Below are 57,268 nucleotides of genomic sequence, written 5' to 3' on the forward strand. Positions count from 1 at the left end.
GTACTAAGGGTTCCGGTGAGGAATCCCTTGCCCAGTGGGCTGTACGGGACGAACCCGATGCCGAGTTCTTCGCAGGTGGCGAGGACCTCCTGCTCAGGACGTCGCCACCACAGTGAGTACTCGCTCTGGACCGCGGTCACCGGCTGTACGGCGTGGGCGCGACGGATCGTGCCGGCCGCTGCCTCGGACATCCCGTAGCGCTTGACCTTGCCGGCCTCGATCAGCTCCTTCACCGCCCCGGCAAACTCCTCGATCGGAACCTCGGGGTTGACCCGATGCTGGTAGTAGAGGTCGATCGCGTCGACCCCGAGCCGCCGCAGCGAGCCTTCGACGACGCGGGCGAGTTCTTCGGGCCGCAGCATCCGCCCTCGCGGCTTGCGTTCCACCGGATCGATGTCGGCGGCGAACTTCGTCGCGATGGTCACTCGGTCCAGGTACGGCGCGAGCGCCTCGCCGACAAGCTCTTCGTTCGCGTGCGGGCCGTAGATCTCCGCAGTGTCGAAGAAGGTGACGCCGCGATCCACGGCGGCGTGCAGCAGCGCGATCATCTCCTGCCGGTCGGGGCGGCCGCCGTACCCACCGGTCATCGTCATACAACCGAGTCCAACGGCCGAGACGGCCGGGCCGCCGGTCCCAAGGGTGCGTTCCTGCATGGTCTGTTCTCCGATCTGCTGGTGGCCGCCCGGGAGCGTCGTACGGCGTTCAGTCAACGCGGGTCGATCGATTCGCGGGAGGTCGGGCTGAACCGGGTTCTGACAGAACCCCCCTCACCGGCGACCGGGTTCGTACGCTGGAACGCATGGGCACCGAGAACCGGAAGCAGGTGCGCGACTTTCTGGTCAGCCGGCGAGGCAACGTCACGCCGGAGCAGGCCGGGCTGCAGCACTACGGAGGCAATCGGCGTGTGCCGGGCCTGCGCCGCGAGGAAGTCGCGCTGCTGGCCGGACTCAGCGTCGACTACTACGCGCGGATCGAGAAGGGCAACATCTCCGGCGTCTCCGAGAGCGTGCTGCACGCCATCTCCGACGCCCTTCAGCTCGACGAGGCCGAACGTACGTACCTGTTCGATCTCGCCCGAACCGCGAACGCCAGCAGCCGGACTCCTCGCCGGGAACCCGCACGGCGAGTCCGGCCCGCCGTTCAGCGGATCCTCGACGGCATGGCGGCCACCCCCGCGCTCGTCCGCAACGGCCGCCTCGACATCCTCGCCGCCAATGCACTCGGCCGGGCTCTGTTCGCACCGATCTTCGACAGCCCTGTCAGCGCTCCCGGCCAACCACCGAACTTCGCGCGGTTCGGCTTCCTCGACCCGAACGCGCGCGACTTCTACCCCGACTGGGCCCTGTCCGCCAACACCAACGTCGCCATCCTGCGCACCGAGGCCGGGCGCGATCCGTACAACAAGGACCTCACCGAGTTGATCGGCGAACTCAGTACTCGCAGCGACGACTTCCGCACCCGCTGGGCCGACCAGAACGTCCGCCTGCACCGCACCGGCACCAAGTCCTTCCGCCACCCCGTCGTCGGCGAACTCACCGTCGACTTCGAAGGCATGGAACTGTCCGCCGATGCCGGCCTCACCCTCACCGCCTACACCCCCGAACCGGCCTCACCATCCGCCGACGCCCTCAACCTCCTCGGAAGCTGGGTTTCGAGCGCTACGACGTCCGGTACCGCGTGAGGCTTACCGGTCGATCAGTGGGAGGGCTGGGAAGGTGTGGTGCTGCCAGAGGAGGCGGGAGGTTTCCTCTTGGTAGGTGGTGACGGTCGGTTCGGTGTCGAGGAGTTGGACGAGGCACTGGTCGTCGTCGTACGTCGGCCAACCGGGGTCGCCGTCGGTGGCGAACGCCGTCCACGCGCCGCGGATCCGTGCCGACAGCGCTTCCGCCTCCGCGGAAGGGGGATCGCCGATCAGCAAGGCGGGCTGGCCGCTGCTGAGGTTGCCGAAGACGAGCGGTACGTCGAGGCCGTGGCAGGCACCGAGTCCGCCGCCCAGGCCTGGGGCCGGCCAGGTCAGTTCGTAGACGTGAGTCCGGCCGCCGGACGCGGCGTGCGCCTGAGCGAGGTGGAGGGTCGGCATGCGGAACAGCCAGTCGGAGTTGACCAGTTCATAGAGCTCCTCCGGGCCGGCGTCCGGGAAGGCCTCGCGATAGCTGCTGGGGCCGTCCGGGGCGAGAGTGCGCAACGCAGTCTCGGCCTGTTCCTCGGTCACCTGGCCGAGCACACCCTCGAGCAGACTGAACAACCGGTGCTCGTCGCGGACATGCCCGATCAGCAAGTCGACGTCCCGGCCGGCACCGTCGGCCAACGCCAGCCATGGGGTGGCCGGGAGTACGTCGCCGTCGACCACGGGAGCGTACGGGATCCGCCGGTAGGTGATCGGGCCCCAACGATCCTTCCACTCATCCATCTTCGCGAAGATGACGTCGCCTGCGGCCGACAACAGAGACGGGTCGACGGCGGACAGATCAGCCATCGTTGGCCGCACCCCCAATTCGGCAGCGCACGCGGTCGCGATGTCGCCCGCAAGCTCCGGCGAGAAGAATGCCCCCGGCGCGCTCTGTACGACGGCCCGACGAAACAGCCCGGCCGCCCGCGGCATGGCCAACAGCGCGGCGATCGATCCGCCACCCGCCGACTGCCCGAACACCGTCACCCGATGCGGGTCGCCTCCGAACACCCGGATGTTGTCGCGCACCCACTCCAGCGCGGCAACCTGGTCGAGCAGACCCCGGTTGGCAGGAGCACCGTCGATCTGACCGAATCCCTCCACGCCCAGCCGGTAGTTCAGCGTCACCACGACCACACCGCCAGCAGCCAGCCGACCACCATCCAACTCCGGAAGACTGGACGTCCCAACCGCATACCCGCCACCCGGAATCCACACCATCACAGGCAATCCGGCCCCCGGCCCCAGATCCGGCGACCACACGTTCACCGTCAGCCAGCCATCACCCGCGCCCTCCTCCGTGCGCGCACCCGTCGCCAACACACCCGCCTGCGGAGGCGGCGGCCCATACGAATCCGCCGCCCGCACCCCCGCCCACCCACGCACTGCCCGCGGCGAAGCAAACCGCAGCTCACCAACAGGCGGCTCGGCATAAGGCACCCCCCGAAAGACCACCACCCCCGCCTCCCGCGACCCACGCAGCACCCCAGCCCCCGTACGAACCTCGGGTCCAGAAGCCCCCTCAGCACCGACGCTCACGACGCTCCCCCTCCACAATCAGGCGAAAGCACACATCCCAACCCCCGCGGATCGTCCCACCACCCCAAGACACCGGCCAGCCATTTACAGCCAACCTGGGCACGCCGCGCCCTTCAAACCCACGGGAGAACACGGTGGGCCCGCCGAAGGCGGCCTAGAGTCAGCCGCCGCGCAGCGGTGTCATTGCGTGAGAGGTGTCAGCCCTTGATGGCGCCGCCGAGGGCGAAGGCGCCGCCGAGCTTCTTGCTGAGCAGGAGGTACAGCAGCAGGACCGGCATCGTGTAGATCAGGGAGTACGCCGCCAGTTGCCCGTAGTTCGGCTCGCCGTACTGCCCGAAGAACGTGAAGATGCTGACCGACGCCGGCAGCCGCTCAGGCGACAGCAACAACATGAACGGGACGAAGAAGTTTCCCCACATCCCGATGAAGGTGAAGATCAGCACCACCGCGATCCCCGGCCACATCAGCGGCAGCACGATCCGGGCCAACGCCTGCATGTTGCCGGCGCCGTCCACCCAGGCGGCTTCCTCGAGCGAGATCGGTACGCCGTCCATGAACGTCTTGGTCAGCCAGATAGCGAACGGCAGCGAAGCGGTCGCCATGAACATGATCGTGCCGCCCAGTGTGTCCACCAGGTTCAGCTGCACGAACAACCCATAGACCGGCACCATCACCGCGGTGATCGGCAAACCCGTACAGAACAACACAGTCAGCAGGAACGGCCGGTTGAACTTCGACTTGAAGCGGGACAGCGGGTAGGCCGCCAGTACCGCACAGATCATCGTCAGCAGGGCCGCACCACCACACAGCACGATGCCGTTGAGCACCGGCCGGTACGTCGTGTCGGTGTTCAGCACCGCCTTGAAGTTGCCGAGGGTCGGATGCGTCGGGAACTCGACCCGTAGGCCCGCCGTCCGGTTGATCGACGCGAACAGCACCCACAGCAACGGCAGCACGAACAGCACACCGATCGCCAGCAACACCAGGTTGCCGACCACCTTGCTGATCCGGTCGCGGGCTATCACGCTGCCTCCGAGTTGAGTCCACGCAGGTAGATCAGCGAGAAGACCGCGCCGATCGCCAGCATCACCAGGGCGATCGCCGTACCGTAGCCGATCTGGGAGAAGCTGAACGCCTGCTCGTACATGTACAGCGGCAACGTCTGGCTCTTCGTGCCAGGCCCGCCGCGGGTCATCGCGTAGATCAGGCCGAAGACGCTCAGCGTCTGCAGCGTGATCAGCATCAGGTTGGTCATGACCGCCCGGCTGATCATCGGCAGCGTGACGAACAGCAGCCGCCGGTAGCCGGAGGCACCGTCCATCTCGGCGGACTCCTCGATCTCCTTGGGAACTTCGCTCAACGCGGCGGAGTACACGAGCATCGAGAACGCCGTACCGCGCCAGATGTTGGCCAGTGACACGGCGATGATCGGTGCCGCGTACAACCAGTCCTGGCCGGGCAGGCCGACCGCGTGCAGCATCACGTTCAGCGTGCCCTCGTCGTTGAAGAACGCGCTGAGCAGGTACGCCGCCACCACCTCGGGCAGCACCCACGCACCGATGACCGCGGTCCCGACGAAGTTGCGGACCACTTTCGTGGAGCGGCGCATCAGCAGCGACAGTCCGAGCCCGAGGGTGTTCTGACCGATGATCGCGGAGATCAACGTGAACACCAGGGTCAGCCAGATCGCGTTGGTGAATGCACCACTACCGAAGGCTTTGCGGAAGTTGTCCAGGCCGACGAACTTCACGTTCGCCGCGCCGGTGCCGGTGAGCGCCATGTTCGTGAACGCGGCGTACAGGCAGTAGATGATCGGGCCGGCCAGGAAGACCAGCATCAACCCGATCGCCGGGCTCAGCGGCAACATCCGGAACAGCTTCGCGGCCTTCGGCCGCCCGCTCTTCCCGGCGGACTTGCCGGGAGGAGCGGAGGCGGCCGAAGTGGGAGCGACAGTCGTCGTCACAGGGGAGATTCCTTCGCCGGGCCGGGTTTACTGGCCCTGAGTGGTCTTGTCCTTGCCGACGATGCCTTCGACCGCTTCGTCGTACGTCTTCGCGGCATCATCCGGCGAGGACTGGCCAGTCATCACCGCCTCCATCGCGGTGATGATCTCGTTGGAGACCTTCGGGTACTCGGCGTACGCCGGCCGGTACACGGTGACCGAGACCAGGTCGGTGAAGAACTGGGTGCTCTTCGAAGAGCTCTTGTACCCGGCGTCGTTGGCGACGTCCTTGCGGACCGCGATCTGCGCGCCGTCGGTGGCGTACTTGGCCGCGTTCTTCTGGGTCTGCAGCGTCTTGATCAGGTTCCAGGCCGCGTCGGGGTTCTTCGACTTGGCCGGGATCGCCCAGGTCCAGCCACCGGAGAGGCTGACCTTGCCCTTGCCGCTGCCGTCCTGGGTCGGCATCGCGGTCTGACCGAGCACGTCGGTCCACTGCGGCCACGGCTTCGCACCGGTCTTCTGCCAGTTGCCATAGATCCAGGAGCCGTCCAGCGCGATCGCCAGCTTGCCGCCCGGCAGCAGTTCGGTGCCGACCTTGCTGCCCATGTTCGGGTCGAGCGCCTGCTTCGGCGACGGGCCGAGGCCCTCGGAGTAGACGGTCTTGACGAAGTTCAGCGCATCCTTGAAGCCCTGGCTGCCGACGACCCACTTCTGCTGGTCGTTGTTGTACAGCGTGTCCTTGGTGCCGTACAGCAGCATCTCGAAGCCCTGCATGGCCGAGGCTTCACCCATCGGCTTGCCGGAGTACACGTTCATCGGGATGACGCCGGGGACCTTCTCCTTGATGGTCCGGGCGGCGGACAGTACGTCGTCCCACGACTTCGGCTGCCAGTCGGCGGGGAGGCCGGCCTTCGCGAACAACTGCTTGTTGTACCAGAGCGCGCGAGTGTCGGTGCCGTCCGGGATACCGTACGTCTTGCCGTCCAGCGCCTTGGCCGCACCCTTGGCGGTGTCCTCGAACTGACCCCACTGGTCCCAGTTCTTGATGTAGTCGTCGAGCGGCCGCAGGTAGCCCGCGGTGATGTCGGAGTTGATCAGGAACGTGTCTTCGTAGACCACGTCCGGGGCGGTGTTCGGCGACCGCATCATCAGCTGGAGCTTGGTGTAGTAGTCGTTCTCACTGGCAACGATCGGCAGGATCTCGACCGTCGAACCAGGATTGGCCGACTCGTACTCGGCCTTGACGCCGGTGAGGAAGTTCTTCATCACCACGCCCGGGCCCCACTGCTGGTACGCGATCTTGATGTGCGCCGGGCCGGCACTCTGCGAGCTGCCCGCCTCCGGCTGCTTGGTCGTCGAACCCTGACTGCAGGCCGAGACCGCCAGCAGCAGCAACGCGCTCATGGCGGCCGCTGCCTTGAAACGTTTCCTTGTCATCACGTCCACCTTCGGGCAATCGTTGTCATCCCGGTACCCCGACCGAAACCCAGCGGTCATTGTCGCGACGGTAGGAGGCCGGAGGCCGGGAAGTCAATGCTTGACAGACAACGTTGTCGCCGCCGATGAGCCTCGACGCGGCCACCGGAGCGTAACAATCCGATCACCGCGCCGGGGCTTTGTTCAGACAGTAACGGGCTTCGCCTCGTGGCGGGCGTGTACGACGCGCTGCGACCGCATCGCGCCGAGTGAACAGAACAGCAGTCCGGCGACCAGCCAGCAGCCGAGAACGACCAGCGGCCGCCCGACTCCGGCGCCGTCGAAGAAGCTCACCGAACGTAGCGCCGTACCTGCTGCACCTGGCGGCAGCAGTTGGCCCACAGCGCCCCAACCGCTCGGCAGCATCTCGGGCGCACTCGTCAGACCTGACAGCGGGTTACCGAGCAGCATCATCACCGCGGCCCCGAGCGCGAGACCTGCCCTACCGAGCAGCCACTCCAGACCGAGCAGAGTCAGACTGACAGCCGCGATCGACAACGCAATCACGCCGGAGTTCGCGAGGTAGCTGCCCTCAAAAGAGCCGAGCCAGAACTGCAGTACGGCGGCCAGCGCGAGACCACCCGTGATCGAGAACGCGACTGCGCCGACCATCCGTCGGGAGCCTGAGCGCACCAACTGGGTCAGCAACGCGGCGGCGATGATCCCGCCGAGCACGAGCGGCAGCGCACCTGCGGCCAGACCGGCACCGCGCGGATCGTCCTGCGGCAGCGGTACGACGTCAGTGATCTTCGGTGGGTTGTCGGGCGACAACCGGCTCGACATCTGCGTGAGGATCTGCGCCACCGCGGGAGCACCGGCGGACGCGGTCAGCATCTCGGGCTGCTGCGGGTCGAGCACGATCGCGCCGTACACGTCCCGATCCTGGATCTTCTGCACCGCGGTGGCCCGATCCGGTACGGCGGTGACCTCGAAACCACCGGGCATCGCCTGCTCGAGACCGTTCTCGACCTGGGCGACGGCCGGTGCGGGACCGGCCACGGCGAGCGGGACGTTGCGCGGTGCGGACCGGGCGGCCGGCCAGGCGAACGCGATCAGCAGGACAGTGAGCAATGCGGTCAGCATCAGGACGACCGCGACAACGGGCGGCCGGCGGCGGTCGCCCTGCACCTCAGCGGACATGAGGAGGACTCCTTCGTTAAAACCGAATGATCGTTCTTTATTGATTCGAGCCTGGAACATCGAGGGCCGACTTGTCAAGAACGGACATTCGTTTTATGTTCGCGCTATGCCGAAGGTCACCGAGGAACACCGCCTGGCCCGCCGGGCGCAGATCGTCGCCGCGGCCCGTACCTGCGTGGTCGAGCAGGGGTTCCACAAGACGACGATGGCCGACGTGATCCGCGAGTCCGGCCTGTCCGCCGGCGCGGTGTACGGCTACTTCAAGAGCAAGGAGGAGATCGTCGCCGCCATCGCCGAGGAAGCCCTCGGCACCGTCGACGAGCTTTTCGAGAAGATCCTCACGACCGAGCACCCGCTGACCCCGCTGGCCGCGCTGGAGGCGGCGCTCAACCACGCGGTCACCATCGCCGAACGGCCCGGCGGCGACGTCACCCGGGTCGCGGTCCAGGCGTGGGCCGAGGCACTGCACAACCCCGCCATCCTGGAGGTCGCCAGCGGCAAGTACCTGCAGCTGCGAGACCACTTCGAGGACGTCGTACGCCGGGCGCAGGCCGACGGCACCGTCGACCCGGACACCGATCCCAAGTACATCGCCCAGGTCATGTTCGGCATGCTGCCGGGCTTCGTGCTCCAGCGTCTGCTCATCGGCGACGTCACCCCGGACACCTACACCGCCGGACTCAAGGCTCTGTTCCGCCCGTAGGGGGTGGACTTTCACCCACCCTGAGCGGCGGTCCAGCACCCTGGGACGACCGGTCCCGGCTCCGTAGCGTCAACGGCATGACGAAGACGACGCGACGGATGAGGCGCGCGCAGGAAGCGGCCGCCAGGAGCGAGCACTCGGTGCTCCTGCACGACGTACGACGGGTCTACGGTCGCGGCGGCAACGCGGTCCACGCCCTCAACGGCATCTCCATCGGCTTTGCCCGCGGCACCTTCACCGCGGTGATGGGGCCGTCCGGCTCCGGCAAGAGCACGTTCCTGCACTGTGCCGCCGGTCTCGACCGGCCGACGTCGGGCAGTGTGTTCATCGACGGCCAGCCGTTGGCCGACCTGAGCGAACGCAAGCTCACCGAGCTGCGCCGCGACCGGATCGGCTTCGTGTTCCAGTCGTTCAACCTGCTGCCCGCACTGACGGTCTGGCAGAACGTCTGCCTGCCGATGGAACTGGACGGCCGCCGGCCGAACCGCGCCGCGGTCCGTCAGGTCCTCGACCGCGTCGGCCTCGGTGATCGCTACAAGCACCGCCCCGGCGAACTGTCCGGTGGTCAGCAGCAGCGCGTCGCGATCGCCCGAGCCCTGGTCGCCCGCCCGGCAGTGATCTTCGCCGACGAGCCGACCGGCGCCCTGGACACCCAGACCGCGGCCGACGTCCTCCAACTGCTGCGTGAGCCGGTCCGCACCCAGGGCCAGACGGTCGTGATGGTCACCCACGACCCGGTCGCCGCCTCGTACGCCGACCAGGTCGTCTTCCTGGCCGACGGCGTACTGGCCGGCAGCCTGATCGCGCCGACGGCCGAAGCCGTGGCGGACCGGATGACCCACCTCGGTGCGCGGTCCAACCTGCAGGTCGTGGCCCGATGATGCGTCTCGCCGTCCGCACCTTGCGCTTCCGCAAGGGCGGCTTCATCGCCACTTTCGTGGCAGTGGTGTTCGGTACCGCGATCGTGATGGCCTGCGGCGGTCTGATGGAGACCGGGATCCGCTCCAACGTCTCCCCCGAACGTCTCGCCGCCGCTCCCATCGTTGTCACCGGCAAGCAGTCGCACCTGCGGCCAGGCGCCGAGGACGCGACCGCACTCCCCGAGCGTGTCGGCGTACCCACCGATCTCGTTGCCAAAATCCGTTCTGTCGAAGGGGTTTCGGACGCGATCGGCGACCTGACGTTCCCCGCTTCGCTGATCGGTTCCAGTAGTCTCACGGTTGCTGAAGGCCACAACTGGTCTTCCGCGGAGCTGGCGCCGTACAAGCTGACCTCCGGTCGCGCGCCGAACGCTGGTCAGGTCGTCAGCACCACAGCGGGCACGAAGGTCGGTGACCGAGTCACCTACGTCATCGACGGCGACCCTGAGACTTTCACGGTCAGCGGCGTCGCGAGGGGCCCTGCCGGGCATGCGTTCTTCTCCGACCATGAGGCCCGCCAGCTGGCCGGCAATCCCGCGCGGTTCGCGGACGTCGGCGTACTGCTTGCTCCTGGCACCGATGTCGCCGCGGTGAAGGACCGGATCAAGGCGATCGACGGTGGCATCACCGTCAGCACCGGCATCGATCGCGGCCTGGCCGAGCACCCCGGCACCGAGTCGCAGCGGGTCGCGCTGATCTCGATCGCGGGCTCCTTCGGCGGCATCGCGGCGATGACGATGATGTTCGTGGTCGCGTCCACGCTGGCGCTGTCCGCACAGCACCGCGAGCGCGAGTTCGCCCTCCTGCGTGGCATCGGTACGACGCCCGGTCAGGTTCGCCGGATGATCCTCGGCGAGTCCATGCTGGTGTCGATCCCGGCAGTCCTGGTCGGCGTGGTGCCTGGCGTCTTCCTGGGCCGGTTCCTGTTCGACGAGTTGGGCTCGCACGGCGTCGCGTCGCCGGTGGTCGAGTTCTCCCAGGGCATGATCCCGTTCGCGGCCGGTGCGGGCGCCGCCATCCTCGCGGCCATTGGTGCGGCCCTGATCGCGGCCCGCAAGTCGGCGAAGATCAAGCCGGTCGAGGCGCTGGTGGAGGCGTCGTTGCAGCGGAAGTGGTTCGGCTGGATCCGTCTGCTCTTCGGACTGCTGTTCCTCGGCGGCGGACTGGCGCTGCTGATCGTCACCGCGGCCGTGATGACTGGTCCGCTCGCCGGTGCGACCGCCGGCCCGTCCGTACTCTGCTGGGCGATCGGTGTCGCGCTACTCGGCCCGTTCTGGACCAAGGCTGTGCTCGCGATCTGGCGCTGGCCCGTGCAACTGCTGACCCGGGTCAACGGACGACTGGCGATCCGCAACGTCACGGCACGATCGGTCGCGATGTCGGCCGCCGTCATGCCGGTGATGCTTGCCGTCGGCATCTCGACCGCCAACCTCTACATGCAGACGACCCAGATGGATGCCGCGTCCGAGGCCTTCACGCGTGACCTGAAGGCCGACACCGTGCTGGTCTCCGAGGCCGGTATGTCGACGGCGCTGGTCGACCAGGTCCGTGCGGTTCCCGGTGTGGCGAGTGCCTCGGCGTTCGTCCGCAGTACCGGCGTGATCGACGAGCCTCGCAACGCTCCGTTCGACGAGGACGGCGCGCCTCTGCTGGGCGTGGATGCCCAAGGCAAGGACGGTACGGCGCCGGTGCAGTTGACCGGCGGATCGCTGACCGACCTGACCGGCTCGACGGTGGCACTGCCGGACTACGTCGCTGGGAAGATGGACCGTAGGGTCGGTTCGGACATCACTATGACGCTCGGCGACGGGACCTCGGTGAAGCTGCGGGTCGTCGCCACGTTCGCGGCCGAGCGCGGCTACGAGAGCATCATCCTGCCGGCGACACTGGTCGCGGCGCACACGACCGATGGGTTGACCAAGCAGATCCTGGTCCGCTCCACACCGGGTGCCGACGTACAGCCGGCGCTCGCGAAGGTGGCTGCCGCGCACCCCGGCGTACAGGTCGCCGATCGGGACACCCTGGTCGCCGCGAACGCCGAGGACCTGCAGACACAGGCGTGGGTGAACTACATGCTGGTCGGCATGCTGATCGCGTACACCGCGGTCTCGGTCGTCAACACGCTGGTCTCGACCACGTTGCGACGCCGCCGCGAGTTCGCTTTGCAGCGGCTCACCGGTTCGACCCGCATGCAGGTCCTCCGCATGCTCACCACCGAGAGCACGCTGGTCACCCTGGCCGGCATCACCCTCGGCACCCTGGTCGCCATGGCTTGCCTGCTCCCGTTCTCGGCCGCCGTCTCCACCAGCGCCATCCCCACCGGACCGCTGTGGATCTTCCTGGTGATCATCGGCGCCGCCGCCGTACTCACCTTCGGCTCAACCCTCGTCCCCGCCACCGCCGCCCTTCGCCACTCCCCCACCCAACCCACCCACGCCGACTGACCGAGCCAGACAAGTCACCCACTTCCCCGGCCCGCGGACAGGATCTGGCGACTGCGGACACGGCATGACCTGTACACAATCACCAGAAGGTGTTCACAGTCGCAACTGCCGACCGCACCACCGCACCACAAACCGTTCGCCGTGCGGCGAGCGCGTGCGCGGACCGTTGGGCGGTCGGCCGTTTCGCATGCCGGGCGCCAGATCCTCGCCGATCCGTTGCACGGAGACTTTTCGCCGCCTGAGGGCAACTTGTTTCCGCGTCGCGCATCTCCCGATGCCCCGAAAACATCGAGCGGTACTACGCGCCGACTGGCCTTGTGCACCGATCAGCCATCCAAGGCTCGCTCCGGTGGTTGGCCGTGCACACAGTCGCACCTGAGCTGGGTCTACCCGTCCGCGGGCACGGCCGCCCGATCCAGCCGACCGGAACCAACGCCACGACCGAGTGGATCTAGCGGGCGGGGGTGGGCTCGGGGACTGGTTGGAGGGCGAGGGTGGTGGCTTGGATGATGGGTGCGTTGGTGCGGATCCAGGTCGAGAGGACGACCTGCAGGTCCTCGAGGTCGCGTTCCTCCAGGATCACGCCAGGGACCGGAACACTGGCGCCCAGTTCGGCCAGGACCGGGCGCAGGTGCTGGTCGGCGAGGAGTTTGTGGCTGGGGGCGGCGGACACGGTGACCGGTACGACGACCGCTCCCGCCAGTGCCTGCGGAGGCAGTACGTCGAGGAAGCTCTTCAGCAGGCCGGTGTAACTCCCTTTGTACACAGGCGTCGCCAACACCAGCACCGACGCCGACGTGACCAGATCGATCGCACTCTCCAACGCCGCGCGCTCCACCGCCTCCCGCTCGAAGATCGCCGACGCGAACGTGACCAGGTCGACCAGTTCGTCGATCCGGTACGGCGTACCGAGCTCGGAGGCGAGCAACTCCGCAACCGACGCCGCCGCCGCGGCCGTTCGTGAGCCCGGTCTCGGGTTGCCGACCACGGTGACGACTGACTGCGGCCAGACAGGTGGATCCGGACGGATCTGCGGTTCGAACGCGACTGAAGGCATCTGATCCAGCTCCTGAACTCGGCGGTGATGGATCGAGCGTAGTAAAAGTCGAGCGCTCTACTTGACTTTCTCAGATACCGAACGCCGACCGCGCAGCTTCACCACCACGAACCAGACCACCGCTGCGACCGCACCCGCGACCACCACCCACTGGAAGACACCTACCGACGACTCCACGACGTGCCACCGTTCACCGAGTTGATAGCCGGCGACGATCAGCAACGAGTTCCAGATCAGGCTCCCCAGTGCAGTGAGCAGCAGGAACAACCCGACCGGCATCCGCTCCACCCCAGCCGGCACCGAGATCAGACTGCGGACCACTGGCACCAATCGACCGATCAGCACCGCCTTCGACCCGTGCCGGTTGAACCACGTCTCGGCCTTGTCGACGTCCTCGATCTTCACCAGCGGCAACTTCCGCGCCACCGCCCTGGTCCGATCACGACCCAGCCCAGCACCCACGCCGTACAGGGCGAGTGCGCCGACGATCGACCCGAGTGTGGTGAACACGATCGCACTGACCAGCCCGAGATCGCCGCGGCTGGCCGCGAAACCCGCCAACGGCAGGATGACCTCGCTCGGCAACGGTGGAAAGAGATTCTCCAGCGCTACCGCAAGTCCGGCGCCTGGTGCACCGAGCCGCTCCATCAGGTCGGTGACCCAGCCGGCCACTCCTCCGGTCGGTTCCTGCGTCGCCTGCAGCGCGGTCATCATCACCTGATTCGTCGTGAACGTGCGGACGACGGCCGATGCGCGAACACCCTCCACACACTGGGGCCAACCGCCGTCCCGGGCCGGGTTCCCCACCGTACCGACCGGGGGAAAACCCCACTCCCGTCAGCCGAACCCGCAGCCCGAGCTCAGCCGAACCGTCGCCGGAGCTCAGCCGAACCGCGGCCCGAGGAACAGCCCACCAGTCGCGTCCACGGTGTGCCCCGTGATCCAGCGAGCGTCGTCGGACGCGAGGAACGCGACCACATCCGCAACATCCTCGCCGCGCCCCAGCCTGCCGAGCGAGGTGTTCTGAGTGACGAAGTCGACAAGCCCCGGGGTCTCGAAGAACGCGCCGTTCGCCTCGGTCCGGGTCGCGCCCGGCGACACCGCGTTGACGGTGATGCTCCGCGGACCGAGCGCATGCGCGAGCGTCATGGTCATCGTCTCCACCGCACCCTTCGTCATCGCGAACGAGGTCTGGATCGGGTTCGCGAAGCGAGTGGCACTCGACGACAACGAGATGATCCGGCCACCATCACGCAGTACCGGAAGAAGCCGCTGGATCAGGAAGTACGGCGCTCTGACGTTGACAGCGAACAGCGCGTCGAACGCCGCCTCGGTGTCGGTCTCGATCGGACCGGCCGGAGACGCCGCCGCATTGTTGACCAGGATGTCCAACGGCCGACCCGCGAGGCCGTCCGAGAGCTGCGCGAACACCTCGTCGACATCGCCGGGAACGCCGAGCTCCGCCCCGATCAGAAAGCCACGACCCCCGATCCGTTCGAGCGTTTCCTCAGCGCCCGTCTTGTCGCGGTGGTAGTGCACCGCCACCTCGGCACCCGCCGCGGCCAACCGCTCCGCGATCGCACGCCCGATCCCTCGCGAGGCGCCGGTCACCAACGCCACCCTCTGGTTCATGTTAGAAACTATCATGTTGTTAGTATCTACCACATGAGTCTGAGGGACCGCCAGAGAGCCGAGACCAGGCACCGGATCCAGCGGCAGGCGATCAAGTTGTTCGTCGACCGCGGGTACGACGCGACCACGGTGAACGACGTCGCCGCCGCGGCCGGCGTCTCCGCGATGACGGTCTACCGGCACTTCCCCACCAAGGAAGACCTCGTCCTGTACGACGACTTCGACCAACTCGCCGCCGCGACGATCAGCGAACTCCCCGCGACCGGCTCACCGACGGACCGGATCGGCCGCACTGTGCTGGCGACGTTCGACCTGGCCAGCACCCACGATCGGGAGCTGCTGCTCGACCGGCTGCGGCTGATGATCTCGACACCAGCCCTCCAAGCCCGGCACCTCGACAGCCAGTACCGCCTGCAAGAGGCCTTCGTCACCGGGATCGACGACCCCACCGCCGAGTTCCAGACCCGCGCCGCCGCCGGAGCCGTGCTGGGCGTCGCCTACACCGCCCTGCTCCGCTGGGCGGCCGAGGACGGCGAGAGCAGCCTGCCCGAACTCTTCCGCGAGGCCTTCACCAGCACCTTCGGGCAATCGCTCTGAGCGGACCGCCGACGTATATTCCTCATATGGCAACTACGTTCGAGGTGCTGGCGGAACCGCGGCGGCGGGAGATCCTCGACCTGTTGCGGACCGGCGAGCGGCCGGTCGGGGAACTCGTCGAGCAACTGGACCTGAGCCAGCCCGCGGTGTCGAAACACCTGAAGGTCCTGCGCGACGCCGGGCTGGTGGAGGTCCGCCATGACGCTCAGCGCCGCTGGTATCGCCTCCGCCCCGCGCCGCTCGCCGAGATCGACGCCTGGCTCGAGCCGTACCGAGACCTGTGGCACAACCGCCTCGACGCCCTCGAGGCGCACCTCGACCGGATGGACTGAGTCAGGTCAGCTCAGGGACGCGCAGGTGGGCGATCACCAGCTCGAACTCACCGGTGTCGAGAACCTGTGCACCGGCGTCCTTGCTGGTGGCGGCGCGCATCGAGGCGGCCGCGTCGCGGTTGCTGTCCATCGCTTCCCGGCTGTCATAGGTCACCGACGAGACGGCCCGACCGGAGGCGCGGTCGACCAGCAGACTGGCGCTGCAGAACCCAGCCAGGTCCTCGAGCCGAGGCAGTGAGGCCAACCGGTACACGTCGATCGCCCGCTCCAGCTTCTCGGGGTCGACCTGCACCCACGTGGCCCGGATGCACGCACCGGCAACCGAGCGGTGATCCCGATGCAGTACGGCGATCTCCCACTCCTGCACCTGCGGACTGCCACCGAGGGTGCGCGCGAGCCGCTCTCGGACCGGCCGCAACTCTTCGTCGGTGGCACGCATCGCCTGCTCCGACCGCCAGGCGGTGGTGGTGATGCACCGACCGGACTCGCGGTCGGCCATCATCGACAGGCCGATACAGCCATCCATCTCCACGAGAGTGGGCATCACTTCGTCGCGCACCTGCGCGATGCCCGCCTCCATCGACATCAGCATCGCGTTGATCGTGGTGGAACGTGCGAACATGCTCCACCCCCTTACCGTCAGGGCAGCACCCGGGCAGCGCCACCGGTCAGCACCCACATTCCTCCGCCCGCCCGACCAGCACAAGGGACGGATGGTTGACTGGCCCGATGGGAATCCCCAGCACCTCCGACGCCGAGCTCGGACAGGCCCGCGCCACCCGCTGGTGGGTCCGCGGGCGACGGATCGGGTCGATCGAGCGGGCCGCGAAGTTCGTCGACGACGTCGGCTTCGCGCTGCTCTTCCCAGCACCGCGCACCGTCGTACCGTCCTTGTGGGAGGCAGTCGCCGGCGAGGACGAGGAGCCGTTCGGCAGCGGCATGGGCACGAACGAGCAACGCGTCTGGACCTGGAAGGACGAACTGCCCCGCCGCGGCCTTGCCTGGTACGGCGCCTACCTCGGCAGCCGTGGATCCTTCCTGTCGCCGGAGCTGGTGAAGGCGCTCTACCCGGCGCCGGGTGACCCCAGCGACCATCTGTTCCTCGAACTGTCGCCGACCGCACACGAGATCGCCGACGCAATCGCGGCCGAGCCCCTGCCGAGTGCCACGCTGCGGGCCCTGATCGGCAACAAGAGCCGCTACCAACGAGCGATCACCGAACTGCAGCGCAATCTGCTGGTGACCACCGCAGGTGTCCACGAGACCGGATCCGGCTGGCCCGCGGCGCTGATCGCGCTCACCTGTCATCAGTTCGACGTCGGTGGCGGCACCGATCACACGCTGGCAGCCGAACGGTTCCTGGACACCATGGTCGCCACCACACCTGGCGAGCTCGCCCGCGCCTTCCGGTGGCCGGTGGCGCAGGCGCGAGCCCTCCTCGAGGAGCAGGTCGACGCCGGTCGGGCGACGTTCGACGGCGTCCGGTACGTCGCCGGCTAGCGAACCTCGGCCAGATCGAAGACGTTGCCCTCGGGGTCGGCGAGCGTGATCCAGTGCGTGCCGTACTCGTCGTGCTCGTCGTGCCGCTTCGCGCCGAGCGCGATCAGCCGGTCGACCTCGGCGGACCAGTCGGCGGTGGCGAGGTCGAGGTGCAGCCGGTTCTTGCCGACGCGCGGCTCGGGGACCTGGAGGAACATCAGCGTCGGGCTGTCCGCGGCCTTGTTCACGGTGGCGAAGAACTCGTTGCCGCCAACATCGACCTCCGACGAGAGTACGCCGGCCCAGAAGGTGGCGAGCGCGGTGGCGTCGGAGGTGTCGAAGACAACGTTCTCGAGAGCGATGGACATGAATCAGCCTTTCGCAGCAGGGGATGTGGGGATCTGCCGGATCGGCCAGCAGATCTCGGTGCGGTAGCTCGCCGGGTCGGGGCCGTCCCCCGGACCAACGACGTACAACTCACGGATCGGGCCGGTCGCGACCTCGCAGTACTCCGCGACATGGCTGCCGAGAGCGCCGTAGCTGCGGTCGAAGTCGGTGAACGGTCCGGTGTGGACGGCGATCGCGAAGAACCCGCCGGGAAGATCGACCAGTTCGACACCTTCGGCCGGCGCCTGGTCCGGCGCCACCGGCAGGAACGCGACCACCTGACCGGAATCATCGGTGAAGAACTCATCGCTGTACGCCGCTCCGGACGTGGCCACGATCCCATCGCGGGCCGCGATCTCGCCGAGCCGCCCGAACGCGAACTCGCACCACGACCCGATCCCCTCCCGCTCGACGTGTCCGGAGACGCCGTACGCGCGGAACGCGGGGATGAACCGGTACTCGACGGCAAGCGCGGCCGGCTCGAGCGTCAGCATCTCGCGCAGTGACGTAACCACGTCACGGGTGTGCGCGAGCTCCCGCTCCATCCGGTCCAGATGCGCGCGGAGTGTCTCCTCCCGGGAGCCACCGTCGGCCGCGTCGACGACTGCCCGGACCTCCGGCAGTGGCATCCTGAGCTCGCGCAGTCGCCGGATCAGCTGGGCGACCTCGACCTGCGACGTCTCGTATCGCCGGTAGCCCGACGACGGGTCGACGGACGCAGGCGCGAGCAGGCCGATCTCGTGGTAGTGATGCAGTGTCTTCACACTCAGATGGGTCAGGCGAGAGAACTCGCCGACTGTCACCGTTGCCGTCATGAGCTCAGCTTCCACCCTCCGGTAACCGGAGAGTCAAACCGAAGCCGGCGCCGCCTGGGGACAAGGCGACGCCGGCTCAGGGAAGGGAGGGATCAGCCGCGGTAGCGACCGATCACCTTGGTGTAGTCCCAGGCCTGCTGCGGTACGCCGGAGCAGGTGTCGGCGCCACCGCCGTTGCACGGCCGGTCGCGGTTGACCGACCAGAACGTGAACCGGGCCAGGTGGTGCTCGCTCGCGTACGACAGCATCGACTCGAAGTCGGACAGGTTGACCCGCTCACCGGCGACGTCGGTGATCCCGTTCATCGAGGAGATCCCGACCTTCCGGTACGCCGCGTCGTCGCTCACGCCGTACGCCGACTTGACCTGGTTCTTCAGGCCGTCGGCCGCCTGCCGGGTCAGCGTGCCCATGTTGGTCGAGCCGCCACCGAAGTCGAACGGCATGATCACCCAGCCGTCGAGGTTCAGCCCGGAGGCCGCGCCACGCCGGATCAGGTCCTGGCCGTTGCCGTCCGGCCCGGAGGTCGTCGTACCGAAGGTCAGGTACGTCGCGATCCCGGGGTTGTTCTGCTCGACGATCTTCAGCGCGTCGATCACCTTCTGCCGCACCGCGGCGCCGGCAACCTCCTGGTCCTCGATGTCGATGTCGATCGCCTTCAGCGACAGCGCGTTGATCACCTTCTGGTACGCGCCGGCCAGCTCACTCGCCGATCCACAGCTCTGACCGAGCTTGTTGCCGGACCAGCCGCCGATCGACACCACGGCGTCGCCGCCGTTGGCCCGGATCGCGTTCAGCGCCTGCTGGTCCACGCCACCGGTGAGCGGCCGGTTGCCGTCCCACTGCGGGTTGCAGTAGCCGTTGGACAGGATGAACGCCATCGTGAACCACTTGACGCCGGTCGCGTTCATCACGGTCGCCGGGCTGGGCGGGCTGCCCCAGCCCTGATAGAGGTACGGCGCTGCCGCCATCGGAGCACCGCCCGCCGGCGGCGGACCGTCATCTGCCGCCGGGACGTTCCACTTCTGGTTCGCCGCACCGGTGCAGCTCCACAGCTGCAGCGGAGTGCTGTTGGCGGAGTTGTTGCCCGTGACATCGAGGCACTTGTTCGCCTGCGGGTTCACCAGGTCCCGGCCGGACGTGTAGGTCCACTGCTGCGCGGCACTGCCGTTACAGGTCCACAGCTGTACCTTGGCGCCGTTCGCGACCGAACCGCCGCTGACATCAAGGCACTTGCCCAGCGCGGTCAGCGTCCCGTTCGAGTTCCGGCTCCAGTTCTGGGCATCGGATCCGTTGCAGTCGTACAGCTGCACCGTGGTTCCGTCGGCCCTGTTCGCACCGGCGATGTCCGCGCACTTGCCGGCCAGACCGGCGATCGTCCCGGTCGCAGCCTGTGCGGGCGCAGCCGTCATCAGCATGCCCGCGCCGATCACCAGAGCCGCGGCTACCGCCGCCACCCGGCGCATCAGACGTTCCACTTCTGGTTCGCCGCACCGGTGCAGCTCCACAGCTGCAAGGGTGTGGCGTTCGCCGAATTGTTGCCAGTGACATCAAGACACTTGTTCGCCTGGGGATTCACCAGATCTCTCCCACTTGTGTAGGTCCATTGCTGGGCGGCACTTCCGTTGCACGAATAGAGCTGAACCTTCGCTCCGTTGGCGACCGAGCCGGCGTTCACGTCGAGGCACTTGCCGAGGGCACGGATCGTCCCGTCACCGGGGCGCTCCCACTGCTGCGGGTTCGAACCGTTGCAGTCGTAGAGCTGCACCGCCGTACCGTCCGCCGAGTTGGCGCCGGCGACGTCGATGCACTTGCCGGCCAGGCCGGTGATCGCGGAACCGGTCCCTCCACCGCCACCCTGCGTGCCGGACCAGGTGAAGGTCGCCGACGTCTTGGTCGGCAGCGTGTAGACGAAGGACTGGCTGCCCCAGTTCACCCGCACCGACTGCGAGCTACCGGTGGTGTTGAACGCGATCAGCGCCTTCGAACCGTCCGGGTTCTTCCACGCCACGTTCTTCACCGAGTTGTTCGCACTCGAGTCGATCCGCAGCGCACCCGGCTTCACGAACTTGGTCAGGTGGCCCATCGTGTAGTACTCGACGGTCTTGGTGACCTGACCACGCTGGCTGTCGTTGCGGTGCACGGTGACGAGACCGGTACAGACGTTGCACCCGGCACCGACGTACGGCAGCATGTCCTCGTCCTGGGCGAGGCTCCACTTGACCCACGACTTGTCCCAGTTGCGGGTGTAGTCGATCAGGTTGTTCATGTCCTCGACCTGCTGGTTCGGGATCCACGTGCCGCCGGAGTGCTCGGTCATGTACGCGTTCACGTTCGGGTACTGGTTGTGGATCTGCGTCTGCAGGTTCACGTCACCGCCGTACCCGTGCCAGGCGATGCCGCCGAAGAGCGGGTCGTTGCGCAGGCCGGCGTCGGCCAGCGGGACCGAACCGAGGTCGTTGTAGTTGCCCCAGTTGTAGTCCAGGACCAGCACCTTGGTGGTGATCCCGGCCGCCCGGAACGCCGGGAACAGGTGGTTCTTGGTGAAGTTCAGCAGGCCGGCGCCGTTCCAGTTCATCGACGCGTAGCCGGTGTTGTCGTTGCCGCAGCAGGTCGGCTCGTTCTGCACCGACACGTAGTCGATGTGGTTGCCCTGGGCCTCGTTCTGCTGGATGTACTTGACGAAGTACTGCGCGTACAGCGGGTAGTACTCGGCCTTGAGCCAGCCGCGGTTGGTGAACTTGTTGTTGTCCTTCATCCAGGCCGGCGCGCTCCACGGCGCGCCCTTCACCTTCAGCGCCGGGTTCAGCTGCTTGGCCTGCTTGGTCAGCGGTACGACGTCCGCCAGGTCGTGCTGGATGCTGAAGTCGTTCAGGTCGCAGCAGGTGTCGTCGTACGAATAGTTGAAGCGGGCCAGGTCCGAGGCACCCATCGGGTTGCGGGTGAAGGCCAGGCCGATCCCGTTGACCGGGTCGAACAGGTCCTTCATCACCTGGTCGCGGGTCGCGGTGGAGATCGTGTTGCTGCTGTTCAGCAGCCAGGCGGCGCTGTCGGTGAACGACGCGCCACCACCTTCGAACGACTGGTACGTCGTGTTCTCGTTGACCGTGATGGTCTGGTTGGCCGAGCCGCCGGCCGGGCCGAAGTTCACCGGCGTCTGCTGCTGCAGACCGCGGGTGACGTTGCGGCCGGCCGAGTCGTTCGTGGTGGTCAGCCAGATGTTGACCTGCTCACCGGCGGCCTGGGCGGGTGGGGCGGTGCCGAATCCGAGTCCGGCGGCGGCCGCACAGACTGCGGCCAGCGCCACCGGCAGGATGCGTCGTCGCCTGGGGCGGGCGCGACGAAGTGTCCCGTTCGCGGGCATGGGGCGGTTCTCCCTTGTTCAGAAGGGTTCTGGAGACATCAGGGAGTTGTCGGCGTCTGCCCGCGCCGCAACAGGTGGTCACCATGAGGTAACCATCGGTGCATGCCGGTGTCAACGGGATGCCGAGACTTTTTTCATGTCTTTTATTTAGTCCCGGCCTTGACGTGAGAGCGTTCCCACGATCAAGCTGCGGCCATCTCTTCTCCGACCGCCCCCGCGAGAAATGAGGCGTCCATGAAGCGTTCCCGCATGGCTGCGTTCGTCGCGATCGGTGCCGCTCTGGTCGGCACCACCCTGCTCCAAGCACCTGCCGAGGCCCGTCCCCAGGCCGCCGCCGCGCCCACGGCGACGATCTGGGAGGACAACTTCGACGGCCCGGCCGGTCAGGCCCCCGACCCCGGCAAGTGGCGCTACGACATCGGTGGCTCCGGCTGGGGCAACGACGAACGGCAGTACTACACCAACAGCACCCGGAACTCCGCCCTCGACGGCCAGGGCAACCTGGTGATCACGGCCCGCCAGGAGAACGGCGGATTCCAGTGCCACTACGGTCCGTGCCAGTACACGTCGGCCCGGCTGCTCACCGCCCAGACCTTCACCCAGACGTACGGCCGCTTCGAGGCCAGGATCAAGATCCCTGGCACACAAGGGGTTTGGCCCGCGTTCTGGATGCTGGGTGGCGGCAACTGGCCGAACGACGGTGAGATCGACATCATGGAGAACATCGGTCGTGAGCCGAACATCGTGCACGGCACGATCCACGGTCCGGGCTACTCCGGTGCCGACGGCATCGGCGCGGCGTACAACTCTCCGGACGGACAGCCGTTCCGCAACGGGTTCCACACCTACCGCGTCGACTGGGAGCCGAACTCGATCACCTGGTACGTCGACGGAGTCCAGTACCAGCGCCGTACGCCGGCCGACCTGAACGGCAAGACCTGGGTCTACAACCACCCGTTCTTCATGATCATGAACGTCGCGGTCGGCGGCTACTGGCCGGGCTACCCCGACGGTTCGACCGTGATGCCGCAGACGATGACGGTCGACTACGTCCGCGTCTCCGACGTCGGCAGCAGCTCCGGCGGTTCGCGGATCACCGGCCTGGCCGGGAAGTGCCTGGACGTCGCCGCCGCCAACACCGCCGACGGCACACCGGTCCAGCTCTACGACTGCAACGGGACCGGCGCGCAACAGTGGACCCGTCCCGGCGACGGCACGATCCGTGCCCTGGGCAAGTGCCTCGACGTGAACGCCGGCTCGGTTGCCGACGGCGCCAAAGTCCAGCTCTGGACCTGCAACGGGTCCGGCGCCCAGCAATGGACGTACTCCGCCGCGCACGACCTGGTGAACCCGCAGGCCAACAAGTGCCTCGATGTCACCGGCAACAACTCCGCCAACGCAACCCCGGTCCAGACCTGGACCTGCACCGGCGCCGCGAATCAGAAGTGGACCGTCTGACACACCCCACCCACCCGCGCCCGCACGCACCCCCTTCCCCTTCCCCGCCCCCACACCCCCGCCCCATCGCATTTGAACGGACAACCGTCGTGGTTGCGGGTTGTCACCTCTCAATACGAGTGGAGAACCCGAAATTCAAGGGGGTATCCGTTGAAATGCGTGGGCGGGGGCGGCCAGGGCGCGGGGTGGTGGGCAGGCGCGCGCGGGCGCCGGGCGCGGGCGCGCGCTGGGCGCGAGCGGGCGCCGGGCGCGGGCGCGCGCTGGGCGCGAGCGGGCGGGGAGCGCGGGCGGGCGCGCGGAGGCCAGGGGCGGGTGGGGGTGGTGGCGCGGCTTAGTGGTGTGGGGGTGCTACGCCTCCGTCGCGGAGTAGTTGCAGGACCGGGAGGGTCGCGGCGCCGAGAGCTACGGCGTCGCGGCCCAACTCGCACAGGACGATCGAGACCTGCGAGTACGGCTGTTGCAACGCGTGCCGGCCGACTTCCTCCCGCAGTTGCGGCAGATAGCGCTCCCCCAGCAGCAATCCCGCCCAGCCGCCGAGGACGATGCGCTCGGGATTGACCAGGTTGACCAGGTTGGCGAACCCGGCGGCGAGGTAGCCGATCGTGTCATTCACGACCGTTGCCGCGGCCTCTGAGGTGCCCACGGCATCGAGCATCGCGACGAATGCCGTCTCCTCGTCGCCAACCAGTCCCGGCCCGTCGAGCTCACGATAGCGGTCCAGCACGCCCTCCGCGCCGACGTACGCCTCCAGGCATCCTTCCGCACCACAGCGGCAGCGGCGACCGCCGTACGCGATCGTCATGTGGCCCCATTCGCCTGCACTGCTACGCGTTCCGCGGTAGCTCGACCCATCGGCGACCAGAGCCGCGCCAACGCCGGATCCGACCAGCGCCACCACGGCATCCGTCGCACCTCGGCCGGCGCCGAACCACATCTCTGCCTGGCCGAGCGTGTTCGCGCCGTTGTCGACCTGGATCGGAATATCAGTGCCCTCGGCAAGCATCTTCCCGAGCGGTACGGCGTCCCACCCGAGCGTCTGGGCATGGACGACGGCGTCGCCCTCGACGATCCCGGCCACCGCGACGCCGAGACCGAGCACCGACTCCGGCCGGACACCGGCCTCGGCAAGCACCGCACCGAGACCCGCCAGCACGTGTTTCACGACCATCGCCGGTGTCGGCGAGTGGATCGGGTGGTCGGCGCGGGCGAGCACTCGCATCGCGAGGTCGAACAACTCGACCCGTACGCGGGTCTCCCCGACTTCGGCGCCGACGACGTACCGGAACGTCGGCGACACCCGCAGCAGGACGCGTGGCCGGCCGCCTTCGGACTCGACCGAGCCGGCCTCCTCGACCACGCCTTCGGCGATCATTTCGGAGACCAGGTTGCTGACACTCGCCGCGCTCAACGACGTCCGGGTGCTCAACTCCTGACGGCTGAGCGGGCCGTCGCGGAAGATGCCGGTGAGGATCACCGACCGGTTGGACCGGCGCATGTCGCGCACAGTGGTCCGCCGAACGTCCATGCCCTGCCCCTACCTGGTCCGGCCCCAGGCAGGCCGCTCGCCCCGAGTCCATCACGCCGTACCGGCGGCCCGGAAGAGGCGCCTTCCGCCAAGTTGTGAATTAAGCCGCGATTCGTTACCACCCTGTGATTGACGACCCCTCGTCGTCTCGGCTTCACTCTACGGAACCGCTTCCGAAACCGGTTCCGAAACCGGTGCCGCACCGCACCCCGACCGCCCGAGGGGAGTCAGCATGTCGATCACCATCGCCGATGTCGCGGCGCGTGCCGGTGTCAGCAAGACCACCGTGTCGCGCGTGCTCAACGGCAAGGGTGAGCTCGATCTGCGGACCGCGGAGCGGGTCCGCCAGGTGATCGCCGAGCTCGGCTACGTGCCGAGCGCCCGCGCGGTCGGCCTGGCCCGCGGCCGGACCCGGATCGTCGGCATGCTGGTCCCGTCGCTCACCTGGCCCTGGATGGGCGAGGTGCTGCAGGGCGCCGTCGACGTGGTCGAGAGCGAGGGCTACGGACTGCTGCTGTTCACCTTCAACCGGGGTGAGGAGTCGATGCACCAGTTCGCCTCGCAGGTCTCGGCCCAGTCGTTCGACGGCCTGCTGGTGATCGAGCCGGAAGGCACCCTCACCTACATCGAGCAGTTGCATGCGCGCGGCCTCCCGGTGGTCCTGATCGACGACCGTGCCAAGCGCCCGCAGTTCCCGTCCGTCGCCACCACCAACTACGCCGGCGGCGAGTGCGCCGCCCGGCACCTGCTGGAACTCGGCCGGCACCGGCCGCTGGTGATCACCGGTGTCGAGCGGTTCGGCTGCACCCACGAACGCCTGGACGGCTTCCGCGACACCTACGCCGAAGCCGGTGTCGAGCTCGATCCGAGACTCGTGTTCGAAGGCGATTTCACCCACGAGAGCGGACGTCGCGGCATCCAGCACGCGTTCGACCAGCGCCTCGAGTTCGACGCGGTCTTCGCCCACAACGACCTGTCCGCCGGCGGCGCCATCCAGGCCGTCCGCGAGACCGGGCGGAACGTGCCGAACGACGTGTCGGTGATCGGTTTCGACGACATCCCGTACGCCGAACACACCGAACCGCCGCTGACCACGGTGCATCAGCCGATGCGCCAGATGGGCCAGGCGGCCGCCCGGATGCTGATGAGCCACTTCGGCGGCACTCCGCTGCCGACCGACCCCCAAGTGCTGCCGACGACCTTGATCGTCCGCAGTTCAACCGCCCCGCACTCCACCTCGCGGACCAGACCCGCCCCGAAGAACCGGTCCCACTAGAAGCTCCGGTGGCGGGACAGCTGCCCCTGTTCCGCCGCCGGTGAACTCCCCACACATCGAACGACCGGGCGTGAGCTCTTCCCATGAGAGCGCTTTCACGCCACCATGCACTGGCCCACCGGCTCAGGGTGGGCCATCCGCCAACAGATGCACAGGAGGATCCGATGCGAGCACGACGCACTGTCGCGCTGGCCCTGTCGGGCTTGCTCGCGGCAGCCGCACTGGCTGCCTGTAGTAACGGGGACGGGAAGACCGAAAGCAGCGGGACCGGCAGTACCGCGACCGTCCTGAATGTCGGTATGCCGAACGGACCACAGACCGAGAACCACAACCCGTTCCTCGGCTCCTCCTCGGGCGCCTCGCTGGGCTACCGCTGGATGATCTTCGAGCCGCTGGTGATGATCAACGGCATCAAGCCGACCGAGGCAGGCAAGCCCTGGCTGGCGACCGAGTGGAAGTTCGACGCGAACTACACCAAGTTGTCGCTGACCGTCCGCGACGGCGTGAAGTGGTCCGACGGCCAGCCGATGACGGCAGACGACGTCGCGTACTCCTTCCAGATCCGCAAGGACAACGAGGCGCTGAACCCGGAGGCGATCCCCTACGGGACGATCACCACCTCCGGCAACAAGGTCGACCTGACCTTCACCCGGTCCCAGTTCGTCAACCAGAACAAGATCCTGACCGCTTTCGTGGTCCCGAAGCACCAGTGGTCCACGCTGAAGGACCCGACCCAGGACACGCTGAAGAGCCCCATCGGCACCGGCCCGTACACGGTCAAGTCGTTCACCCCGCAGACCACCACGCTGGTACTGCGTGACTCGTACTGGCAGGACCTCCCGAAGGTCAAGGAGCTGCGGTACACGTCGTACAACGACAACAACGCGCAGACCACCGCGCTGGCCAACGGCGCGTCGGAGTGGAGCTTCGTCTTCGTCCCGAACGTGAAGGCCGTCTACCAGGACAAGGACCCGAAGAACCACAAGCTGTGGTTCCCGGCGAACCTCGGCATCCACGGCCTGTGGATCAACACCACCCGCAAGCCGTTCGACAACCCGGCGCTGCGGCGGGCGATGGACAAGGTGATCAACCGCGACGACATCTTCATGCAGGGTGAGGCCGGCTACTTCTACCCCAAGGTCGAGTCCGTCACCGGCATCCCGACGCCGGCCGGTGAGTCGTTCATCGCGCCGGACTTCAAGGACAAGAAGCACTCGGTCGACGTCGAGGCAGCGAAGAAGGAGTTGACCGACGCCGGCTTCAAGCTCGAGGGCGACGTCCTCAAGGACCCGACCGGCAAGCCGGTGACGATCACGCTGACCGACCCGGCCGGCTGGTCGGACTACATCACCGACCTGGAGATCATCAAGGACAACCTGTCCACGATCGGCATCAAGGCGACCGTCGACAAGGCCAACCAGGACGCCTGGTTCAAGAACATCGACGAGGGCAACTTCGACGCCGCGATGCACTGGACCAACGGCGGCGCGACGCCGTACGACATCTACCAGAACATCATGGACGGCAAGATCCTCAAGCCGGTCGGCAAGGGCGGCGTCAGCGGCAACTACGGGCGGTTCAACAGCCCGGAGGCGACCACGGCGCTGGACCAGTACGCCAACGCGACCGACGACGCCACCAGGACCACCGCGCTGAACACGCTGCAGAAGATCATGGTCGAGCAGATGCCGGTGATCCCGACCTCTGCCTCGAACGTCGGTGGTCTCTACAGCACGAAGAACTGGGTCGGCTGGCCCGACGAGCAGAACCAGTACGGGCCGGCCCAGCCGACCCAGCAGAACGCTCTGCAGATCGTCCTGAACCTGAAGCCCGCCGGCGCCCAGTGAGGCGCGGCCCGCGGCGCCAGGCCTGACCGCCTGGCGCCGCGGCGCCATGAACCGAGGAGTCCCGATTCCATGACGGTGACCGACACCGAGGTGGTCCTCGAGGCCGAGGGCCTCACCAAGCACTTCCCGGTACGGCGGGGGATCCGCGACCTGCTCACCCGGGATCGCAAGGCAGTCCACGCCGTGGACGACATCAGGCTCACGTTGCGCCGGGGACGGGTCACCGCCCTCGTCGGCGAGTCCGGCTCGGGCAAGTCGACCGTTGCCCGGCTGCTCGCCCAGCTGTACGGGCGTACGTCGGGTGACATCCGGCTGCACGGCGAGTCCGTCACGGTCAAGGGCGGACGCAAGTTCCGCGCGTACTGCCGCCAGGTCCAGATGATCTTCCAGGACCCGTTCGCCTCGCTGAACCCGACGCACACCGTGCGGTACCACCTGACCCGCGCGCTGCGGATCCACGGCCGGGCCGGCAACAACGCGGCCGAACTCGAGGAGAACCTTCGCGACCTGCTGCTGCGAGTCCAACTGACTCCCCCGGAGCGCTACCTCGACAAGTTCCCGCACGAGCTGTCCGGCGGTCAGCGCCAGCGCGTCTCGATCGCCCGCGCTCTCGGTGCGGACCCGGAGGCTCTGCTCGCGGACGAGCCGGTGTCGATGCTCGACGTGTCGATCCGTCTCGGCGTACTGAATCTCCTGCGTGACCTGAAGGAACGGCTCAACCTCGCGATCCTCTACATCACCCACGACATCGCCTCGGCCCGGTACTTCGCCGACGAGACCCTGGTGATGTACGCCGGACGGATGGTCGAGGGCGGCGACTCCGAAACCGTCACCCAGAACCCGGCCCATCCCTACACCCGGCTGCTGATCGAGAGCGCGCCGGACCCGGATCGCCTCGACCGTGTCGGCGATCCGCGCGCCCCGGAGGACCAGGGCAGCGGTGAGCCGCCGAGCCTGATCGCACCGCCCAGCGGCTGCCGATTCCACCCGCGCTGCGTGCATGCGATGCCGAAGTGCACGACCGATCTTCCGCACCGCTTCGAGCTGCCCGCGAACGACGGTCATTGGGCGGCCTGCTGGCTCTACGAAGAAGGGGTCGCGAAGTGAAGTACCTGCTGCAGCGGATCGCCTTCTACCTGTTCACCGCGTGGGCCGCGCTCACCATCAACTTCTTCATCCCCCGGCTGATCCCGGGCGATCCGGTCACCTCGCTGATCAACAAGTACCAGGGCCAGCTGAGCACCGACGCGATCCAGTCGCTCTACGTGCTGTTCGGTCTGGACAAGAACGCCAGTCTGTGGAGTCAGTACGTCGACTACTGGGGCCAGATCTTCCACGGCGACCTCGGGTTGTCGTTCACCTTCTTCCCGACGCCGGTCTCGGAGATCCTCCGGCAGAGTCTGCCGTGGACGATCGCGCTGGTCGGCATCACGACGTTCGCCAGCTTCATGATCGGTACGTCGCTCGGCGTCCTGGCCGGCTGGCGACGCGGCTCGTGGCTCGACGGACTGTTGCCGGTGACAACGTTCCTGTCGTCGATCCCGTACTTCTGGCTCGGCTTGCTGGCCATCACCCTGCTGGCCGGACCGGACAGCATCTTCCCGTCGTCGGGCGGGTACGAGCCCGGATTGGTGCCGTCGTGGAACAGTGAGTTCATCGGCAGCGCGATCCAGCACAGCCTGCTGCCGGCCATGACGATCCTGATCTCGTCGGTCAGCGGCTGGATCCTCAGCATGCGCAACATGATGGTCACGGTCGCGTCCGAGGACTACATCACCGTCGCGCATGCCAAGGGCCTGCCCGAGCGCCGGGTGATGGTCAGCTACGCCGCCCGCAACGCGCTGCTGCCGAACGTGTCCGGCTTCGCGCTGGCGCTCGGCTTCATCGTCGGCGGCACGCTGCTGGTCGAGATCGTCTTCTCCTACCCGGGCATCGGCTACAACCTGTTCCAGGCCGTCGGTTCCAAGGACTATCCGCTGATGCAAGGCGTGTTCCTGGTGATCACGCTGTCGGTGCTGGTCGCGAACCTGATGGCCGACATCGCCTACCTGCTCCTCGACCCGCGTACCCGGAAGGAAGGCTGACACGTGTCCGCACCAGCCACCACCATCACCGCGGTCACGCCCGGGGGCCCGGAGGTCGCGGCCACACCGGCCAAGCGCCGCCGGCTGCGGTTCGTCGCCAATCCGAAGGCCGCGACCGGCCTGGTCGTGCTCGGGTTCTTCTGCCTGATCGCGATCATCGGGCCGTGGATCGCGCCGTACGATCCGTCCGCACGCAGCAGTGACCTGATCCAGGCGCCTTCGGGCAAGCACTGGTTCGGTACGACGCATCTCGGGCAGGACATCTTCAGCCAGGTCCTGGTCGGCACCCGTGGGGTGATGTTCGTCGGCCTACTGGCCGGCATCGTCGCGACCGCGCTGTCGATCCTGATCGGCGTCAGCGCCGGCTTCCTCGGCGGCGCCGCGGACGAGAGCCTGTCCGCGTTGTCGAACGTGTTCCTGGTCATCCCGGCCCTGCCGCTGATCATCATCGTGGCGTCGACCATCCCGGCCGCGGGCGACCTGATGGTTGCCCTGGTCATCGGTTTGACGTCGTGGGCGTGGGGCGCCCGGGTGCTCCGGGCACAGACGTTGTCGCTGCGCCGGCGCGACTACGTCGAGGCAGCCCGGGCGACCGGTGAGAGCACCTGGCGGATCATCACTGCCGAGATCATGCCGAACCTGACCGCGATCATCGCCTCCGGCTTCGTCGGCACGGTGATCTTCGCGGTGATGTCGGAGATCACCCTGGCGTTCATCGGCATCTCGACGATCTCCGAGTGGAACTGGGGCACGATCCTGTTCTGGGCCCAGAGCCAGCAGGCACTGGCCCAGGGCGCGTGGTGGTGGTTCGTCCCGGCCGGTCTGGCGATCGCCGTGCTCGGTACGGCGCTATCGCTGATCAACTTCGGCATCGACGAGTTCGTCAGCCCACGGTTGCGCAGCAGCGGCCACACCAAGCTGAAGACCAAGGACGGTCACTCGGTCCGGATGCGGGTCGGCTTCACGCCGGTCCTGGGTGCCAAGGATGCCCCGGCGACTCCCGTCGTACGGCGTAAGGAGGAGGCCGCATGAAAGAGCCGGTGCTGGAGATCAAGAACTTCCACGTCGACTACGGCCTCGGCGACCAGGCGGTCCAGGCGGTCCGCGACGTCACGCTGACGTTGCACCGTGGCGAAGTACTCGGACTGGCCGGCGAGAGCGGCAGCGGCAAGTCGACCCTCGCGTACGGCGTGACACGGCTGCTGCCACCGCCCGGCGTGATCAGCGGCGGCTCGGTCGTCTACCACCCGCCGAACGGCGATGCGTACGACGTGATGGCGCTGACCGACCCGGAACTGCGGGCCTTCCGCTGGGCCGAGACGTCGATCGTGTTCCAGGGCGCGATGAACTCGCTCAACCCGGTGCACAAGGTCTCGACCCAGATGCTCGACGTGATCAGGGCGCACGAGCCCGGCCTTTCGCCGGCCGCGCGGACCAGCCGGGCGCACGAGATGCTGAAGCTGGTCGGCATCTCGTCCGACCGGATGGACGCGTACCCGCATCAGCTGTCCGGCGGAATGCGGCAGCGGGTGATGATCGGGATGGCGCTCGTCCTCGAACCGCAGATCGTCATCATGGACGAGCCGACCACCGCGCTCGACGTGGTGATGCAGCGGCAGATCCTGGCCCAGTTGGTCGAACTGCGCGAGCGGCTCGGGTTCTCGGTCCTGTTCATCACCCACGACCTGTCGCTGCTGGTCGAGTTCTCGGACCGGATCGCGATCATGTACGGCGGCCGGATCGTCGAGGAGGCGCGCTCCGCCGACCTGTACACCGACTCCCTGCACCCGTACAGCGAGGGACTGCTGAAGTCCTTCCCGGCGCTGCGCGGTCCGCGCCGGGAACTGGCCGGGATCCCGGGTTCGCCACCCGACCTGCGCGGGATGCCGTCGGGCTGTTCGTTCCATCCGCGCTGCCCGCACGCGTTCGACCGTTGCTCGGCGGAGATCCCGGTCCTCGGTGTCCCGTCGTCGCGCAACGATCCCAGCCGTTCCGTTGCCTGCTGGCTCCCCGGCCGCGTGCCGGTCGCTTGATCTCTCCGACATCCGAAAGGCCACAATGAGCACAACTTCTGTCTCGGGGGACGCCGACCTGGTCGCGGGACTTCCGGCCCGCTTCCGGTGGGGTGTCGCGACGTCGGCGTACCAGATCGAGGGTGCGGTGAACGTCGACGGCCGGACGCCCTCGATCTGGGACACGTACTGCCGGGTGCCCGGTGCCATCGACAACGACGACACCGGTGACATCGCCTGCGACCACTACCACCGGATGCCGGCGGATGTTGCCTTGATCAAGGATCTCGGCCTGGACACCTACCGGTTCTCGGTGGCGTGGCCGCGGGTGCAGCCGCGCGGCAAGGGCCCGGTGAACCGGGCCGGGCTCGCGTTCTACGACCGTCTCGTCGACGAACTGCTGACCCAGGGCATCGATCCGTGGGTGACCTTGTACCACTGGGATCTGCCGCAGGAGCTCGAGGACGCGGGCGGCTGGCCGGTGCGCGACACGGCGTACCGGTTCGCCGACTACGCGATGCTGGTGTTCGAGGCCCTGAGCGACCGGGTGAACACGTGGACCACGCTGAACGAGCCGTGGTGCTCGGCGATGCTGGGCTATGCGTACGGCGCTCATGCGCCGGGACGGCGTGAATACCCGGCTGCGTTGGCTGCTGTACATCACTTGCTGCTCGCGCATGGTCTCGCTACGAGCCGGATGCGTGAGGCGTCGCCGCGCAAGCTGGACATCGGCATCACGTTGAACGTGGCGACGGCGTACCCGGCCTCGGACGCGCAGCCCGATGTGGACGCGGCCCGGCGTGCGGATGGGATGGGTCGGCGGATCTACCTCGATCCGCTCGTGCACGGTCACTACCCGGCGGACGTTGTGGCTGACCTCGCTGTTGAGAGTGTCGAGTTGCCGGTCGAGGATGGTGACCTCGAGATCATTGCGGCGCCGATCGACGTACTGGGGGTGAACTACTACTTCAGCCAGAAGTTCACCGGGTACGCCGAGGACGGCAGCACGGCCGACTCCAGCGGTCTGCCGGTCAGCCGGACGCTTCCCCTGAACAAGCCGCGGACGGCGATGGACTGGGAGATCGTTCCCGAGGGGTTCACCGATCTGCTGGTCGGCATCAGCCGCGAGTACCCGGGGCTGCCGATGGTCGTCACCGAGAACGGCTCCGCCTTCGACGACGTACCCGACTCCACCGGCTTCGTCGCCGACGCGGACCGGACGGCGTACTTCACGTCTCATCTGTCTGCTGTCGCCGAGGCGATCAATCAGGGCGCCGACATCCGCGGCTACCTTGCCTGGTCGCTGATGGACAACTTCGAATGGGCCTACGGCTACGCCAAACGCTTCGGCATCGTCCGGGTCGACTACGAAACCCAGACCCGAACCCCGAAGCAAAGCGCTCTCTACCTCAAGAACCTGGCGGAGCAGCACCGCAACCGCTGACCAGGCCCCCGCCCGAAATGTGGAGAACTCGTGGAGATCGGGCCTCCATCCGGCCTCCACCCCTCCGCCAAGCTTCATTCGGCGCACCCGTTGCAGAGTCGTCTCATCGACAGGCAAGGGGGCCGAGACCATGTACGACGTTGTGGTGGTGGGGGCACGGTGCGCCGGAGCGGCCACCGCGATGTTGCTGGCGAGGATGGGCCACGACGTCGTCATGGTCGACAAGGCACGACTGCCCAGCGACACCCTGTCGACCCACGGGCTGATCCGCGGTGGAGTGGTGCAGCTGTCCCGCTGGGGGCTGCTCGATCGCGTCCTCGCGAGCGGCGCACCGGCAGTCACCCACGTGACGTTCGACATCGAGGGTGAGCCGAAGACCCGGCGGATCAAGGAGCGGGCCGGCGTGGACATGCTGGTCGCGCCACGCCGGCGGGTGCTCGACAGCCTGCTCGCCGACGCCGCGGTAGAGGCAGGCGCGGGGCTCCGGACCGGCGTGACCGTCACCGGCCTGCAGCGATCGGACCACGGGCGGGTCACCGGCATCGTCGGCCACTCGGCGAACGGCGACCGCGTCGAGCTGCCCGCCCGCATCGTCGTCGGCGCCGACGGCCGGCAGTCGCGCCTGGCCGGGTACGCCGGCGCCGAGACGCTGGAGCGGTTCATCTCACCGTGCGCGGTCTTCTACACCTATGTGACCGGACTCGCCCCGGACACCTACCAGTTCCACATCGCGCCGGACACGTTCGCCGGTGTCTTCCCGACGCATGACGGCCAGGCCTGCGTCTGGCTGATCCGGCCGACGGATCTCCTGGAGCCGATCCGTACGGCGGGATCCGGGCGGAGCGCGGCCTTCGTCGAGCAGCTCGAACTGCTTGTGCCCAATCTCGGTCGCCAAGTCCGCGCCGGCCGCATCGCCGCACGGCTGCGGGGGATCGCCAACCTGCCGAACTTCCGGCGCCAGGCACACGGACCGGGGTGGGCGCTCGTCGGCGATGCCGGCTACCACCGGGATCCGATCACCGGGCACGGCATCACCGACGCGTTCCGGGATGCCGAACTGCTGGCCGATGCGATCGGCAACGGTCTGCGGGACGCATCGGTCGAGCCGGCGGCCATGGCGGCGTACCAGAACACTCGTGACGCGATGGCGCGAGAGGTCTTCGACCTGACTCGCGCGCTGACCGCCTTTCCGCCACCGCAGCGCTTCGTCGAACTGCAGATCGAGCTCAGCGAGGCTCTCGAACAAGAGGCCGACCGACTGGCCTCCTTTCCCGACCGCGAGGCCACCAGTTCAGCCGCTTGATCCTGAAAGGAACAGCACCATGACCACCTCCACGACCGACAACCGGCGCAACGGCGTCGACACCGCGACGCTCTTCGCCACACTCGATGCGGTCAAGGCCCAGCCCGAGATCGCCCGCTTCCAGTTCCGCGCGACCAATCGATGGATCAGCGGAACCCACAACCAGGGCACGATCAACGGGTTCTACGGCGCCGGCCAGGAGAACACGCGACCGGCGGACTTCACCTTCGACGCCGACCACCCGCCGGTACTGGTCGGGAACGACAACGGACCCACACCGGCCGAGCACCTGCTGCACGCACTCGCCGCCTGCCTGACCAGTGGGCTGGCGAACATCGCCGCGGCCCGTGGGATCGACCTCGAGGAGGTCACCTCGACGGTCGAGGGAGACATCAACCTGCTCGGCATCCTCGGGCTCGACCCCGACGTGCGCAACGGGTACGAGGCGATCCGCGTCGTCTTCCACGTCAAGGGTGACGCCGAGGCCGAAGTACTGCGGGCCCTGGTCGCGCAGTCGAGGAAACGCTCGGCCGTGTACGACGTGATCACGCACGGCGTTCCGGTGTCGATCGACGTCGCCACCGCCTGATCAGGACACAGCAGCCGGTCTGTCGCTCGGGGGTGGGCCGGCTGTCAGTGCGCGGCGACGGCCCGGAACACGTCGGAGCCGTCGACCGGCTCGGTCACGACGCCCGAACCGGCGAGCAGATCACGCACCGCCGGACTGAGCCACAGCGATCCCAGCGTCGCCTGGTCGGCCAGCCCGATCGCGACCTGTACGCCGTACGCGTCGAGCTCGGTCTCGTCCCGCGGCACCTCCGCGATCGCGACACCGAGCTTGTCCGCGCTGTGCATCTGGGCGAGTCCCGCGCGTACGGCGGTCGCTGGTCCGTCGAACAGCACCACCGCACGGTCGCCGGGCCCTGAGCACCGGCGTCCTCCGGCCGCGACCAGACTGGCGGCGAGGTCACCGGCCCCCGGCCCGGCCGGCACGGCCACGGCGGCCAGCGCGAGCACCTGACCGGCCGCCCCGGGCAGGTCGTGCACGAAGCGCTCGATCGGGTCGAGGAGCTGGTCCGGATCGCCCGACACGAAGTGATCGTCACCGTCGAGCAGTTCCAGCCGCGCGCCGGGGATGCGGTCGGCGATGTACCGCGAGCCGCCGACATCGATGAGCCCGTCGCCGACGCGATGCATCACCAGGGTCGGAACCCGCACCGCCGGCAAGGCGTCCCGAACGTCCACGAGTGAGTTCATGTCCATCAGCGCCCGGATCGTCGACGGCGTCGCGGAGGCCCGCATGCGCTGGGCCCACCAGCGCTGCATCGGTACGTCGGCCGACGGGCAGCGCAGCCGCATGTCGGCCTCCCAGTCCCACTTGTTCACGAGCAACTCTGTGTACGCCTCGCGGACGTCCTGTGTCTGCGCCCACGGATAGTCCGGCGACCACACCCGTTTGGCCCAGGTGCCGTACACGACCAGTCCCGCAACCCGCTCCGGATGCGCCGCAGCGCACAGGATCGCCATCGGCCCGCCTTCGGAGTACCCGACCAGCACGGCCCGGCGGGACCCGACCGCGTCCATCACGGCGAGTACGTCGTGCATTCGCGTCTCCATGTCGGGCAGATCGGACGGACGGTCCGACATCCCGGTACCACGCTTGTCGAACCGGATCAGCCGGCCGAAGGTCCCCAACCGGTGGAGGAAGTGGGCATGCCGTGGATCGGCCCAGTCCAGCTCGAGGTGCGACACGAACCCGGAGATCAGCACGATGTCGACGTCACCGCCGCCGGTCACCTGATACGCGATGTGGAGACCATCGCTGACGGTGTAGCGGACGGGCTCGACCGGCCGTGGCTCGGTCCGCGTCGCGGCCGGCGCGACGAAACGGTAGCCCCGGCCGTGCAGGGTCCGGATCATCCGCTGACTGTGACCGTCGTCGCCGAGCGCGCGCCGTACCTGCTTGATCCGGCTGGTGACGGCCGCCTCGGTGACGAAGCGGCCGCCCCAGACCCCGTCCATCAACTCCTCTTTCGCCACCACCCGGTCACGGTGCGAGACGAGATAGGCCAGAACATCAAACGCTTGCGGCTCCAGTGGCACCGGTACTCCGGCCCGGCGAATCTCGAACAACGCCGGGTCGAACTCCAGATCCCCATCGAACGTGAGCACCACATACCGACTATGCCACCGGAAACCGGATGCGTCGTCGGCTGACTAGTTCTTCTGGGTCATCCGGGTCAGTGGCGCCGGAGTCAAGGTCTTGTGAGCCTTGAGGTACGCCGCGAAGGTTTCGTGGTCGGTGTTGTTGCGGACCGGGTCGGTGTAGCTCTTGAACGCCGCGTACCCGTCGGCGCCGATCACTGTGTAGGCGAGTGCGGCCACCCGGTAGGTCTTGGCCGGATCGAGAGCCGCGCCGTCGATCTTCACGTCGGCCGGGTCGACGCGCTCACCGGCCGGCCGATTCGCGTCGAACGAGTAGCTGACGTTGCCCGACACCGCGAGCGGCGCGAACTTCACCGTGCCGTCGGTCTGCGTCTGCCACTGCTGCTCGAGTACGGCGTCCAGTTGCGCGCCGGTCAGGCTCACGGTCAGGACCGGGTTGCCGTACCCGTACGCGTCCCACGACTCACCGAGCATCACCCGGCCGTCGGCATCACCCGGCTTGTTGCTGTTGGCAACCAGGAGGTCGGCACGCAACGCCGTACTGCCGATGGCGGGCTTGGCCGCGATGATGCCGAGGTCGGCTGTGCCGTTCTGCCGGGCGGTCCACAGGTGGACGTCAGCGGCCAGGTCGGCCAGCGTGCTCTCGCCGGCCGCGTTCGCGGTACGGGTGAAGTCGCCGGTGATGGTCGCGACCGGTTCGGCGTACTTGCGGTCACCGGCGGCGGCCCAGTAGTCGACGATCTTCTGGATCTTCGGGTCGGGCGTGACGTCGCGAGTGACGGCGTGGTTGGTCGACGTGGTCTTGTCACGCAGTACCTCACCGGTGCGGCCGTCGAGCTGGAGGTTGATCTCGTTGATCAGCCGGCCATGGTTCGCGGCCTCGACGACCGGCCGCGGGTTGCCGTCCGGGTCCGGGATGCTGCAGTTGAAGCCGGTATGCCAGTGACCGGTGACGATCGCGTCGATCTGCGGCGTCACCTTGCGCGCGAGGTCGACCGCGGGACCGGTCGGGTTCACACAGTCGTTGTACGTCGCGGACGCGTCGGTACCACCGTCGTGCATGTTGAGCACGATCGCCTTCACGCCCTTGCGGGTCAGCTCCGCCGCGGCACGGTTCGTCGACTCGACCGGGTCGAGCGCGGTCAGGTCCGGCTGGTACGACGTCGAGCCGACCGGAGTGTCCGGAACAGTCATCCCGATGAAGCCGATCGGGTAGCTGCGGCCGTGGTCGCGCACCCAGCGGATCGTGTACGGCGCGACGATCGTACGGCCCTTGGCGTCGACGATGTTGGCCGACTGGAACTCGAAGTCGGCACCGTGGAACCGGCGGCCGGTGGAGTCGGTGAAGCAACTGTCGACGCCGACCGTGCCGAAGCACTTGCCCTTGGTCATGTGGTCGACCAGGAAGCTCTTCGAGATGTCGAGTTCGTGGTTGCCGACGGCTGAGAACTCGACGCCGAGCGCATTCAGCACCTCGATCGTCGGCTCGTCCGCGTGCGCGTCCACCTCGAACGGCCAGCCGGAGAAGTTGTCCCCGGTGGCGAAGAAGATCGAGTTCGCGTGACCGGCCTGGATGCTCTTCAGATGCGTGGCCAGGTACGCCGCTCCGCCGACGACCTGAGTGGTCCCGCCGGGGCCGGCGATGGTGCCGCCGTCGGCCGGGGACGGCGGCCGCAGGTAGCCGTGGAAGTCGGTGATCGAGACCAGTTGCACCGGTACCGATGTGGTAACGGCCTGGGCGGCCGGCGGGGCCAGGCCGGCGGCCAGCAGGACCGCGAGTCCGGCGGCAAGGGCGCGTGGGCGGCGTACTCTGCGCACAATTGTCTCCTCAAATGTCGAAACAAGCACTTCCCGACAGAAGGAGACTGCCTCACCCTGAACAAGATGTCACCATCGAACGGCGAGTCTCTGAACCTCGAAGGAATCCACCCTGCCCGCCGAGACACCCCCTGCCCGCCGCTCACAAGATCTGATCAAATACCACCGTGGTGGCCGGTGGTCCCGCGAAGCCTCCGGCCACCACCTCGCCCGTCAGGAGCCTGATGAATCTCCCGCTGATCCCCGCCCCTGCCGCAACCACCACCTCTGCCGGGACGTTCGTCATCGGCGACGGTCTGGGCATCGTCGTCCAGTCGGCCGAGCTCGCCGATCTCGCCGCACGATTCGTCGAGGACGTTCAGATCGACGCCGGCATCGCGCTCTCCCTCGCCGCTTCGGCCGATATCACGGTCCTGATCGACAGCGCCGGCATCGACGACGTCGCACCCGCTTCAGGTCTACGGGCCGACGGCAAGGACCTCGCCGACGAGCGGTACGGACTCGAGATCACCAGCGCGGGCGTGCGCGTGTGGGGTCCGACAGCGGAGGCGGTGCACCGCGGCCTCACCTCGCTCCGGCAGCTGATCACGGCGTACGCGCAGGATGGCAGTGCAGCTTTGCCGACGGCCCGTGTCATCGACGGGCCGCGGTTCACGTGGCGCGGGCTCTCCCTCGACGTCGCCCGAACCTTCCACCCGCCGACGGTGGTCCGCCGCGTCATCGACATGTGCGCGCTGTACAAGCTCAACGTGCTGCACCTCCACCTCACCGACGACCAGGGCTGGCGGATCGAGGTCCCGTCCCGCCCGGCGCTCACCGAGATCGGCGCCGACGGCGCGATCGGTGACCGTCCTGGCGGTCACTACAGCCGAGCCGAGATGTCCGAGCTCGTGGCGTACGCCGCCGAGCGCTTCGTGACGGTGGTCCCGGAGATCGAGATGCCCGGTCATACCGCGGCCGTGTTCCGCGCGTACCCCGAGCTTGCGCCGGGCGAGGTTCGCTCCATCGATCTCGGCAACGGGGCCAGCCTCCAGCTCAGCACCCTCGACCCCGACCGCCCGGAGACCTGGGCGTTCGTCGATGACGTCCTGGCCGCCGTCATTCCGCAGTTCCCGCAGAGCGCGTACGTCCACATCGGCGGAGACGAGGCGTTCGGCATGCCCGACGAGGCCCATGCCGCCTTCGTCGAACGAGCCGTCGAGCTCGTTCGCGCCCGCGGGAAGCGGGTCGTCGGGTGGCAGGAGATCGCCCGCGCCTCGATCGGCTCCGACGAAGTAGTGCAGTACTGGATGGACGTCCACGAAGTCGAGTCGATGGACTACGACGCCGTGAGCTCGATGGTTCCGGCAGAGCTGCTGCCGATCCTTGCCGAGGGGCTGAAAAAGGCAGCGCACGATGCCCCGCGCGCACTCGCCCAAGGCTCACGGCTGCTCGTCTCGCCAACCACCTGGCTGTACTTCGACCGACCACACGCCGATGCATCGTCGGACGCCGCGCAGGAAGAGCTGCGAAAGCGCGTCGGGTTGCCGGTCTACCCGGCGGCGTCCATCCGCGACGGCATCGAATGGGACCCGGTCGAGAACACGCCCGGAGTCGAGTCGGACGCGCAGATCGCCGGCGTCGAGGCGGCTGTGTGGTGCGAGACCATCGCAACCGCCGACGAACTGGAGTTCATGCTCCTCCCCCGGCTTGCCGGCGCGGCAGAAAAGGCCTGGTCACGCCAGACGTCCACGGACTGGACCGAGTACGCCGCCCGTCTCGGTCGCCAATCCACCATTTGGCAACAACGCGGGTGGAGATTTCTGCGCTCGGTCGAGATCGACTGGGCCTAGGTCAACCCCACGGGTCCACTGTGCGTGCTCCTGTCATCGCGGGGCTCGCGGCCGCTCCGGCGTGCAGATGGACAGATGGTGTTGGGCTGTTCATAGTGCAGCTGAGCGCAGGTGCGCTCCTGTGTACGGTGTATCGCAGGTGCACTACCTGTCGGCGTGTACACCACCGGTCGATGATCTGGCCCGGCGCCAACCCGGGCGGGCGGCAGCCCGCAACCGGCCGCCTGCGGAGAACCACCGGAGGGCAGACCGCTGGCGATCTGCCCTCCGACGTACTACGAACTCAGCAGGTTGCGGTCGGTGCCGCCCAGTCGGCGCGGTCGTTGTAGCCGCCGTCTCCGGCGTCGCCGACGAAGAGGTCGAGGACGCGGACGCCGGTCAGGTCGACGTCGATCGGCTTCGGGTTGTCCCGGTCGACTACGCCACTGTCGTACAGGACCTTGCCGTCGCCGATCACCTGGAAGGTCGCGGTGCCACCCTCCGGCCCGACGTTGCGCACCGCGTCGTCGATACCAACCGTCGCGGTCAACCGAGAGCACGACTTGCCCAGGTAGTAGCGAACCGTCGACGGCGTCGCGACGCCGATACCAGTCGGGTACGTCGTACTCATGAGGCTGATCGGGGATCCGCCACCGACACTCTCGTCAACGGTCGGCGACATCCAGCCGCTGGTCGCGCTGATCCACTCGTGATGCGACAGCGGAACGGTCCCTGTCGGCGGCACCGGAGCCACGACCACCGGCGACACAGTCGACTGACGCTGTACGCCGTACCTGATCGTGTCGTACGACGTCGACGCGGTGAGGCTCGCGGATCCAGGTGCGGCGTTGGCGGGCAGCTTCACAGTGAAGCGGTACGTCGCCTGCTGCCCGCCGGCCAACAGAATCGCAGCCTTGGTCAACGACTTGACGGTCCAACCGGTGCCACCGGCAACTGTCACGGCCGGCTTGAGCACCGGCAGCAGACCGTCGTTGCGGACGGCAACCTGCACCGTCAGTTCGTCGCCACCGGCAACAACCGGAGCGACTCCGTCGGGCTGCACATCGGTGCCGACGTTCGTCACCTGCGGAATACCGGCAGTAACATGCGGAATCCCCGGCACGCCACGAGCCGGCTCGACCCGGAAGAGCGCCGTACCGTGCGCCGGAACCGCCGCGCTGATGGTGCCCGCGCTCTCGGTGACCTTGTTGGTCCACGCGTTCTTCAGGGTGAACCGTGCACCCCGCAGACCGACCGCGGAAGCCGTCGTCGTGATCGTCTTCGCGCTGTCACCGCGGTTCAGCAGTACCACGGCGCGGCTACCGTCAGCGAGCCGCTTGACCCACGTCTCCGTCGTTCCCGCGGCACCCACCCGGACGGCCTGAACCGCGGCCCGGTCCTGGTTGATCGCGAGTACGTCGGGATCGGTCAGCATCGAGATCGTCGTCGCGCTCAGCTTGCGGATGTCGCTGCCGACCACAAGCGGTGCCGCGGCCACGGCCCACAGGGTGAGCTGGGAGCGGAACTCCTCGTCCGTCATGCCGAGCTCGGGTGCGAGGTAGTCGGGGTCGCTGAACGCACCTGGCTTGACCACCTCGGGATGCCGTGCGTTCGCGTCGTAGTTGCGCAGTACGTCCTTGAACTTGATGTCGCCCTGGAAGCCGACATCGGTGTACGTCCGCCACGACTGGGCGATCCCCGGTGCGTACGACCAGGAGAAGATCGACTGCTGCGACTCGGGGTAGTTGCCCCAGTCCGGCGAGGTGACCGGGTTGCAGAGGTTGAAGATCATCGGCCGGTGGCTCGCGTTGTTGCGCAACGCCTGGGCGAACTCGGTGAAGACGGTCTTCGGGTCCAGGTTCGCCGCGATGCCGCACAGGTAGTCGACCTTGACGGCGTCGAAGCCCCAGGCGGCAAACTGGTCCGCGTCGCGCTGGTAGTAGCCGCCGCTACCGAGGCCGCACTTGCCCGGGATGTACGGACCGGCGTCGGTGTAGATGCCGGCCTTGAGCCCCTTGCTGTGGATGTAGTCGACCAGCGGCTTCAGTCCGTTCGGGAACTTGGCCGGGTTCGGGACCAGGTCGCCGGCGTCGCTGCGGGACTGATCAGCCTGCCAACCGCCGTCCAGCCAGACGATGTCGTAGCCGGCCTTGGCCAGCCCACGACTCACCAGCGAGTCGGCGACCGACTTGATCGTGTCCTCGGTGAACTCACCACCGAGTCCGTAGTACGTGTTCCAGCCCATGTACGGCGTCGGGCTGAGCACCGCAGCTGGGGCCTCAGCTGTGGCCTGAGCCGCCACAGCCTGGGTTGTCGTGGTGGTCGCGAACGCGGCGGCCACCAGTGCCGCGGCGATCACCCCACCCAGTAGTCGCTTCATCTGTTGTCCTTTGCTGCCGTTGAGCGGAACGGTCAGTCGAGGGCTTCGACGACCAGGCAGTTCGAGTCGGTCGAGCCGTCCCACCGGACGCCGACCTGCAGCAGATAGCTGCCCGGGTGAACCTCGTCGCCCACCCGGTAGTTCTTCGCGGGATCCAGGCCTGCCAGCGGCACGCGTCGCGGCCTCGTCGGCAGTGTCCCGCGCACGTTCTCGTCGCCGGTCTGCCAGAGGAAGACGACGGACCGCGTCGTACCGAGGTACTGCAGGCCGGCGGACAGTCCGTAGACCTTGCTGTCGGCAACCAGCTCGCGGATGCCCTTGTACTGCTCGATGTGTCGTGTCGCGGTAGCCAGTTGCTCGTCGTTCCATCGCGACAGGTCGGCGCCGATCCCGAGTACGCCGGCCATGGCGACGTGGAACCGGAAGTCCAGGGATCGCTCGCGTCCGTCATGGGTGCCGACGGCATCGGTCACCCACGAGCTCATCAGGTGCGGCGCGAAACCGGTGCGGAAGCCTTGCTGGATCCTGAGCCGATCCAGCGCAGCGGTGTTGTCACTCGGCCAGAGCGTGTCGACCCACGCGGCCATTCCGAGGTCGACGCGAGCGCCGCCGCCCGCGCATCCCTCGACGTACACCTCAGGGTGCTCGGCGCGAAGGCGGTCGAGGATCGCGTACAGGTTGGTGACGACGCGACCGTCGAGGTCCCGCCGCTGGTCGCCGGAGTCCAGTCGGGGACGGTTGGCGTCCCACTTCAGATACTTGATCTGGTACGCCGACAGCAGGCCATCGAGCGTGGTCCAGATAAAGTCGGCGACGTCGTCTCGACTCAGGTCGAGGAGGAGCTGGTTGCGGATCAGGACCGGGTCGCGGCCGGGAGTGCGGAGGATCCACTCGGGGTGTTTCGCGGCGAGCTCGGACTTCGGGCTGACCGATTCGGGCTCGACCCACAGACCGAAGTCGAGGCCGATGTCGGTCAGGTCGGCGATGAATCCGTCCAGGCCGTTCGGGAACTTGGCGGGGTCGACCTCCCAGTCGCCGAGGCCGCCGGTGTCGTCGGAGCGACCGACGAACCATCCGTCGTCGACCACGAACGTCTCGACACCGATGCTCTTGGCGCGTCGGGCGAGCTCCAGCTGGTGGTCGGCGCGGATGTCGAACTCGGTGGCGAACCAGGAGTTGTACAGCACCTTCGGCGTGAGCTGCCTCGACAGGGATCGCTCGTAGGTGTGGAAGACACGAGCCAGTCCGTCGGCACCTTCCGCACTACACGCCCCGACCGCCTTCGGCGAAACCCAGGTCTGTCCCGGTCCCAGCGTGATCCCGAGACTCGGTGACAGTCTTCCGGCCTGGATCCGCAGTTGTCCGGTGGTGTCGACGTCGGCGCTCAGCTCCCACGACCCACTCCATGCGAGTTGGACGCCATACGCCGTACCTCCGTCCTCGACGGACAGGAATGGTGAGTACGAGTGCCCGGTGATCCCCTGGGCACTGCCGATCGTGAACCGGCCGCGCTCGAGCGTGACCTCGGCCTGCTGGAACTCGCTGTTCCACTCACCCCACAGGTACTTCACCGTCGCGCCGCCGGACGTAGGCACGGTGAACCCCGCCGAGTCGTGCCGCTGCAACCGCAGCTCGCCGGCGCCGTCGTTGTGGATCGAAACCCACCGCTCAACAACATCACCCACGACGCGGTAATGCAGCACGAGTTGCAGCTCCCGCACCGAGTCCACGAACGTCAACCCCAGGGCGTTCTCACCAGGGGCTGCCTCCGTGAACACTGGGCGGAGCTCGTCTGAGCCGTCTGGGCCACTCACCACCAGGTCCACCGGGGATGCGTAGCGGACTCCGCGGACGGCGTACTCGAGGGGTTCTACATCCGGGCGTGGGAGGAAGTGCTCGGTGCCCTCCAGCGCGAGGATGGACGGGCCGTCCGCGACCGCGTGGGGGCCCCAGGCAACCAGTTGGGCCCACTGGTTGTGGTCGGGGACGCCGACGACGTACGACGTGGTTGAACCGTGCAACGTCCACGTCTTCACTTGACGGCTCCGATGGCGAGCCCACCGACGAAGTGCTTCTGGAAGCGGAGGAAGACCGCGACCGTGGGAACCGCAGCGATCACGGTGCCGGCCGCAATCACGTTCCAGGACGAGACGAACAGACCCTGGAGACCCAGCAGCGCCGGCGTGACCGGCATCTTCTCGCCGGACCGGATCACGGTGATCGACCACAGCAGGTCGTTGAAGATCCAGGTGAACGACAGCGCACCAAGCGCCGCCAGCGCGGGCCGGGTCAGCGGCAGGATCACACTCGCGTAGATCTTCCCCGGCCCGGCACCATCGATCGTCGCCGCCTCCTGGATCTCCCGCGGCAGATCCCGCATGAACCCATGCAGCACGAACGTGTAGAACCCGAGCCCGAACCCGACATGAACCGCGATCAGCGCGATCAGCGTGTCGTAGTACCCGATCAGCTCGACGAACCGCGAGATCGGGATCAGCAGGATCTGCGGCGGCAGCAGATTCCCCATCAGCATGAGCAACAGGATCGTCCGCCGGAACGGGATGTTGTACCGCGCCAGCCCGTACGCCGCGATCGACGCCAGCCCGAGACTCAGCAGCACCGCCGGGATCGTCACCAGCAGACTGTTGATCAAGGCCCGGAACTCGTCCGCGTCCTGCCACGCCGACTTGTACGTCGAGAACGTGAACGAATGCGGCAGCGACCCGAGCCCGTTCGCCGCCACATCGTCGAAGCTGCGGAACGAGATCACGATCACCCAGAGAATCGGGGCAACCCACAGAATGGAGACCAGCCCCATCGCCACGTGGTAGCCCGACGTCTTCAGGCGGTTCATGTCTCGTCCCGGAAGGCACGAATCAGGTAGCCGAGGATCACGGCCAGGGCGAGTAGGAAGATCACGACGGCCAGGGCGGAGGCGTAGCCGAGCTGGGTCGACTGGAACGCGGTCGAGTACATGTACGTGCTGAGCAGCTCGGACGAGTGGTACGGACCGCCCTTGGTCATCGACCAGACGATGTCGAACGATCTGAGCGAGTCGATCACGATCACCGACAGCACGACCGAGTTCACGCCTTTGAGCTGCGGGATCGTGACGAATCGGGTCCGCTGCCAGGCCGACGCGCCGTCCACCTTCGCGGCCTCGTACAGCGCGGGGTCGACGGCCTTCAGACCGGCCAGGTACAGCACCATCACATACCCGATCTGCCGCCACAGTGCCGGCAGGATGACGGCGTACAGGGCGGTGTCCGGATCAGCCAGCCAGGGCCGGACGAAGTTGCCCAGGCCAACAGAGCGGAACACGGTGTCGACCAAGCCATCGGGCTGGTAGAAGACCCGCCAGATCAGTGCGGTGACGACCAGCGAGAAGACCACCGGGGTGAACAGCGCGGCGCGGTAGATGCCGACACCGCGACGCTCGCGCTGCAGCAGCAACGCCATCCCGAAGCCGCCGATCACACTGAGCCCGCCGAACAGCACCAGCCAGATCGCGGTGTTCTTCAGCGCGGTCCGGAAGATCGGGTCCGACACCATGTCGCTGAAGTTGCCGAAGCCGACGAACGACGGCGCCGACAACCCGTCCCAGTTGGTCAATGCCAGCCAGAACCCTTGCAGCGCGGGCCAGAACACCCACACCGCCTCGATCGCGAACGGCACCAGCACGAACGCCAGGATCAACGGCGAGACCCGCCGAGGGCCGGAGCGTTTGGTACGTCGTGACGCTCCCCCGCCGGCCCGTGGCGCGGGCCGGCCGGGAGCTGTCTGCGTCAAGGTGGAAGTCACGCCTTGAAGACCTTCTCAGCCGCGGTCTGCCAGGTCTTGAGGATCTGGTCGATCTGGTCCGGCTTGTCCAGGAACTTGGTCAGGGCGGCGTCAGCCGTTGGCTGGAGTGCGTCACTAGAGTCGCGGTTGAAGAACTGGGTCAGCTCCGCCGCGCCCTCGATCATCGCCTTGCCCTTCTTCACCAGCGGCGTGTCCGCGGACTTGCCGTCCGGGTTCGCGGGGATCGCCGTACCGGAGGAGCTCTGGACGTAGATCTCCTGCGCCTCGGCGGTCGCCAGCCAGGTCATCAGCTTCTTCACGCCGTCCGGATCCTTCGCCTTCTTCGAGGCGAAGTACCCGTCCGTCGGCGCCTCCTCGGCCACCGGTACGGCGGGATCGATGATCGGGAACTGGAAGAAGTCGATGTCGTCCAGCGCGTCCTTCGGCGCGGAGTCGGCGAAGAAGGTGCCGATCAGGAACATCCCGGTCTTGCCGGCCAGCAGCGCCGACGTCGCCTCCTGGAACGGGAACGACTTGCCCTTCGGGTCGAAGTACGGCAGCACCTCGCGCCACTTGGTGAAGACCGCCTTCACCTTCGGGTCGGTGAAGTCGCCCTGCCCGGCCAGCAACTGGCGGTGGAACGGCGCGCCGTTGATCCGGATGTTCAGGTAGTCGAACCAGGCCGACGCGACCCACGGGGTGTCGCCGAGGCCGATGCCGATCGGCGGGATGCCCTTGCTCTGGATCGTCTTGCAGACCTGAACGAACTCCGCCCAGGTCTTCGGCGGCGTGACGCCCCACTTGGCGAAGTTCGACTTGCGGTAGAACATGCCCCACCAGTAGTAACTGGTCGGCACGAAGATCTTCTGCCCGGCGCTGCTGGTGGACAGCGTCTGCATCGACTTCGGGTAGTTCGTCATGCTGTCCCACACGCTCGACACGTCGAGCAGCAGGTCCTTCTTCGCGTACGAGTCGGCGACCGACCCGGCGTACCAGGTGTAGACGTCCGGCGGGTTGGCCGACGTCAGGTACGTCGGCAGCTGGGTCCGGAAGATCTCCGCCGCGACCGTGTTCAGCTTGACCTGGGATCCGCCGGTTTTGTTGTACGCAGCAACGACCTTCTCCATCGCGGCCTTGGCCTGCTCACTGGAGAGGTTCGACTGCAGCGAAAGCTCACCAGTGGCCGCGCTGCCGCTGCCCGGACTGCTCGTCGAGGTCGCGCACCCGGGCACCAGGGCGGCCGCCCCGAGCAGTCCGAGTCCCTTGAGGAAAGTCCGTCGATCTGCTGCCAGACCCGTCATACCCAAACTCCTGAGATCTGCTCGACCAGCGTGCCAGTCGAGTGAGTGGTGTGTTGCGGACGATCTTGCGGCGGACGGTCGCAGGTGTCAATATTAATTCGTAAATTACGAGCAAATCGCTTGACCTGACCTCGCCGTCACGGTCAACTGGTGCCTCGTTCATCGTTGGAAAGCTCTGCCCGGGATGCTTGGGTGGAGCTGGGCTGTGGAGGAGGCGCACGTGCGGCTGGGTGGGCGGGTGATCGTGGTGACCGGTGCCGCGTCCGGGATCGGTGCGGCCTGCGTGGAGCGTTTCCTCGCCGAGGGCGCGTCCGTGGTCCAGGTCGACGTACACCCGTGCAAGGAGGTGCCCGGCCGGGCGATCGCCGTACTCGGTGATGTCTCGTCGCCGGACACGTGGGCCGAGGTCCGGTCCCGCGGCCGTGACGAGCTCGGTCCGATCGACGGCCTCGTCAGCAACGCCGTCTTCCTCGACGTGAAGCCGGCCCACGAACTGTCGCCGCCGTCTTGGCAACGGCAGCTCGACGTGAACCTGACCGCCGCGTTCCTCGGCTTCCAGACCTTGTACGACGACCTCGCGGCCGGCCGTGGATCCGTCGTACTGATGTCTTCGGTGCACGCACTCGCCGGCCTTCCCGGCCATCCGGCGTACGCGGCGACCAAGGGTGCCCTGGTCGCACTCGGACGCCAGCTCGCGGTCGAGTACGGCGGTTCGATCCGGGTGAACACCGTGCTTCCGGGCCCGGTCGAGACCGCGATGTGGGACCGTGTCGACGCCGAGAGCCGCGAACGCAGCTCGAAGGCGACGGCGGTCGGCCGGCTCGGGCAACCGGACGAAGTGGCTCAGGCAGTCGCGTTCCTGCTGTCGTCGGAGGCGTCGTACGTGACCGCCACCACGCTGGTGGTCGACGGCGGCTGGTCCGCGGTGAAGGACTCGGCGTGAGGAGAACGGTGTGACGGGGATTCAGCGCGGCGTGACGCGGGGACTGCACGGCCAGATCGTCGAGGTGATGGCGCAGCGGATCCTGTCCGGGCAGATCCCGGAGGGCTCGACCATCAACGTGCCGGACCTGCAGGCCGACCTCGGTGTCAGCCTGACCGCCGTCCGTGAGGCGCTCAAGGTGCTGACCGCGAAGGGCCTCGTCGACGCACGGCAGAAGCGCGGCACGTTCGTCCGGCCCCGGTCGGACTGGAACCTGCTCGACGCGGACATGATCCGCTGGCACTTCGACGACGACGTACGACCGGAACTGCTGGAGGAGCTGCACGAGGTCCGCGGCATCGTTGAGCCGGCCGCCGCCCGGCTGGCCGCGCTCCGGGCCGACGACTCACACCTGACCGCCCTGGACGCCGCGCTCGAGGAGATGGCGTCGGCGACCGACGACGTCGCCGCCGCGATCGCCGATCTCGCGTTCCACCGGGCGCTGCTGGCGGCGACCGGGAACGAACTGCTGACCAAGATGGAAGTGATCATGGAGACCGGCCTGGCTGACCGCGACCGGTTGGTGCACAAGGTGAAACCGTCGGACGATCCGTTGCCGAGCCACCGCCGCGTGGTCGACGCCGTCCGGGCGCACGACCCGGTCGCCGCCGAGCAGGCGATGCGCGAACTGCTGGCGAAGGCGGCCGAGGACCTCACCGAGGTCCGCGGATCCGCCCCGCGTGGGTCGAAGGCGCATGGGTCGAAGGCGCATGGGTCGAAGGCGCGTGGGTCGAAGCCGCGTGGGCGGCGCGCGTGAAGATCGAGAGAATCGAGACCTTCCTGGTCCCCCCGCGCTGGCTGTTCTGCCGGATCGAGACGAGCGACGGCGTGGTCGGCTGGGGCGAACCCGTGGTCGAGGGACGCGCCGAGGTCGTCCGGACCGCGATCGAGACGTTGTCGGAGTACCTGATCGGCCAGGACCCGCTGCAGATCGAGCGGCACTGGCAGGTGCTGACCAAGGGTGGCTTCTACCGCGGCGGTCCGGTGCTGAGCAGCGCGGTCGCCGGCATCGACCATGCGCTGTGGGACATTGCCGGCAAGGTGTACGGCGCTCCGGTCGCAGCGCTGCTCGGTGGACGGGTGCGCGATCGGGTCCGGGTGTACGCCTGGGTCGGTGGCGACGAGCCGTCCGCGATCGCGGATCAGATCGGCGAGCAGGTCGCGGCCGGCATGACCGCGGTGAAGATGAACGGCAGCGGGCAGATCCAGCCGTCGCCGTCGGCTGCCGAGATCAACGGCATCGTCACTCGGTTGACCGCTGCCCGGGAGGCGCTGGGCGACTCGCGTGATGTCGCGATCGACTTGCACGGTCGCGTCGGAGTTGCCGGGGCTCGACGGATTCTGCACGCGGTCGAGGGGCTGCAGCCGATGTTCGTCGAGGAGCCGGTCCTGCCGGAGCACATGGTGCATCTGGCGGAGGTCGTCGGCAGCTCGACGGTCCCGGTGGCGTTGGGCGAGCGGCTGTACCACCGCTCCGAGTTCGTTGCGCCGTTGAACGCCGGGATCGCGGTCGTTCAGCCGGACGTTTCCCATGCGGGCGGGATCTCCGAACTGCGCCGGATCGCGGTGCTGGCTGACACTCACGGCTCCCTGTTGGCGCCACACTGTCCGCTCGGGCCGATCTCCCTGGCAGCGAGCTTGCAGGTGTCGTTCGCTACTCCGAACTTCCTGATCCAGGAGCAGAGCCGGGGCATCCACTACAACGTTGCGAACGACCTCACCTCGTACGTCGTGGACCCGGCACCGTTCACCTGGATCAACGGTCATGCGGAGTGGAATCCCCTGCCTGGCTTGGGAATCACGGTCGACGAAGCCGCCGTCCGCGCCGCCGACCAAACCGGTCACGCCTGGCGCAACCCCGTCTGGACCCACCCAGACGGCTCCTTCGCCGAATGGTGAGCGAGCCCACCGGTCGTGGGTGCGGGTCGGGTCGGCGCGGCGAGTCCGTCGGCTCGGTGCCGGTCGACGACGCCGATGGCGGCCGCTGGACCTCGCTCCGGCTCGCGGGCCGCGAGTGGCTCTGGTCCGGACCCGGTCTGCTGAATGGTCCCCGCACAGGGCACGAGGCCTTCACCGACGCCGGCGGGCTGGACGAGTGCTTCCCCACCGTCCGTGGAACCCCCGACCACGGCGGCCTGTGGAACCAGCCCTGGGAAACCTCCGTCACCTACGCCGACGCCACCCTGACTCGGACGTTCACGGGCGACGCGGAAACTGTTGCCGTCGACTACAGGTTGCAAGCCCCACCTGGCTTCCGCTTCATCTGGGCGGCTCACGCACTTCTCGACTGCGCCGTCGGCGCCACCATCTCAGCGCCCTCCGGCACCGACTGTCGCCTCTACCCCGAAGCCGCCGGCCAGTTGCCCGGCCCATGGCCCGACAACGCACCGTGGATCACCGCGACCTGGCCGCGGCCGGGCGGGATCGATCTCGGCACCTACGGACCATCCGACGCGACGGCCGTCGGTGCCATCCTCATCGACCTCGCGACCGTGAGCGTCGTGGACCGCAGCGCGGAGCTGACCTGGACGTTGAGTTGCCCAGGGCAACCAGTCTCGATCGCGTTGTGGCGCAACCTGGCCGGCTTCCCGGACGAAGCGCCGTACCGGAGTCTGGGCGTGGAGCCGATGCTGGGTCGCGTGTTCGACCTGGCCGAGGCTGGGCCGGCTGACGCTGCCGTCGTACCCGCGAGTGGTGAACTGGCCTGGCGGTTGACCGCCTCCGCCAGGCCAGTCTGATGTCACTCGAGCGGCAGATCGAGTACGGCGTTCGGCACCGACGTGCTGTTGGTTGTGCGGATGCTGTTGAGCTCGGTCGCGGTGAGGGCCCGCTTGTAGATACGAACCTCGTCCAAGGACCCGTCGAAGTGGTGCGCGCCGTCGAGCCGCTGGCCGACGTACATCTTGAACGGCCGACCTGGGCTGACCGAGCCGAGTGGTGCGGTGACCGACGCGGCCTGGGTTCCGCCGGCGCCGACTACGAGCGACTCGGCGAGCGGGAGCTGGATCGCGTCGTCGACTCCGTCAAGGTCACGGGCCTGTCCGAACTTGCCGGCGACCGAGGTGGTGCCGCCGCGCAGGTAGCTGTTATTGCCGAGACCCGAGACGTCCGGGGTGATCGTGCCGAGCGGCGCGTCCGGGTGACCGATGTCGTCCTCGGTGAAGCGCGCGAAGCGGACCTGGTCCCGCGCGTCGACCGTGCCGCCCTCGTACAGCAGGCCGATCTCGCCGGTGTCGAGGATCGCCAGGTCGGAGTACCCGGACCAGTCGCTGGTGATCCTGGTGCCATCGGCAACGGACTGCCAGGTCTTGCCCTCGTCGAAGCTGGACCGAATGGTCATGTACCGGCGCCGTTCCGGATCAGCCGGTGCAGCAAACAGGATGCGGTTGTACTTGTCACCGCGATCGACCGCCCGCAACCGTTGCAGCGAGCCCTGTACGGTCGGTGTCGTCAGTCCGGGGATCGTCGCGTACGGCGCCACGTAGGTCTGACCACCATCGTTGCTGACCGCAAACATCCGGCTGGCTCCGGCGCTGCCGGCGTTGTTCCGGGCACCGGCATAGATGCCGCCGTCAACCTTCTCGACGACGCTGATCTCCTGCGGCGTGGCGTCGGAGCGCAGGTCGGTCGCACCCTTGTGCCAGGTGTCGCCGTGGTCGTCGCTGTAGACCAACTGGCCCGCGTTCTTCCCGGCTCCGTTGTCGTAGTTGGTACCTGCGACCAGCCGCCCGGCGTGCGCACCACGGGTCAACTGGATGCCGTGCACCGGCCCGGTCGCGTACCAGCCCCAGGCCGGATCGTCGATTTGATCACCGATATTTCTGGGCTTGCTCCACGTTCTCCCATCGTCGTCACTGAACTGCAGGTACGGCGTCCGCGGGCGGGTCGTCGTACCGGGGTCCATCGTGGTGAGCAGGACGATGCGGCCGGTCTCGTAGTCGACGATCGGCGCCGGGTTGCCGCGGGTGGCGATCGCGTTCGGGTCGGAGTCGGTGCCGGACAGCACGGTCTGGGCCGGCGACCAGGTGCGGCCGTCGTCGTCGGAGCGGCGCATCACCAGGTCGATCTCCTGGGAGTCGGCGCAGTACGACCTGCGGGCCTCGGCGAAGGCGAGCAGAGTGCCCGCCTTGGTCTTCACGATCGCGGGGATGCGATAGCAGCCGTAGCCGGCGTCGCCTTTGTTGAACAGCACGGTCTGGGTGATGGCCGCCTCGGTGGGCGCGGCGGGTACGGTCAACCCGGCGGCGGCGAAGCCGATCGCCGCGGCGGAACTGATCAGGGCTCGGAATCTGGGCATGGGCGGATGCCTCCAGGTGAGCTGCTTGGCACTTCACGATGCGGTGCTCCGAGGATATAGGACGTCCTATGTCCAGAGCGATCCCCTAGTGTCGACTTTCGAGGAGGAACCATGGAGCTGTTGACCGAACTCCGGCACCGCAAGGTGCTGGCCATCATCCGCGCCGACGGGCCGGACCGCGCTCTGGACTGCGTCCGCACGCTGATCGACGCCGGGATCACCGCCCTGGAGGTCTCCCTGACCACCCCGGGCGGCGTCGACGCGATCGCGAAGGCGCGCTCGGAGTACGACCCGAGCATTCTGATCGGCGCCGGCACCGTCGTCACGGCCGCGCAGGCCGACGAGGTCGCGGCCGCCGGAGCGGGCTTCGTCGTCACTCCCGCGATCACCCGCGGCGCGCATCGCAGCGTCGACCTCGGCCTGCCGCTTCTTTGTGGCGCTCTGACTCCGACCGAGGTTGTCGCCGCGCTGGATCTCGGCGCCACCGCGGTCAAGATCTTCCCGGCCAAGGTCTACGGGCCCTCGTACTTCCGCGAGCTCCGGGCACCGATACCCGACGCTCCGCTCCTGGCCGTGGGCGGTGTCGATGCGCAGACCGCACCGGAGTACCTGGCCGCCGGCGCGCTGGCCGTCGGTGTCGGCTCGCCGCTGCTCGGGGACGCGGGCACCGGCGGATCCCTCACCGCTCTCGCCGACCGCGCCGCTGGATTCCGCGCCACCCTCGACATCTGAACCACTTCGGAGTTGTGAGATGACCGACCTCCTGACGATCGGCGAGACCATGGTCTCGTTGCGAACCGCTCGCCCGATGCGGCTGGGCGGTGACGCGCACCTGTCGATCGCCGGCTCGGAGAGCAACGTGGCGATCGGAGTGTCCCGGCTCGGCCATCAGGCCGCCTGGGTAGGTGCTGTAGGCAACGACGAACCGGGGCGGCTGGTCCAGCGCACGCTACGGGCCGAGGGTGTCGACACGAGCCGGGTACGGTTCTCGGACGAGTCGTTCACCGGGTTCATCGCGTTCGATCAGCCATCGCACGACATCACCCGGGTCAGCTACCACCGTCGCGGATCCGCCGGTTCGACGGTCACTGCCGACGAATGCATCGCCGCTCTCGAGGCGACCCAACCGCGCCTGCTCCACGTCACCGGCATCACCCCGGCGCTGTCCGCGACCACTCGCGCGGCGACGTTGGCCGTCGTACGGGCCGCCTTCGCCGCAGGCGTGCAGGTCTCACTGGACATCAACTACCGCGCGCGGCTCTGGTCCCGCTCCGACGCTGCCAGCGCAGTGCGCGAGCTTCTCCCCCACGTCCACACCGTCTTCTCCTCGGACGACGAGCTCGACATCCTGACCGATGCAACCGACCCGGTCGCCGATCTCCTCGGCTCGAGCAGCGTCGACCAGGTGGTCGTCACGGCCGGTGGCAAAGGCGCCTGGGCTCACACCGCCTCCGGCACCATCCACCGGCCCGCCCTCCCGGTCACCGTCGTCGACAGCATCGGCGCCGGCGACGCCTTCGTCTCCGGCTACCTCTCCGCCACGCTCGACAACCTCTCCCCCGACTCCCGCCTCGACCGAGCGACCACCTCCGGCGCCTTCTGCGTCACCGCCACCGGCGACTGGGAATCCCTCCCCACCCGCCCCGACCTGACCCTCCTCACCCACACCCAAGGCACCGCCCTCCGCTGACATCTATACCGACGGACGGGTGGTAAACACCGCACGGGTCCACCACTACCCATCCGTCGGTGCATTGCGCGTACGCTCGACAGAGGGGGCGCGATGAGTGACAACGGAGCTTCTGGATCGCAGCGGTTCTCGGCGGCCGAGTACCCGACGAACAGTGCGCTGTACGCCGACCCTTCGCTGACGGAAGGGGTCGACTACGGGCGGCGGTATCGGCGGCACGGGTGGTTCGACGACGAGCTCGCCGAGCGGTACGCCGTACAGGTGACGACGATCCTGGCGCCGCACGGGGGTGGGATCGAGGCCGGCACGTCGGAGTTGTGCCTGGCGATCGCCGGCTACCACCCGGCCGGGCTCGAGCCGACACCTCCGGACGGTCCGTTCCACGACTACTGGATGTTCGAAGGACTGCGGGCGACCGGGAACGCCGAGTTGCATGTCACGTCGACCGGCTGCGACGACCACGTTGCCCGAGCACTGACCGGAGGGGTGCTCAATGCCGTTGGATTGCACGGATGCACGACGGCTCAGGCCGAACTACCCGACAGAGCCCAAGCGGTCCTCGTCGGCGGGCTGAGCCTCGCGCTCAAGGAGCGCGTCCTCCTCCGCCTGACCGAGACCGGAATCCGCGCCATGGACGCCGACACCGTCCCGGACCTCAACGGCGACGAGCCGACCAACATCGCCAACCGCACAGTGCTCGGCGCCGGTGCTCAGCTCGAGCTCACCACACCGTTGCGCCGGGCCATGTTCCGCATCAACACCCGCGAAGACCGCAAGAACACCACCCTGCAGATCTTCTGGGCCTTCACCGCAGCGGTCCGCGCGGCCATCGCCGACGTGGAAGCCACCCAGCCGACGCCCTGACCTGGCACCTAAGGACATGAGGTAGTCAGGTCCGAGCCGGCGGCGTGAGTGTGGAACCCGACCTCATGAAGCGCATCGACCGCACTACCTCCTGTCGTTAACGCTCGTCGACGACATCGCCATTCAGTGCGGAGGAGGTGGTGGCCAACGCCCAGGCCGCGGCGGCTTCGGGTGACTGTGCCATCGGGAAGGCGGCGGCCATGGCCTGCATCGAGGACCACTGCCACGTGTCGGAGTAGGTGCCGTCTTCGAGGTGAACCAGACGGGTCGCGACGAGCCCCGGATGGGCGGCGCGGATCGTGTCGATCACAGTGGCGCGAGCCGTCAGGAACTCCGCGACGTTCTCCGGATCGACGCTGTAGACGTGCACTCGTACGACGGCCTGCTCAGTGGTTGACATCAGTCTCTCCTTCTCCTTGGGGTACGTCGTTCTGACGTTGCCCAGCAGGAGAATGTGACTGCTCTTCGACCGGGAAGAGGATCGGGCTGAGCAGGTAGCGGGCACGGTCCGGTGCGGCCTCGTTGGACAGCACCGGGAGGATCGCGGCACGCAGACCCTCGATCAACTGCAGCAGTTCCTCACGGCTCAGCCACACCGCATGCTGGCGATAACCAACCAGGTCGGCGATCGGATCGGCGCCGTCACGATCGAGATAAGCGTTGAACTCGGCCACCAAGGCAGCGACCGCGACCCCGAACCCCTGGCGATGATCGTCGACCGTCACCTGCTCGGCCAGCTCGGGAGTGATCGACGCACGATCGAGCCGAAGCCGGTACCGCCGCTCGACCGCGCCACGCACCCGCCGCTCCTCGGCGACCTCGAGAATCCCGCCGCCGGCCAGTAGATCCACGTGTCGGTACAGCGTCGCCTTCGAGATGTCCGGGACGCGCTCGCCGAGCTCCGCGGTGGTCAGCGTCCGGCCACCGCGCAGTGCGTGCACGATGCGCAGCCGGACCGGGTGACCGAGTAGTTCCAGCGGACCCATCTCGCAACAATCTCATGTCGTGCTACCTTTCTCAAACGATGAGAAAGGTCAGTCGATGAGCGAGTGGACCACCCCGCCGTACGCCGACCCGACGCGCTTCGAAGAGCACGAGATCACCCTCGGCAGCGGCGAACGCGCCGTCCCCGGGACGCTGACCCGGCCTGCGTCCCGCAGCGAAGTCGGCGTCGTTCTGCTGTCCGGCGGCGGCCCGTTCGACCGCGACGAGACCAGCGGACCGAACAAGCCGCTGAAGGATCTCGCCTGGGGACTCGCCAGCGCGGGCATCGCCGTACTGCGCTTCGACAAGATCACCCACACCCGCCCCGACGTGATGAATGAACCTGGCTTCACCCCGTACGACGAGTACGTGCCGCACGCGGTCGCCGCCGTACAGATGCTCCGCGAGCATGCGGACCAGATCTTCGTGGTCGGTCACAGCATGGGTGGCAAGGCCGCACCGCGCATCGCGGCCGAGGACCCGTCGGTCGCCGGCATCGTGATCATGGCAGGCGACACCCAGCCCATGCACCACTCCGCCGTACGCGTCATGAGCTACCTCGAGACAACGAACCCAGAGGCCGTCCCGCCCGGCACCGCTGAGCTGTTCCAACGCCAAGCAGCCGTCGTCGACAGCCCAGATCTCTCAGCCGACACACCCGCCGCGGACCTGCCGTTCGGGATGCCCGGCGCCTACTGGCTCGACCTGCGCGACTACGACCCCGTCGTCACCGCGGCGAAACTCGACGTATCC

At 67.7% G+C, this 57,268-nt stretch carries 51 protein-coding genes (2 of these 51 running past the window's edge); 26 read left to right on the plus strand and 25 right to left on the minus strand.

Going from position 1 to position 57,268, the window contains the following annotated elements; translation table 11 throughout:
• Window positions 1–653, minus strand: partial view of an aldo/keto reductase gene (locus E0H75_RS25725; RefSeq protein ID WP_131516624.1) — the 5' portion only. The gene continues 343 nt to the left of window position 1, outside the view; 653 of the gene's 996 nt are visible here — the first part of the coding sequence; its start codon is at window positions 651–653; its stop codon lies beyond the left edge, outside the window.
• Window positions 654–799: 146 nt separating this feature from the next.
• Between E0H75_RS25725 and E0H75_RS25730 the strand changes: the two genes are divergently transcribed.
• On the plus strand, window positions 800–1,681 hold the full coding sequence (locus E0H75_RS25730) for a helix-turn-helix domain-containing protein (RefSeq protein ID WP_131516225.1): 882 nt from the start codon (window positions 800–802) through the stop codon (window positions 1,679–1,681).
• Between the two features lie 3 nt (window positions 1,682–1,684).
• On the opposite strand, the gene E0H75_RS25735 is transcribed toward E0H75_RS25730, so the two are convergent.
• The 5 genes from E0H75_RS25735 to E0H75_RS25755 all read right to left on the minus strand — a co-directional run bounded on the left by E0H75_RS25735 (window position 1,685) and on the right by E0H75_RS25755 (window position 7,766).
• Window positions 1,685–3,208 (minus strand): carboxylesterase/lipase family protein, encoded by a 1,524-nt coding sequence (locus tag E0H75_RS25735; RefSeq protein WP_131516226.1) that lies wholly within the window; start codon window positions 3,206–3,208, stop codon window positions 1,685–1,687.
• A 197-nt stretch (window positions 3,209–3,405) separates the two neighbouring features.
• Window positions 3,406–4,233: a carbohydrate ABC transporter permease gene (locus E0H75_RS25740; protein WP_131516227.1), complete on the minus strand. Its 828-nt coding sequence runs from the start codon at window positions 4,231–4,233 to the stop codon at window positions 3,406–3,408.
• Window positions 4,230–5,171 (minus strand): carbohydrate ABC transporter permease, encoded by a 942-nt coding sequence (locus E0H75_RS25745; protein ID WP_131358573.1) that lies wholly within the window; start codon window positions 5,169–5,171, stop codon window positions 4,230–4,232. Before E0H75_RS25745 ends, E0H75_RS25740 begins: the two co-directional genes overlap by 4 nt.
• 27 nt (window positions 5,172–5,198) lie before the next feature.
• Window positions 5,199–6,587, minus strand: coding sequence for an extracellular solute-binding protein (locus E0H75_RS25750; protein ID WP_238163276.1), 1,389 nt, complete (start codon window positions 6,585–6,587; stop codon window positions 5,199–5,201).
• A gap of 183 nt (window positions 6,588–6,770) precedes the next feature.
• On the minus strand, window positions 6,771–7,766 hold the full coding sequence (locus E0H75_RS25755; protein WP_131516228.1) for a hypothetical protein: 996 nt from the start codon (window positions 7,764–7,766) through the stop codon (window positions 6,771–6,773).
• Between the two features lie 106 nt (window positions 7,767–7,872).
• On the opposite strand from E0H75_RS25755, the gene E0H75_RS25760 reads away from it, so the two are divergent.
• From E0H75_RS25760 to E0H75_RS25770, 3 genes are all read left to right on the plus strand, one after another.
• A complete protein-coding gene (locus tag E0H75_RS25760; RefSeq protein WP_131516229.1) occupies window positions 7,873–8,469 on the plus strand; it encodes a TetR/AcrR family transcriptional regulator in 597 nt (198 codons plus the stop codon).
• 77 nt (window positions 8,470–8,546) lie between these two features.
• On the plus strand, window positions 8,547–9,350 hold the full coding sequence (locus E0H75_RS25765; RefSeq protein WP_238163277.1) for an ABC transporter ATP-binding protein: 804 nt from the start codon (window positions 8,547–8,549) through the stop codon (window positions 9,348–9,350).
• Window positions 9,347–11,833, plus strand: coding sequence for an ABC transporter permease (locus tag E0H75_RS25770; protein ID WP_131516230.1), 2,487 nt, complete (start codon window positions 9,347–9,349; stop codon window positions 11,831–11,833). Before E0H75_RS25765 ends, E0H75_RS25770 begins: the two co-directional genes overlap by 4 nt.
• Window positions 11,834–12,284: 451 nt before the next feature.
• Here the strand turns inward: E0H75_RS25770 and E0H75_RS25775 are convergent, their stop codons facing one another.
• The 3 genes from E0H75_RS25775 to E0H75_RS25785 form a co-directional block, all read right to left on the minus strand.
• Window positions 12,285–12,890, minus strand: a complete 606-nt coding sequence (locus tag E0H75_RS25775) for an NADPH-dependent FMN reductase (RefSeq protein ID WP_131516231.1) — start codon at window positions 12,888–12,890, stop codon at window positions 12,285–12,287.
• A 57-nt stretch (window positions 12,891–12,947) separates the two neighbouring features.
• Entirely contained in the window at window positions 12,948–13,658 is a 711-nt protein-coding gene (locus tag E0H75_RS25780) for a DedA family protein (RefSeq protein ID WP_238163278.1), read from the minus strand.
• A gap of 114 nt (window positions 13,659–13,772) precedes the next feature.
• Entirely contained in the window at window positions 13,773–14,522 is a 750-nt protein-coding gene (locus E0H75_RS25785) for an SDR family NAD(P)-dependent oxidoreductase (RefSeq protein WP_202873176.1), read from the minus strand.
• A 33-nt stretch (window positions 14,523–14,555) separates the two neighbouring features.
• On the opposite strand from E0H75_RS25785, the gene E0H75_RS25790 reads away from it, so the two are divergent.
• Entirely contained in the window at window positions 14,556–15,119 is a 564-nt protein-coding gene (locus tag E0H75_RS25790; protein ID WP_131516233.1) for a TetR/AcrR family transcriptional regulator, read from the plus strand.
• 26 nt (window positions 15,120–15,145) lie between these two features.
• Window positions 15,146–15,451 (plus strand): ArsR/SmtB family transcription factor, encoded by a 306-nt coding sequence (locus tag E0H75_RS25795; protein ID WP_131516234.1) that lies wholly within the window; start codon window positions 15,146–15,148, stop codon window positions 15,449–15,451.
• Window position 15,452: 1 nt separating this feature from the next.
• Here the strand turns inward: E0H75_RS25795 and E0H75_RS25800 are convergent, their stop codons facing one another.
• On the minus strand, window positions 15,453–16,073 hold the full coding sequence (locus E0H75_RS25800; RefSeq protein ID WP_131516235.1) for an antibiotic biosynthesis monooxygenase: 621 nt from the start codon (window positions 16,071–16,073) through the stop codon (window positions 15,453–15,455).
• 107 nt (window positions 16,074–16,180) lie between these two features.
• On the opposite strand from E0H75_RS25800, the gene E0H75_RS25805 reads away from it, so the two are divergent.
• Window positions 16,181–16,951, plus strand: coding sequence for an AlkZ-related protein (locus E0H75_RS25805; protein WP_131516236.1), 771 nt, complete (start codon window positions 16,181–16,183; stop codon window positions 16,949–16,951).
• On the opposite strand, the gene E0H75_RS25810 is transcribed toward E0H75_RS25805, so the two are convergent.
• The 4 genes from E0H75_RS25810 to E0H75_RS25825 form a co-directional block, all read right to left on the minus strand.
• A complete protein-coding gene (locus tag E0H75_RS25810) occupies window positions 16,948–17,298 on the minus strand; it encodes a VOC family protein (protein WP_131516237.1) in 351 nt (116 codons plus the stop codon). The genes E0H75_RS25805 and E0H75_RS25810 overlap by 4 nt on opposite strands.
• Window positions 17,299–17,301: 3 nt before the next feature.
• On the minus strand, window positions 17,302–18,132 hold the full coding sequence (locus E0H75_RS25815; protein WP_131516238.1) for a MerR family transcriptional regulator: 831 nt from the start codon (window positions 18,130–18,132) through the stop codon (window positions 17,302–17,304).
• A 92-nt stretch (window positions 18,133–18,224) separates the two neighbouring features.
• Complete coding sequence (locus E0H75_RS25820; protein ID WP_131516239.1) at window positions 18,225–19,595, minus strand: chitinase; 1,371 nt, start codon at window positions 19,593–19,595, stop codon at window positions 18,225–18,227.
• Complete coding sequence (locus E0H75_RS25825; protein WP_131516240.1) at window positions 19,595–21,493, minus strand: ricin-type beta-trefoil lectin domain protein; 1,899 nt, start codon at window positions 21,491–21,493, stop codon at window positions 19,595–19,597. Before E0H75_RS25825 ends, E0H75_RS25820 begins: the two co-directional genes overlap by 1 nt.
• Window positions 21,494–21,727: 234 nt before the next feature.
• On the opposite strand from E0H75_RS25825, the gene E0H75_RS25830 reads away from it, so the two are divergent.
• Window positions 21,728–22,951: a glycoside hydrolase family 16 protein gene (locus tag E0H75_RS25830; RefSeq protein ID WP_131516241.1), complete on the plus strand. Its 1,224-nt coding sequence runs from the start codon at window positions 21,728–21,730 to the stop codon at window positions 22,949–22,951.
• A gap of 331 nt (window positions 22,952–23,282) precedes the next feature.
• Here the strand turns inward: E0H75_RS25830 and E0H75_RS25835 are convergent, their stop codons facing one another.
• Complete coding sequence (locus tag E0H75_RS25835; protein WP_131516242.1) at window positions 23,283–24,476, minus strand: ROK family transcriptional regulator; 1,194 nt, start codon at window positions 24,474–24,476, stop codon at window positions 23,283–23,285.
• Window positions 24,477–24,708: 232 nt separating this feature from the next.
• Here E0H75_RS25835 and E0H75_RS25840 point away from each other — a divergent pair, with 232 nt between their 5' ends.
• The 9 genes from E0H75_RS25840 to E0H75_RS25880 all read left to right on the plus strand — a co-directional run bounded on the left by E0H75_RS25840 (window position 24,709) and on the right by E0H75_RS25880 (window position 35,031).
• Complete coding sequence (locus tag E0H75_RS25840) at window positions 24,709–25,752, plus strand: LacI family DNA-binding transcriptional regulator (protein ID WP_131516243.1); 1,044 nt, start codon at window positions 24,709–24,711, stop codon at window positions 25,750–25,752.
• A 164-nt stretch (window positions 25,753–25,916) separates the two neighbouring features.
• Window positions 25,917–27,599 carry an ABC transporter substrate-binding protein gene (locus E0H75_RS25845; RefSeq protein ID WP_131516244.1) on the plus strand — a complete coding sequence of 561 codons (1,683 nt, stop codon included), beginning with the start codon at window positions 25,917–25,919 and terminating at the stop codon, window positions 27,597–27,599.
• Between the two features lie 69 nt (window positions 27,600–27,668).
• Window positions 27,669–28,706, plus strand: a complete 1,038-nt coding sequence (locus E0H75_RS25850) for an ABC transporter ATP-binding protein (RefSeq protein WP_131516245.1) — start codon at window positions 27,669–27,671, stop codon at window positions 28,704–28,706.
• The gene (locus E0H75_RS25855; protein WP_131516246.1) at window positions 28,703–29,683 is read left to right on the plus strand and encodes an ABC transporter permease; all 981 of its coding nucleotides are present in this window, start codon (window positions 28,703–28,705) and stop codon (window positions 29,681–29,683) included. The genes E0H75_RS25850 and E0H75_RS25855 overlap by 4 nt, the downstream gene beginning before the upstream one ends.
• A 3-nt stretch (window positions 29,684–29,686) precedes the next feature.
• The gene (locus tag E0H75_RS25860; protein ID WP_131516247.1) at window positions 29,687–30,715 is read left to right on the plus strand and encodes an ABC transporter permease; all 1,029 of its coding nucleotides are present in this window, start codon (window positions 29,687–29,689) and stop codon (window positions 30,713–30,715) included.
• Entirely contained in the window at window positions 30,712–31,716 is a 1,005-nt protein-coding gene (locus E0H75_RS25865) for an ABC transporter ATP-binding protein (RefSeq protein WP_131516248.1), read from the plus strand. Before E0H75_RS25860 ends, E0H75_RS25865 begins: the two co-directional genes overlap by 4 nt.
• 25 nt (window positions 31,717–31,741) lie before the next feature.
• Window positions 31,742–33,139, plus strand: a complete 1,398-nt coding sequence (locus E0H75_RS25870) for a GH1 family beta-glucosidase (protein ID WP_131516249.1) — start codon at window positions 31,742–31,744, stop codon at window positions 33,137–33,139.
• Window positions 33,140–33,269: 130 nt separating this feature from the next.
• Window positions 33,270–34,442, plus strand: a complete 1,173-nt coding sequence (locus E0H75_RS25875) for an NAD(P)/FAD-dependent oxidoreductase (protein WP_131516250.1) — start codon at window positions 33,270–33,272, stop codon at window positions 34,440–34,442.
• Between the two features lie 19 nt (window positions 34,443–34,461).
• Window positions 34,462–35,031: an OsmC family protein gene (locus tag E0H75_RS25880; RefSeq protein WP_131516251.1), complete on the plus strand. Its 570-nt coding sequence runs from the start codon at window positions 34,462–34,464 to the stop codon at window positions 35,029–35,031.
• Window positions 35,032–35,075: 44 nt separating this feature from the next.
• On the opposite strand, the gene E0H75_RS25885 is transcribed toward E0H75_RS25880, so the two are convergent.
• Window positions 35,076–36,617: an alpha/beta hydrolase gene (locus E0H75_RS25885; protein ID WP_131516252.1), complete on the minus strand. Its 1,542-nt coding sequence runs from the start codon at window positions 36,615–36,617 to the stop codon at window positions 35,076–35,078.
• A 42-nt stretch (window positions 36,618–36,659) separates the two neighbouring features.
• Complete coding sequence (locus E0H75_RS25890) at window positions 36,660–38,426, minus strand: bifunctional metallophosphatase/5'-nucleotidase (protein ID WP_131516253.1); 1,767 nt, start codon at window positions 38,424–38,426, stop codon at window positions 36,660–36,662.
• A 224-nt stretch (window positions 38,427–38,650) separates the two neighbouring features.
• Here E0H75_RS25890 and E0H75_RS25895 point away from each other — a divergent pair, with 224 nt between their 5' ends.
• Window positions 38,651–40,258, plus strand: a complete 1,608-nt coding sequence (locus E0H75_RS25895; RefSeq protein WP_131516254.1) for a beta-N-acetylhexosaminidase — start codon at window positions 38,651–38,653, stop codon at window positions 40,256–40,258.
• A 283-nt stretch (window positions 40,259–40,541) separates the two neighbouring features.
• Here the strand turns inward: E0H75_RS25895 and E0H75_RS25900 are convergent, their stop codons facing one another.
• The 5 genes from E0H75_RS25900 to E0H75_RS25920 are packed head-to-tail and all read right to left on the minus strand — an operon-like array spanning window position 40,542 to window position 47,698.
• Entirely contained in the window at window positions 40,542–42,617 is a 2,076-nt protein-coding gene (locus E0H75_RS25900; RefSeq protein WP_131516255.1) for an NPCBM/NEW2 domain-containing protein, read from the minus strand.
• A gap of 32 nt (window positions 42,618–42,649) precedes the next feature.
• Window positions 42,650–44,653 carry an alpha-galactosidase gene (locus E0H75_RS25905; protein WP_131516256.1) on the minus strand — a complete coding sequence of 668 codons (2,004 nt, stop codon included), beginning with the start codon at window positions 44,651–44,653 and terminating at the stop codon, window positions 42,650–42,652.
• Window positions 44,650–45,471 (minus strand): carbohydrate ABC transporter permease, encoded by an 822-nt coding sequence (locus E0H75_RS25910; RefSeq protein WP_131516257.1) that lies wholly within the window; start codon window positions 45,469–45,471, stop codon window positions 44,650–44,652. Before E0H75_RS25910 ends, E0H75_RS25905 begins: the two co-directional genes overlap by 4 nt.
• Entirely contained in the window at window positions 45,468–46,418 is a 951-nt protein-coding gene (locus E0H75_RS25915; RefSeq protein WP_238163279.1) for a carbohydrate ABC transporter permease, read from the minus strand. Before E0H75_RS25915 ends, E0H75_RS25910 begins: the two co-directional genes overlap by 4 nt.
• Window positions 46,415–47,698: an ABC transporter substrate-binding protein gene (locus E0H75_RS25920; protein WP_131516258.1), complete on the minus strand. Its 1,284-nt coding sequence runs from the start codon at window positions 47,696–47,698 to the stop codon at window positions 46,415–46,417. Before E0H75_RS25920 ends, E0H75_RS25915 begins: the two co-directional genes overlap by 4 nt.
• A gap of 205 nt (window positions 47,699–47,903) precedes the next feature.
• Between E0H75_RS25920 and E0H75_RS25925 the strand changes: the two genes are divergently transcribed.
• The 4 genes from E0H75_RS25925 to E0H75_RS25940 are packed head-to-tail and all read left to right on the plus strand — an operon-like array spanning window position 47,904 to window position 51,418.
• Complete coding sequence (locus E0H75_RS25925) at window positions 47,904–48,641, plus strand: SDR family NAD(P)-dependent oxidoreductase (protein WP_238163280.1); 738 nt, start codon at window positions 47,904–47,906, stop codon at window positions 48,639–48,641.
• A 10-nt stretch (window positions 48,642–48,651) separates the two neighbouring features.
• Entirely contained in the window at window positions 48,652–49,437 is a 786-nt protein-coding gene (locus tag E0H75_RS25930; protein WP_238163281.1) for a FadR/GntR family transcriptional regulator, read from the plus strand.
• Window positions 49,434–50,579 (plus strand): galactonate dehydratase, encoded by a 1,146-nt coding sequence (gene dgoD / locus E0H75_RS25935; RefSeq protein ID WP_131516260.1) that lies wholly within the window; start codon window positions 49,434–49,436, stop codon window positions 50,577–50,579. Before E0H75_RS25930 ends, dgoD begins: the two co-directional genes overlap by 4 nt.
• On the plus strand, window positions 50,573–51,418 hold the full coding sequence (locus tag E0H75_RS25940; RefSeq protein WP_202873177.1) for a hypothetical protein: 846 nt from the start codon (window positions 50,573–50,575) through the stop codon (window positions 51,416–51,418). Before dgoD ends, E0H75_RS25940 begins: the two co-directional genes overlap by 7 nt.
• Before the next feature lie 2 nt (window positions 51,419–51,420).
• On the opposite strand, the gene E0H75_RS25945 is transcribed toward E0H75_RS25940, so the two are convergent.
• Entirely contained in the window at window positions 51,421–52,977 is a 1,557-nt protein-coding gene (locus tag E0H75_RS25945) for an exo-alpha-sialidase (RefSeq protein WP_131516261.1), read from the minus strand.
• A 111-nt stretch (window positions 52,978–53,088) separates the two neighbouring features.
• On the opposite strand from E0H75_RS25945, the gene E0H75_RS25950 reads away from it, so the two are divergent.
• From E0H75_RS25950 to E0H75_RS25960, 3 genes are all read left to right on the plus strand, one after another.
• Window positions 53,089–53,709 carry a bifunctional 4-hydroxy-2-oxoglutarate aldolase/2-dehydro-3-deoxy-phosphogluconate aldolase gene (locus E0H75_RS25950; RefSeq protein ID WP_131516262.1) on the plus strand — a complete coding sequence of 207 codons (621 nt, stop codon included), beginning with the start codon at window positions 53,089–53,091 and terminating at the stop codon, window positions 53,707–53,709.
• A gap of 19 nt (window positions 53,710–53,728) precedes the next feature.
• A complete protein-coding gene (locus E0H75_RS25955) occupies window positions 53,729–54,667 on the plus strand; it encodes a sugar kinase (RefSeq protein ID WP_131516263.1) in 939 nt (312 codons plus the stop codon).
• A 93-nt stretch (window positions 54,668–54,760) separates the two neighbouring features.
• Window positions 54,761–55,531: a poly-gamma-glutamate hydrolase family protein gene (locus E0H75_RS25960; protein WP_131516264.1), complete on the plus strand. Its 771-nt coding sequence runs from the start codon at window positions 54,761–54,763 to the stop codon at window positions 55,529–55,531.
• A 97-nt stretch (window positions 55,532–55,628) separates the two neighbouring features.
• Here E0H75_RS25960 and E0H75_RS25965 read toward each other — a convergent pair whose 3' ends face one another.
• Both E0H75_RS25965 and E0H75_RS25970 read right to left on the minus strand, forming a co-directional pair.
• Window positions 55,629–55,931, minus strand: a complete 303-nt coding sequence (locus E0H75_RS25965) for an antibiotic biosynthesis monooxygenase (protein ID WP_131516265.1) — start codon at window positions 55,929–55,931, stop codon at window positions 55,629–55,631.
• Window positions 55,918–56,517, minus strand: coding sequence for a helix-turn-helix domain-containing protein (locus E0H75_RS25970; protein ID WP_131516266.1), 600 nt, complete (start codon window positions 56,515–56,517; stop codon window positions 55,918–55,920). Before E0H75_RS25970 ends, E0H75_RS25965 begins: the two co-directional genes overlap by 14 nt.
• Window positions 56,518–56,572: 55 nt before the next feature.
• Between E0H75_RS25970 and E0H75_RS25975 the strand changes: the two genes are divergently transcribed.
• On the plus strand, window positions 56,573–57,268 hold the 5' portion of the coding sequence (locus E0H75_RS25975) for an alpha/beta hydrolase family protein (protein ID WP_131516267.1). Its footprint extends 216 nt past the window's final position; 696 of the gene's 912 nt are visible here — the first part of the coding sequence; it begins with the start codon at window positions 56,573–56,575; its stop codon lies beyond the right edge, outside the window.

The organism is Kribbella capetownensis (assembly GCF_004331485.1).
In the GTDB taxonomy this organism is placed as follows: Bacteria; Actinomycetota; Actinomycetes; order Propionibacteriales; family Kribbellaceae; genus Kribbella; species Kribbella capetownensis.

Excerpts from the sequence above, each read along its gene's own strand:
- E0H75_RS25970 (WP_131516266.1), bottom strand. The coding sequence starts at position 56,517 with ATGGGTCCGCTGGAACTACTCGGTCACCCGGTCCGGCTGCGCATCGTG.
- E0H75_RS25960 (WP_131516264.1), top strand. The coding sequence starts at position 54,761 with ATGAGTGACAACGGAGCTTCTGGATCGCAGCGGTTCTCGGCGGCCGAG.
- E0H75_RS25760 (WP_131516229.1), top strand. The coding sequence starts at position 7,873 with ATGCCGAAGGTCACCGAGGAACACCGCCTGGCCCGCCGGGCGCAGATC.
- E0H75_RS25955 (WP_131516263.1), top strand. The coding sequence starts at position 53,729 with ATGACCGACCTCCTGACGATCGGCGAGACCATGGTCTCGTTGCGAACC.
- E0H75_RS25945 (WP_131516261.1), bottom strand. The coding sequence starts at position 52,977 with ATGCCCAGATTCCGAGCCCTGATCAGTTCCGCCGCGGCGATCGGCTTC.
- E0H75_RS25865 (WP_131516248.1), top strand. The coding sequence starts at position 30,712 with ATGAAAGAGCCGGTGCTGGAGATCAAGAACTTCCACGTCGACTACGGC.
- E0H75_RS25875 (WP_131516250.1), top strand. The coding sequence starts at position 33,270 with ATGTACGACGTTGTGGTGGTGGGGGCACGGTGCGCCGGAGCGGCCACC.
- E0H75_RS25770 (WP_131516230.1), top strand. The coding sequence starts at position 9,347 with ATGATGCGTCTCGCCGTCCGCACCTTGCGCTTCCGCAAGGGCGGCTTC.
- E0H75_RS25965 (WP_131516265.1), bottom strand. The coding sequence starts at position 55,931 with ATGTCAACCACTGAGCAGGCCGTCGTACGAGTGCACGTCTACAGCGTC.
- E0H75_RS25785 (WP_202873176.1), bottom strand. The coding sequence starts at position 14,522 with ATGAACCAGAGGGTGGCGTTGGTGACCGGCGCCTCGCGAGGGATCGGG.
- E0H75_RS25755 (WP_131516228.1), bottom strand. The coding sequence starts at position 7,766 with ATGTCCGCTGAGGTGCAGGGCGACCGCCGCCGGCCGCCCGTTGTCGCG.
- E0H75_RS25830 (WP_131516241.1), top strand. The coding sequence starts at position 21,728 with ATGAAGCGTTCCCGCATGGCTGCGTTCGTCGCGATCGGTGCCGCTCTG.
- E0H75_RS25810 (WP_131516237.1), bottom strand. The coding sequence starts at position 17,298 with ATGTCCATCGCTCTCGAGAACGTTGTCTTCGACACCTCCGACGCCACC.
- E0H75_RS25870 (WP_131516249.1), top strand. The coding sequence starts at position 31,742 with ATGAGCACAACTTCTGTCTCGGGGGACGCCGACCTGGTCGCGGGACTT.
- E0H75_RS25815 (WP_131516238.1), bottom strand. The coding sequence starts at position 18,132 with ATGACGGCAACGGTGACAGTCGGCGAGTTCTCTCGCCTGACCCATCTG.
- E0H75_RS25920 (WP_131516258.1), bottom strand. The coding sequence starts at position 47,698 with ATGACGGGTCTGGCAGCAGATCGACGGACTTTCCTCAAGGGACTCGGA.
- E0H75_RS25795 (WP_131516234.1), top strand. The coding sequence starts at position 15,146 with ATGGCAACTACGTTCGAGGTGCTGGCGGAACCGCGGCGGCGGGAGATC.
- E0H75_RS25765 (WP_238163277.1), top strand. The coding sequence starts at position 8,547 with ATGACGAAGACGACGCGACGGATGAGGCGCGCGCAGGAAGCGGCCGCC.
- E0H75_RS25750 (WP_238163276.1), bottom strand. The coding sequence starts at position 6,587 with ATGACAAGGAAACGTTTCAAGGCAGCGGCCGCCATGAGCGCGTTGCTG.
- E0H75_RS25900 (WP_131516255.1), bottom strand. The coding sequence starts at position 42,617 with ATGAAGCGACTACTGGGTGGGGTGATCGCCGCGGCACTGGTGGCCGCC.
- E0H75_RS25730 (WP_131516225.1), top strand. The coding sequence starts at position 800 with ATGGGCACCGAGAACCGGAAGCAGGTGCGCGACTTTCTGGTCAGCCGG.
- E0H75_RS25910 (WP_131516257.1), bottom strand. The coding sequence starts at position 45,471 with ATGAACCGCCTGAAGACGTCGGGCTACCACGTGGCGATGGGGCTGGTC.
- E0H75_RS25820 (WP_131516239.1), bottom strand. The coding sequence starts at position 19,595 with ATGCGCCGGGTGGCGGCGGTAGCCGCGGCTCTGGTGATCGGCGCGGGC.
- E0H75_RS25840 (WP_131516243.1), top strand. The coding sequence starts at position 24,709 with ATGTCGATCACCATCGCCGATGTCGCGGCGCGTGCCGGTGTCAGCAAG.
- E0H75_RS25850 (WP_131516245.1), top strand. The coding sequence starts at position 27,669 with ATGACGGTGACCGACACCGAGGTGGTCCTCGAGGCCGAGGGCCTCACC.
- E0H75_RS25775 (WP_131516231.1), bottom strand. The coding sequence starts at position 12,890 with ATGCCTTCAGTCGCGTTCGAACCGCAGATCCGTCCGGATCCACCTGTC.
- E0H75_RS25950 (WP_131516262.1), top strand. The coding sequence starts at position 53,089 with ATGGAGCTGTTGACCGAACTCCGGCACCGCAAGGTGCTGGCCATCATC.
- E0H75_RS25895 (WP_131516254.1), top strand. The coding sequence starts at position 38,651 with ATGAATCTCCCGCTGATCCCCGCCCCTGCCGCAACCACCACCTCTGCC.
- E0H75_RS25825 (WP_131516240.1), bottom strand. The coding sequence starts at position 21,493 with ATGCCCGCGAACGGGACACTTCGTCGCGCCCGCCCCAGGCGACGACGC.
- E0H75_RS25940 (WP_202873177.1), top strand. The coding sequence starts at position 50,573 with ATGGTGAGCGAGCCCACCGGTCGTGGGTGCGGGTCGGGTCGGCGCGGC.
- E0H75_RS25790 (WP_131516233.1), top strand. The coding sequence starts at position 14,556 with ATGAGTCTGAGGGACCGCCAGAGAGCCGAGACCAGGCACCGGATCCAG.
- E0H75_RS25805 (WP_131516236.1), top strand. The coding sequence starts at position 16,181 with ATGGGAATCCCCAGCACCTCCGACGCCGAGCTCGGACAGGCCCGCGCC.
- E0H75_RS25880 (WP_131516251.1), top strand. The coding sequence starts at position 34,462 with ATGACCACCTCCACGACCGACAACCGGCGCAACGGCGTCGACACCGCG.
- E0H75_RS25835 (WP_131516242.1), bottom strand. The coding sequence starts at position 24,476 with ATGGACGTTCGGCGGACCACTGTGCGCGACATGCGCCGGTCCAACCGG.
- E0H75_RS25845 (WP_131516244.1), top strand. The coding sequence starts at position 25,917 with ATGCGAGCACGACGCACTGTCGCGCTGGCCCTGTCGGGCTTGCTCGCG.
- E0H75_RS25800 (WP_131516235.1), bottom strand. The coding sequence starts at position 16,073 with ATGTTCGCACGTTCCACCACGATCAACGCGATGCTGATGTCGATGGAG.